Annotated in this window: 60 protein-coding genes (1 of these 60 only partly in view); 38 read left to right on the top strand and 22 right to left on the bottom strand. The window is 72.7% G+C overall.

The genetic code is table 11. From position 1 onward, the window contains the following. The 3 genes from ACXVGS_RS03040 to rpsT form a co-directional block, all read left to right on the top strand. Positions 1–154 carry the final stretch of an ATP-dependent DNA helicase gene (locus tag ACXVGS_RS03040; RefSeq protein ID WP_458532126.1) on the top strand. The gene continues 2,090 nt to the left of window position 1, outside the view, so the window shows 154 of its 2,244 coding nt (coding positions 2,091–2,244); the start codon falls outside the window, past its left edge; the stop codon is at positions 152–154. Between the two features lie 31 nt (positions 155–185). Continuing rightward, positions 186–1,163: a DNA polymerase III subunit delta gene (gene holA / locus ACXVGS_RS03035; protein ID WP_458529906.1), complete on the top strand. Its 978-nt coding sequence runs from the start codon at positions 186–188 to the stop codon at positions 1,161–1,163. A gap of 180 nt (positions 1,164–1,343) precedes the next feature. After that, on the top strand, positions 1,344–1,604 hold the full coding sequence (rpsT, locus tag ACXVGS_RS03030) for a 30S ribosomal protein S20 (protein WP_141787767.1): 261 nt from the start codon (positions 1,344–1,346) through the stop codon (positions 1,602–1,604). Between the two features lie 66 nt (positions 1,605–1,670). Here the strand turns inward: rpsT and ACXVGS_RS03025 are convergent, their stop codons facing one another. Both ACXVGS_RS03025 and ACXVGS_RS03020 read right to left on the bottom strand, forming a co-directional pair. Further along, a complete protein-coding gene (locus ACXVGS_RS03025) occupies positions 1,671–2,180 on the bottom strand; it encodes a type II toxin-antitoxin system PemK/MazF family toxin (RefSeq protein WP_458529907.1) in 510 nt (169 codons plus the stop codon). 24 nt (positions 2,181–2,204) lie between these two features. After that, positions 2,205–3,188, bottom strand: a complete 984-nt coding sequence (locus ACXVGS_RS03020) for a phosphotransferase family protein (protein WP_458532125.1) — start codon at positions 3,186–3,188, stop codon at positions 2,205–2,207. Positions 3,189–3,357: 169 nt separating this feature from the next. Between ACXVGS_RS03020 and ACXVGS_RS03015 the strand changes: the two genes are divergently transcribed. The 8 genes from ACXVGS_RS03015 to hemW all read left to right on the top strand — a co-directional run bounded on the left by ACXVGS_RS03015 (position 3,358) and on the right by hemW (position 11,697). Beyond that, entirely contained in the window at positions 3,358–4,563 is a 1,206-nt protein-coding gene (locus ACXVGS_RS03015; protein ID WP_458529929.1) for an MFS transporter, read from the top strand. A gap of 126 nt (positions 4,564–4,689) precedes the next feature. Further along, positions 4,690–4,935, top strand: a complete 246-nt coding sequence (locus ACXVGS_RS03010; protein WP_458529909.1) for a helix-turn-helix domain-containing protein — start codon at positions 4,690–4,692, stop codon at positions 4,933–4,935. Then, positions 4,935–5,507, top strand: coding sequence for a Clp protease N-terminal domain-containing protein (locus tag ACXVGS_RS03005; RefSeq protein WP_458532124.1), 573 nt, complete (start codon positions 4,935–4,937; stop codon positions 5,505–5,507). The genes ACXVGS_RS03010 and ACXVGS_RS03005 overlap by 1 nt, the downstream gene beginning before the upstream one ends. A gap of 159 nt (positions 5,508–5,666) precedes the next feature. After that, positions 5,667–7,514, top strand: a complete 1,848-nt coding sequence (gene lepA / locus ACXVGS_RS03000) for a translation elongation factor 4 (protein WP_458529911.1) — start codon at positions 5,667–5,669, stop codon at positions 7,512–7,514. Positions 7,515–7,548: 34 nt separating this feature from the next. Further along, positions 7,549–8,307, top strand: a complete 759-nt coding sequence (trmB, locus tag ACXVGS_RS02995) for a tRNA (guanosine(46)-N7)-methyltransferase TrmB (protein WP_458532123.1) — start codon at positions 7,549–7,551, stop codon at positions 8,305–8,307. Positions 8,308–8,360: 53 nt separating this feature from the next. Continuing rightward, a complete protein-coding gene (locus ACXVGS_RS02990; RefSeq protein ID WP_458535809.1) occupies positions 8,361–9,011 on the top strand; it encodes an MOSC domain-containing protein in 651 nt (216 codons plus the stop codon). A 158-nt stretch (positions 9,012–9,169) separates the two neighbouring features. After that, entirely contained in the window at positions 9,170–10,408 is a 1,239-nt protein-coding gene (locus tag ACXVGS_RS02985; RefSeq protein WP_458533266.1) for an MFS transporter, read from the top strand. A gap of 62 nt (positions 10,409–10,470) precedes the next feature. After that, positions 10,471–11,697, top strand: coding sequence for a radical SAM family heme chaperone HemW (hemW, locus tag ACXVGS_RS02980; RefSeq protein ID WP_458536608.1), 1,227 nt, complete (start codon positions 10,471–10,473; stop codon positions 11,695–11,697). A gap of 6 nt (positions 11,698–11,703) precedes the next feature. Here hemW and ACXVGS_RS02975 read toward each other — a convergent pair whose 3' ends face one another. From ACXVGS_RS02975 to ACXVGS_RS02965, 3 genes are all read right to left on the bottom strand, one after another. Further along, entirely contained in the window at positions 11,704–12,168 is a 465-nt protein-coding gene (locus ACXVGS_RS02975) for a DUF4870 domain-containing protein (protein WP_458532120.1), read from the bottom strand. 89 nt (positions 12,169–12,257) lie between these two features. Next, positions 12,258–12,380, bottom strand: a complete 123-nt coding sequence (locus tag ACXVGS_RS02970) for a YdeI/OmpD-associated family protein (protein ID WP_458535812.1) — start codon at positions 12,378–12,380, stop codon at positions 12,258–12,260. 485 nt (positions 12,381–12,865) lie between these two features. Beyond that, complete coding sequence (locus ACXVGS_RS02965; protein WP_458529917.1) at positions 12,866–13,750, bottom strand: DUF3097 family protein; 885 nt, start codon at positions 13,748–13,750, stop codon at positions 12,866–12,868. Positions 13,751–13,826: 76 nt separating this feature from the next. Between ACXVGS_RS02965 and hrcA the strand changes: the two genes are divergently transcribed. From hrcA to ACXVGS_RS02940, 5 genes are all read left to right on the top strand, one after another. Then, the gene (gene hrcA, locus ACXVGS_RS02960) at positions 13,827–14,858 is read left to right on the top strand and encodes a heat-inducible transcriptional repressor HrcA (RefSeq protein WP_458532118.1); all 1,032 of its coding nucleotides are present in this window, start codon (positions 13,827–13,829) and stop codon (positions 14,856–14,858) included. 110 nt (positions 14,859–14,968) lie between these two features. Further along, positions 14,969–16,093 (top strand): molecular chaperone DnaJ, encoded by a 1,125-nt coding sequence (dnaJ, locus tag ACXVGS_RS02955; RefSeq protein ID WP_141787781.1) that lies wholly within the window; start codon positions 14,969–14,971, stop codon positions 16,091–16,093. Between the two features lie 4 nt (positions 16,094–16,097). After that, a complete protein-coding gene (locus ACXVGS_RS02950) occupies positions 16,098–16,841 on the top strand; it encodes a 16S rRNA (uracil(1498)-N(3))-methyltransferase (protein WP_458536607.1) in 744 nt (247 codons plus the stop codon). Positions 16,842–16,942: 101 nt separating this feature from the next. Then, positions 16,943–18,184, top strand: a complete 1,242-nt coding sequence (locus ACXVGS_RS02945; protein ID WP_458529920.1) for an MFS transporter — start codon at positions 16,943–16,945, stop codon at positions 18,182–18,184. Further along, positions 18,181–19,254 (top strand): LacI family DNA-binding transcriptional regulator, encoded by a 1,074-nt coding sequence (locus ACXVGS_RS02940; RefSeq protein WP_458536606.1) that lies wholly within the window; start codon positions 18,181–18,183, stop codon positions 19,252–19,254. Before ACXVGS_RS02945 ends, ACXVGS_RS02940 begins: the two co-directional genes overlap by 4 nt. Here the strand turns inward: ACXVGS_RS02940 and ACXVGS_RS02935 are convergent. Both ACXVGS_RS02935 and ACXVGS_RS02930 read right to left on the bottom strand, forming a co-directional pair. Next, positions 19,241–20,314, bottom strand: a complete 1,074-nt coding sequence (locus tag ACXVGS_RS02935; protein ID WP_458529922.1) for a Gmad2 immunoglobulin-like domain-containing protein — start codon at positions 20,312–20,314, stop codon at positions 19,241–19,243. The genes ACXVGS_RS02940 and ACXVGS_RS02935 overlap by 14 nt on opposite strands. Beyond that, positions 20,311–20,841 (bottom strand): SigE family RNA polymerase sigma factor, encoded by a 531-nt coding sequence (locus ACXVGS_RS02930; RefSeq protein ID WP_458529923.1) that lies wholly within the window; start codon positions 20,839–20,841, stop codon positions 20,311–20,313. Before ACXVGS_RS02930 ends, ACXVGS_RS02935 begins: the two co-directional genes overlap by 4 nt. Positions 20,842–20,938: 97 nt before the next feature. Between ACXVGS_RS02930 and ACXVGS_RS02925 the strand changes: the two genes are divergently transcribed. From ACXVGS_RS02925 to katG, 7 genes are all read left to right on the top strand, one after another. Then, on the top strand, positions 20,939–21,301 hold the full coding sequence (locus ACXVGS_RS02925; protein WP_141787786.1) for a histidine triad nucleotide-binding protein: 363 nt from the start codon (positions 20,939–20,941) through the stop codon (positions 21,299–21,301). 24 nt (positions 21,302–21,325) lie between these two features. Continuing rightward, complete coding sequence (locus ACXVGS_RS02920; RefSeq protein WP_458536605.1) at positions 21,326–22,405, top strand: PhoH family protein; 1,080 nt, start codon at positions 21,326–21,328, stop codon at positions 22,403–22,405. Further along, positions 22,383–22,850, top strand: a complete 468-nt coding sequence (gene ybeY / locus ACXVGS_RS02915; RefSeq protein WP_458535806.1) for an rRNA maturation RNase YbeY — start codon at positions 22,383–22,385, stop codon at positions 22,848–22,850. Before ACXVGS_RS02920 ends, ybeY begins: the two co-directional genes overlap by 23 nt. A gap of 13 nt (positions 22,851–22,863) precedes the next feature. Next, a complete protein-coding gene (locus tag ACXVGS_RS02910) occupies positions 22,864–24,189 on the top strand; it encodes a hemolysin family protein (protein WP_458529925.1) in 1,326 nt (441 codons plus the stop codon). Next, complete coding sequence (era, locus tag ACXVGS_RS02905) at positions 24,186–25,103, top strand: GTPase Era (RefSeq protein ID WP_458529926.1); 918 nt, start codon at positions 24,186–24,188, stop codon at positions 25,101–25,103. Before ACXVGS_RS02910 ends, era begins: the two co-directional genes overlap by 4 nt. A 107-nt stretch (positions 25,104–25,210) precedes the next feature. Then, a complete protein-coding gene (locus ACXVGS_RS02900; protein ID WP_458529927.1) occupies positions 25,211–25,717 on the top strand; it encodes a Fur family transcriptional regulator in 507 nt (168 codons plus the stop codon). Further along, the gene (gene katG, locus ACXVGS_RS02895; RefSeq protein ID WP_458535805.1) at positions 25,717–27,948 is read left to right on the top strand and encodes a catalase/peroxidase HPI; all 2,232 of its coding nucleotides are present in this window, start codon (positions 25,717–25,719) and stop codon (positions 27,946–27,948) included. Before ACXVGS_RS02900 ends, katG begins: the two co-directional genes overlap by 1 nt. 90 nt (positions 27,949–28,038) lie before the next feature. On the opposite strand, the gene ACXVGS_RS02890 is transcribed toward katG, so the two are convergent. From ACXVGS_RS02890 to ACXVGS_RS02880, 3 genes are all read right to left on the bottom strand, one after another. Continuing rightward, positions 28,039–29,199, bottom strand: coding sequence for a M4 family metallopeptidase (locus tag ACXVGS_RS02890; RefSeq protein WP_458536604.1), 1,161 nt, complete (start codon positions 29,197–29,199; stop codon positions 28,039–28,041). A 63-nt stretch (positions 29,200–29,262) separates the two neighbouring features. After that, positions 29,263–29,898 (bottom strand): class I SAM-dependent methyltransferase, encoded by a 636-nt coding sequence (locus ACXVGS_RS02885; protein WP_458531843.1) that lies wholly within the window; start codon positions 29,896–29,898, stop codon positions 29,263–29,265. A 114-nt stretch (positions 29,899–30,012) separates the two neighbouring features. Beyond that, the gene (locus ACXVGS_RS02880) at positions 30,013–30,312 is read right to left on the bottom strand and encodes a YciI family protein (protein WP_458530729.1); all 300 of its coding nucleotides are present in this window, start codon (positions 30,310–30,312) and stop codon (positions 30,013–30,015) included. 225 nt (positions 30,313–30,537) lie between these two features. Here ACXVGS_RS02880 and leuA point away from each other — a divergent pair, with 225 nt between their 5' ends. Together leuA and ACXVGS_RS02870 are read left to right on the top strand one after the other, a co-directional pair. Beyond that, positions 30,538–32,268 carry a 2-isopropylmalate synthase gene (leuA, locus tag ACXVGS_RS02875; protein WP_458530728.1) on the top strand — a complete coding sequence of 577 codons (1,731 nt, stop codon included), beginning with the start codon at positions 30,538–30,540 and terminating at the stop codon, positions 32,266–32,268. A 109-nt stretch (positions 32,269–32,377) separates the two neighbouring features. Beyond that, on the top strand, positions 32,378–32,854 hold the full coding sequence (locus ACXVGS_RS02870; RefSeq protein WP_458530727.1) for a potassium channel family protein: 477 nt from the start codon (positions 32,378–32,380) through the stop codon (positions 32,852–32,854). Positions 32,855–32,908: 54 nt separating this feature from the next. Here the strand turns inward: ACXVGS_RS02870 and ACXVGS_RS02865 are convergent, their stop codons facing one another. The 3 genes from ACXVGS_RS02865 to ACXVGS_RS02855 form a co-directional block, all read right to left on the bottom strand. Further along, entirely contained in the window at positions 32,909–33,400 is a 492-nt protein-coding gene (locus ACXVGS_RS02865; protein WP_458530726.1) for a hypothetical protein, read from the bottom strand. A 17-nt stretch (positions 33,401–33,417) separates the two neighbouring features. Further along, positions 33,418–34,236: a GNAT family N-acetyltransferase gene (locus ACXVGS_RS02860; RefSeq protein WP_458536603.1), complete on the bottom strand. Its 819-nt coding sequence runs from the start codon at positions 34,234–34,236 to the stop codon at positions 33,418–33,420. 105 nt (positions 34,237–34,341) lie between these two features. Beyond that, on the bottom strand, positions 34,342–34,974 hold the full coding sequence (locus ACXVGS_RS02855; protein WP_458530724.1) for an alpha-ketoglutarate-dependent dioxygenase AlkB: 633 nt from the start codon (positions 34,972–34,974) through the stop codon (positions 34,342–34,344). A gap of 275 nt (positions 34,975–35,249) precedes the next feature. On the opposite strand from ACXVGS_RS02855, the gene ACXVGS_RS02850 reads away from it, so the two are divergent. Then, on the top strand, positions 35,250–36,419 hold the full coding sequence (locus ACXVGS_RS02850) for an alanine--tRNA ligase-related protein (RefSeq protein ID WP_458536602.1): 1,170 nt from the start codon (positions 35,250–35,252) through the stop codon (positions 36,417–36,419). Positions 36,420–36,438: 19 nt separating this feature from the next. Here the strand turns inward: ACXVGS_RS02850 and ACXVGS_RS02845 are convergent, their stop codons facing one another. Further along, entirely contained in the window at positions 36,439–37,155 is a 717-nt protein-coding gene (locus tag ACXVGS_RS02845) for a 3-keto-5-aminohexanoate cleavage protein (RefSeq protein WP_458531839.1), read from the bottom strand. A gap of 31 nt (positions 37,156–37,186) precedes the next feature. Here ACXVGS_RS02845 and ACXVGS_RS02840 point away from each other — a divergent pair, with 31 nt between their 5' ends. The 3 genes from ACXVGS_RS02840 (at position 37,187) to ACXVGS_RS02830 (ending at position 39,533) form a co-directional block, all read left to right on the top strand. Next, positions 37,187–37,873: an NAD(P)H-binding protein gene (locus ACXVGS_RS02840; RefSeq protein ID WP_458538168.1), complete on the top strand. Its 687-nt coding sequence runs from the start codon at positions 37,187–37,189 to the stop codon at positions 37,871–37,873. A 101-nt stretch (positions 37,874–37,974) separates the two neighbouring features. Then, positions 37,975–38,709: a DNA repair protein RecO gene (gene recO, locus ACXVGS_RS02835; protein ID WP_458530720.1), complete on the top strand. Its 735-nt coding sequence runs from the start codon at positions 37,975–37,977 to the stop codon at positions 38,707–38,709. Further along, positions 38,706–39,533 carry an isoprenyl transferase gene (locus ACXVGS_RS02830; RefSeq protein WP_458531837.1) on the top strand — a complete coding sequence of 276 codons (828 nt, stop codon included), beginning with the start codon at positions 38,706–38,708 and terminating at the stop codon, positions 39,531–39,533. Before recO ends, ACXVGS_RS02830 begins: the two co-directional genes overlap by 4 nt. Positions 39,534–39,570: 37 nt before the next feature. Here the strand turns inward: ACXVGS_RS02830 and ACXVGS_RS02825 are convergent, their stop codons facing one another. From ACXVGS_RS02825 to ACXVGS_RS02805, 5 genes are all read right to left on the bottom strand, one after another. Continuing rightward, entirely contained in the window at positions 39,571–39,972 is a 402-nt protein-coding gene (locus ACXVGS_RS02825) for a Fur family transcriptional regulator (RefSeq protein ID WP_458530718.1), read from the bottom strand. After that, a complete protein-coding gene (locus tag ACXVGS_RS02820) occupies positions 39,972–40,997 on the bottom strand; it encodes a metal ABC transporter permease (RefSeq protein ID WP_458530717.1) in 1,026 nt (341 codons plus the stop codon). Before ACXVGS_RS02820 ends, ACXVGS_RS02825 begins: the two co-directional genes overlap by 1 nt. Then, entirely contained in the window at positions 40,990–41,817 is an 828-nt protein-coding gene (locus ACXVGS_RS02815) for a metal ABC transporter ATP-binding protein (RefSeq protein ID WP_458530716.1), read from the bottom strand. Before ACXVGS_RS02815 ends, ACXVGS_RS02820 begins: the two co-directional genes overlap by 8 nt. Further along, positions 41,814–42,701: a metal ABC transporter substrate-binding protein gene (locus ACXVGS_RS02810; RefSeq protein WP_458535254.1), complete on the bottom strand. Its 888-nt coding sequence runs from the start codon at positions 42,699–42,701 to the stop codon at positions 41,814–41,816. Before ACXVGS_RS02810 ends, ACXVGS_RS02815 begins: the two co-directional genes overlap by 4 nt. A 64-nt stretch (positions 42,702–42,765) precedes the next feature. Beyond that, positions 42,766–43,242 (bottom strand): DUF6703 family protein, encoded by a 477-nt coding sequence (locus tag ACXVGS_RS02805; protein ID WP_458533537.1) that lies wholly within the window; start codon positions 43,240–43,242, stop codon positions 42,766–42,768. A 76-nt stretch (positions 43,243–43,318) separates the two neighbouring features. Here ACXVGS_RS02805 and ACXVGS_RS02800 point away from each other — a divergent pair, with 76 nt between their 5' ends. From ACXVGS_RS02800 to ACXVGS_RS02780, 5 genes are all read left to right on the top strand, one after another. Next, positions 43,319–44,713 (top strand): glycine--tRNA ligase, encoded by a 1,395-nt coding sequence (locus ACXVGS_RS02800; protein ID WP_458531834.1) that lies wholly within the window; start codon positions 43,319–43,321, stop codon positions 44,711–44,713. 138 nt (positions 44,714–44,851) lie between these two features. Then, positions 44,852–45,808: an ABC transporter ATP-binding protein gene (locus ACXVGS_RS02795; RefSeq protein WP_458530881.1), complete on the top strand. Its 957-nt coding sequence runs from the start codon at positions 44,852–44,854 to the stop codon at positions 45,806–45,808. Further along, positions 45,805–46,602, top strand: a complete 798-nt coding sequence (locus ACXVGS_RS02790) for an ABC transporter permease (protein WP_458536600.1) — start codon at positions 45,805–45,807, stop codon at positions 46,600–46,602. Before ACXVGS_RS02795 ends, ACXVGS_RS02790 begins: the two co-directional genes overlap by 4 nt. A 34-nt stretch (positions 46,603–46,636) precedes the next feature. Next, on the top strand, positions 46,637–47,773 hold the full coding sequence (locus tag ACXVGS_RS02785; protein WP_458531833.1) for a sensor histidine kinase: 1,137 nt from the start codon (positions 46,637–46,639) through the stop codon (positions 47,771–47,773). Continuing rightward, a complete protein-coding gene (locus ACXVGS_RS02780; RefSeq protein WP_458531832.1) occupies positions 47,770–48,378 on the top strand; it encodes a response regulator in 609 nt (202 codons plus the stop codon). Before ACXVGS_RS02785 ends, ACXVGS_RS02780 begins: the two co-directional genes overlap by 4 nt. Positions 48,379–48,398: 20 nt before the next feature. Here the strand turns inward: ACXVGS_RS02780 and ACXVGS_RS02775 are convergent, their stop codons facing one another. Both ACXVGS_RS02775 and ACXVGS_RS02770 read right to left on the bottom strand, forming a co-directional pair. Beyond that, complete coding sequence (locus ACXVGS_RS02775) at positions 48,399–49,172, bottom strand: isocitrate lyase/PEP mutase family protein (RefSeq protein WP_458531831.1); 774 nt, start codon at positions 49,170–49,172, stop codon at positions 48,399–48,401. 111 nt (positions 49,173–49,283) lie between these two features. Then, on the bottom strand, positions 49,284–49,937 hold the full coding sequence (locus ACXVGS_RS02770) for a mycothiol-dependent nitroreductase Rv2466c family protein (RefSeq protein ID WP_458531830.1): 654 nt from the start codon (positions 49,935–49,937) through the stop codon (positions 49,284–49,286). Between the two features lie 144 nt (positions 49,938–50,081). Here ACXVGS_RS02770 and pdxR point away from each other — a divergent pair, with 144 nt between their 5' ends. Continuing rightward, positions 50,082–51,470, top strand: a complete 1,389-nt coding sequence (pdxR, locus tag ACXVGS_RS02765; protein WP_458530875.1) for a MocR-like pyridoxine biosynthesis transcription factor PdxR — start codon at positions 50,082–50,084, stop codon at positions 51,468–51,470. A 46-nt stretch (positions 51,471–51,516) separates the two neighbouring features. Here the strand turns inward: pdxR and ACXVGS_RS02760 are convergent, their stop codons facing one another. Continuing rightward, positions 51,517–53,013 (bottom strand): peptide ligase PGM1-related protein, encoded by a 1,497-nt coding sequence (locus ACXVGS_RS02760; RefSeq protein ID WP_458530874.1) that lies wholly within the window; start codon positions 53,011–53,013, stop codon positions 51,517–51,519. 144 nt (positions 53,014–53,157) lie between these two features. Here ACXVGS_RS02760 and dusB point away from each other — a divergent pair, with 144 nt between their 5' ends. From dusB to ACXVGS_RS02745, 3 genes are all read left to right on the top strand, one after another. Next, complete coding sequence (gene dusB, locus ACXVGS_RS02755) at positions 53,158–54,336, top strand: tRNA dihydrouridine synthase DusB (protein ID WP_458531829.1); 1,179 nt, start codon at positions 53,158–53,160, stop codon at positions 54,334–54,336. Positions 54,337–54,390: 54 nt separating this feature from the next. Continuing rightward, positions 54,391–54,666 (top strand): DUF2277 domain-containing protein, encoded by a 276-nt coding sequence (locus ACXVGS_RS02750; protein WP_458530872.1) that lies wholly within the window; start codon positions 54,391–54,393, stop codon positions 54,664–54,666. 133 nt (positions 54,667–54,799) lie between these two features. Beyond that, on the top strand, positions 54,800–55,059 hold a 260-nt coding region (locus ACXVGS_RS02745; protein ID WP_458536599.1), incomplete at its 3' end, for an AAA family ATPase.

Below are 55,059 nucleotides of genomic sequence, written 5' to 3'. Positions count from 1 at the left end.
GGAGGAGGACGAGGAGCTGCGCGACGGCGTCGACGCCGGGCTGAGCGTCGAGGAGCTGGCCGACCACTTCGAGGTCGAGCCCGCCGTGGTGGCGGCCAGGTTGTCCCTGCTCGGCCTCGAGGCCTCCGGCGCCGCGACCCTGTCCTTCGACTGACCTGTCGCCCCGGCGTGAAAGGCTTGGCTCCGTGACGATCGCTGCCACCGCACCCGGCGTGCCGGCATACGTGCTCATCTCCGGGCCCGAGGGGGTGTTGGCCGAGCGCGCGCTGGCCTCCACCCTGGAGCAGCTGCGCGCCGCCCAGCCCGACATCGAGGTGATCCGGCTGGCGGCGCAGACCTACTCCGCCGGCGAGGTCGCGATCCACGCCAGCCCGAGCCTGTTCGGCGGGGCCAAGGTGATCGTCGTGCAGGACCTTGACGAGGCCGCCGACGAGCTGCAGACCGACCTGCTCGACCTGCTGGCCGCCCCCGCCGAGGACGTCTGGCTCGTGGTGACCCACAAGAGCGGTGCCCGCGGCAAGAAGGTCCTCGACACGCTCAAGAAGTCCGGCGCGCGGGTCCTGGAGTGCCCGGCGATCAAGACCGACCGCGACAAGTCCGACTTCATCACCCACGAGTTCCGGGCCGCCCGGCGCAAGGCCACACCCGACGCGGTGCGCGCGCTGATCGAGGCGGTCGGCAAGGACGTGCGCGAGCTGGCGGCGGCCGCCGCCCAGCTGGTCGCCGACACCGAGGGCGTCATCGACGAGGGCGTGGTCCAGCGCTACCACGGCGGCAAGGTCGAGGCGACCGGCTTCCGGGTGGCCGACGCGGCCGTCGCCGGGCAGGCGGGGGAGGCGCTGCGCCTGCTGCGCCACGCCATCGCCACCGGCGTCGACCCGGTGCCGATCGTCGCCGTGCTGGCCAGCCAGCTGCGCATGCTGGTCAAGGTGGGCTCGGCGGGCCGGGGCTCCAGCGCCCAGCTGGCCAAGAGCCTGGGCATGGCGCCGTGGCAGGTCGACAAGGCCCGCCGCTCGATCAACGGCTGGGACGCCGAGGGCCTGGGCGTTGCCATCCAGGCGGTGGCCGCGGCCGACTTCGAGGTCAAGGGCGGCGGGCGCGACCCGGTCTACGCCGTCGAGCGGGCGATCCTGTCCATCACCGCGGCCCGGCACGGCCGCTGAGCGTTTTGGCCGCGCCCCGTCCTCGCTGCTAGATTTGGTGGTCGCGTGCGCGCCTAGGTCGTGTGCGCATGCAGCACCACCCAGCGCGGCTCAACCACGGGTGCCCCACGCCCAGTCCCGAGACGCGCTGCCGCCCTCAACGGCAACACCGACCTGTCAGAACTTCGAGAAAGAGTCCTCGTGGCAAACATCAAGTCCCAGATCAAGCGGATCAAGACCAACGCCAAGCGCACCGAGCGCAACCGCGCGGTCAAGAGCGAGCTCCGTACCTGGATCCGCAAGTTCCGTGAGGCTGCGGCCACCGGCGACGCCGCTGCGGCGAACGAGGCCCTCAAGGTGGCCTCGGTCAAGCTGGACAAGGCTGTGACCAAGGGCGTCATCCACAAGAACCAGGCCGCCAACAAGAAGTCGGCGATGGCCAAGAAGGCTGCCTCGCTCTGAGCCAGCCGGTCTGAAGTCTGAGCGCAAGGGCCGCCACCTCCCGCAGGTGGCGGCCCTTCGTGCTGCTCAGGCGCGGCCGGCGGCGCGCATCGCCGAGGCCACCTCGCGGAACCGGCGCTCGTCCAGCGTCGCCCCCTGCCGGCGCACCGAGCCCGGGTCCAGGCGCAGCACCCGGTCGACGCGCACCTCGCTCGCGCGCCGCTGGCCGTCCCAGGCGCCGGTGCCGATGTCGACCCACGTGCGGCCGTGCCGGTACTCGTCCTCGTAGTCCTGGTCGTGGTCCTTGCTCGTGAGCATCAACGCCAGCAGCCACCGCCCGTCCCGCCCGACGACGAGCACCGGACGGTCCTTGCCCCGGCCGTGGTCCTCCTCGAACGGCACCCACGCCCAGACGATCTCGCCCGGGTCGGCGCGGTCGTCGTGCCGCGGCGCCCAGCGCACGTCCACGCGGCCGCGGAAGTCCCCGGGGTATGCCGTGCCGGTCCGACCGGTGCCGCCTCGCGGCGCCGGGCGTCGGGCTGCGCCTCCGCCGCGCAGCAGCCGGGACAGGGCGGACAGGATCCGGGATCGGGTCATGCCGGACAACCTAGCCCGCGGTGCTCAGGCCCAGCCGCGGCGCGGTCCCAGCATGGCGAGGAACGCCCGGGCCATCAGGTGCTGGTGCTGGCGCAGCGCCGGGGTGCACCCCGGCGGCGGCGGAGCGTCCAGGCTGGAGAGCATGTAGACGGCGATGACGGCCAGGAACGCGTCGACCTCCTCCGGGTCCGCCCCGGTGAACAGTGGCGACCGCGCCATGAGCGCGTCGACGTCGACGCCCTGCCAGGCCATCAGCGGCAGCAGGCCCGTGAAGTCCAGCCACGTCGGGCCGGTCACCACCCAGTTCCAGTCCACGATCCAGGCCGAGCCGCTCCGGTCCACGAGCAGGTTGTCCGGCCGCAGGTCGCCGTGCACGAGGCTCCGGCCCGTCAGCCGGCTCGCGCCGCCGGCCACGTCGGCCAGCGCCGGGCCGCGCTCCAGGAGCCAGCCGGGCATGCCGTGGGGGAGCGCGAAGGTGCCGTCGCCCAGCGCCTGCGCGGTGGAGTGGATCCGCGGGTCGTCCAGGTCCTCGGCCATCGTGCCGACGTCCAGGGTCGCCGGCGCCGGGGTGCCCGCCTCGGCGACGCGCAGGCATGCCTCATGGGCGGCCTCGACCTCGGCCGGCGTCCAGGGGTGTCCGGGCAGGTGCCCGTCGATGACAGCGAGCAGCAGCACACGCCAGTCCTCACTGTCCCCGTGGCCGACCAGCTCGGGCGCCGGTATGCCGTGCGGCAGCGCCGCGAGCACCCGCGCCTCCTGGGCGAGGGCCCCGTGGACGTGGGGCGTCGCCAGGCCGGCGGCCTTGACGAAGACCTGGCGCCCGTCGCGCAGCCGCACCCGGCCGGCATAGGCGCCGGTGAAGCCAGTGGTGACGGCCGGGAAGGCCTCGTGCACCGGGCTGCCGGCGAGGCGGCCGACCGCCTCGTGGACGTGTGACGGCAGCGACTCCCACTGCGGGCGCGCTGAGGTCTGGCGGTAGTCGACGTCCTCTGGTACCGGTGCCTGCATGCGTCCGGAGTCTGCCCAGCCGGCGGCGGGACGGGCAACCGGTTTCGGGGCGGCGGGATGACATCGGCGCCGGCCGTTGTTCGTCCCTGCGGGCGATGCGAGCGCCCGACCCTGACCCAGCAGTGCGACGAGAAGCGAGCAGAGCGACGTGACCGAGGCCGCCACCACCCTGGAGACGACCCCGAAGGGTGGGCCCCTGGGCCGACCCCGGCACACCAACCTGGCGATCCTGGCCCTGGCCATCGGCGGGTTCGCCATCGGCACCACCGAGTTCGTCACGATGGGGCTGCTGCCGGAGATCGCCCGCGGCGTCGACATCTCGATCCCGACCGCCGGTCACGTCGTGTCCGCCTATGCCCTCGGTGTCGTCGTGGGCGCCCCGCTCATCGCGACGCTCGCCGCCCGGGTCAACCGCAAGACGGTGCTGCTGGCGCTGATGGTCGCCTTCGCCGCCGGCAACATCGGCTCGTCGATGGCCACCAGCTACCCGGTGCTGATGCTGGCCCGGTTCGTCTCCGGCCTGCCGCACGGCGCGTTCTTCGGTATCGGCGCGGTCGTCGCCGCGAGCCTGGTCCAGCCCCACCGGCGCACCTGGGCCGTCTCGATGATGCTGGCCGGCCTGACCGTGGCCAACATCGTCGGCGTCCCGCTGACCACCTGGATCGGCCAACACGTCGGCTGGCAGTGGCCCTACGCCCTCGTCGGTCTCATCGCGCTGGCGTGCGTCGCCGCCACCTGGGCCTGGATCCCGCACCAGCCGGCGGACCACGGCGCGTCGATGGCCGCCGAGCTGCGCTCACTCAAGCGTCTGCAGGTCTGGCTGGCCCTGCTCATCGGCACGGTCGGCTTCGGTGGCATGTTCGCCACCTACTCCTTCATCGCGCCGACGATGACCACGCTCGCGGGCTTCTCCGCCTCGGCCGTCCCGGTCATCCTGGCGGTCTACGGCGTCGGCATGACCACGGGCGCGTTCCTGTCCGGCCGGGTAGCACAGCGCGGCCTCCTGCGGGGGATCGTCCTGTCCCTGGCTGCGATCGCGGTGATCCTGGGGCTGTTCGGCTTCGCCGCCCACAGCCCGTGGACCGCGGTGCCGGCTGTGTTCCTGCTCGGCCTGGTGCCCACGATCCTCGTGCCCATGCTGCAGACCCGACTCATGGACGTCGCCCACGAGGGGCAGTCGCTGGCCGCCGCGCTCAACCACTCCACGCTCAACATGGCCAACGCCCTCGGGGCCTGGCTCGGCAGCCTCGTCCTGGCCGCCGGCTACGGCTACGAGTGGCCCAGTCGCGTGGGAGTGCTCCTGGCCGTCGCCGGCCTCGGTATCGCGCTCGCCTCCGGCCTGCTCGAACGTCGCCAGCGCGCCGTCCTCGCCTGAGCCGGGCCGGCGGGGGAGTCCGCCGGCTCGCGATGCCGCGCACTCGCGCCCGCCTGGTCCTTTGTCACCATCGCGAATCTGTCAACCAGCGTTGACACGGAAGTTGTGTCAACGTATGTTGACAACATGTCCGAAGCAACGAAGCTGGCCACCGCCGCAGCCGCCGGGGACCCCCGGACCGGCCTGCGGGCCGTGGCGGCGCTGCGCCGGCTGCTGGAGCAGCTCGAGGCCACCCAGGTGGCCAGTGCTCGTTCGCAGGGCTGGTCGTGGCAGGAGATCGCCGAGGTCCTGGGCGTGAGCCGCCAGGCCGTCCACAAGAAGCACTCTGGTCGCCGGGGCCTGCTCGGCGGCCGCACGGATCGGGAGGCGTGATGTTCGAGCGGTTCACCAAGCGGGCCAGGCAGGTGGTCGTGCAGTCCCTGGAGGAGGCGCGAGCCGAACGGCAGGGCGAGGTCCACCCCGAGCACCTCCTGCTGGCCCTCCTGCACGACCCCGACTGCCTCGCGGTGCGGGTCATGACCGAGCTGGGCGCCGGGCCCGAGGCGGTCCGGCTCGCGATAGAGGCGCAGCACCAGGCTCCGGCGAGCGGGCTGGGGGAGTCCGACGCCGACGCGCTGCGGGCCATCGGCATCGACCTCGACGAGGTGCTGCGCTCGGTCGAGGCGAACCTCGGCGGCGGGCTCGGTGACCCCATCGCCGAGGAGGACCTGGGCCGCCGTGGCCGGCGGGGGCGCAAGCCCTTCGCGCCCGAGTCCCGCAAGGTCCTCGAGCTGGCCCTGCGCGAGGCCATCTCCCTCAAGCACGGCTGGATCGGCACCGAGCACCTGCTGCTCGGGCTGCTGCGGCTCGACCGTGGCGCAGCCCACGAGGCGCTCGCCGGGCTCGGCCTGCGCTACCGCGACGTGCGGGCCGCCGTGGTCGCGGCCCTGCGCGCCACGGGCTGACCTGCCACGGGCTGACTGCCCGACCGGTGACGCGGTCACCGGGCGGGCAGGTGGGTGGCACGGCATACCGCGGCGGTCTGGTCCGGGCAGGGGTGCGGGCATGAAACACTGTGGTGTTCGCACCCGAGACCAGATGAGGTAAGCCCGACCGTGTCACCCATGGCCCGCACCGCGCTGCAGCCCCACGCGACGCCGCCGGACCTCATCCGGAACTTCTGCATCATCGCCCACATCGACCATGGCAAGTCGACGCTGGCCGACCGGATGCTGCAGATCACCGGGGTGGTCGACGAGCGGGCGATGCGCGCGCAGTACCTCGACCGCATGGACATCGAGCGCGAGCGGGGCATCACGATCAAGTCCCAGGCCGTGCGCATGCCCTGGGAGGTCGACGGTGAGACCTACTGCCTCAACATGATCGACACGCCCGGCCACGTCGACTTCACCTACGAGGTGTCGCGCTCGCTGGCCGCGTGCGAGGGCGCCGTGCTGCTCGTCGACGCGGCGCAGGGCATCGAGGCGCAGACCCTGGCCAACCTCTACCTGGCCATGGAGAACGACCTCACGATCATCCCGGTGCTCAACAAGATCGACCTGCCGGCCGCGCAGCCGGAGAAGTACGCCGAGGAGCTCGCCGGGCTGATCGGCTGTGAGCCCGAGGACTGCCTCAAGGTCTCCGGCAAGACCGGCATGGGCGTCGAGCCGCTGCTCGACCAGATCGTCCAGCAGCTCCCGGCCCCGGTCGGTGACGCCGACGCCCCGGCCCGCGCCATGATCTTCGACTCGGTCTACGACACCTACCGCGGTGTCGTCACCTACGTGCGGGTCGTCGACGGCAACCTCAACCCCCGCGAGAAGATCTCGATGATGTCGACCCGGGCGACCCACGAGCTGCTCGAGATCGGCGTCATCTCGCCGGAGCCGATGCCGTCCAAGGGCCTTGGCGTCGGTGAGGTGGGCTACCTCATCACCGGGGTGAAGGATGTGCGCCAGAGTCGCGTCGGTGACACCGTCACCAACGCCGCGAAGCCGGCCGCGGAGTCACTTGGCGGCTACCGCGACCCCAAGCCGATGGTCTTCTCCGGGCTCTACCCGATCGACGGCTCGGACTACCCCGACCTGCGCGACGCCCTCGACAAGCTCAAGCTCAACGACGCGGCCCTGGTCTATGAGCCCGAGACGTCGGCGGCGCTGGGCTTCGGCTTCCGCGTCGGCTTCCTCGGCATGCTCCACCTGGAGATCGTGCGGGAGCGGCTCGAGCGCGAGTTCGACCTCGACCTCATCTCGACGCTGCCCAACGTGGTCTACGACGTGACGCTGGACGACCGCAAGGAGGTCGTCGTCACCAACCCCAGCGAGTTCCCCGACGGCAAGATCGCCTCGGTGCGCGAGCCGGTCGTGCGGGCCACGGTGCTGGCGCCCAGCGAGTTCATCGGCGCGATCATGGAGCTGTGCCAGCAGCGGCGCGGCACCCTGCGCGGCATGGACTACCTGTCCGAGGAGCGCGTCGAGATGCGCTACACGCTGCCGCTGGCCGAGATCGTCTTCGACTTCTTCGACCAGCTGAAGTCCAAGACCCGCGGATACGCCTCTCTCGACTACGAACCCGACGGGGACCAGGAGGCCGACCTGGTCAAGGTCGACATCCTGCTCCAGGGTGAGCAGGTCGACGCGTTCAGCGCGATCGTGCACAAGGACAAGGCCTACAGCTACGGCGTGATGATGGCCAGCAAGCTGCGCGAGCTCATCCCGCGGCAGCAGTTCGAGGTGCCGATCCAGGCCGCCATCGGTGCGCGGATCATCGCCCGCGAAACCATCCGCGCGATCCGCAAGGACGTGCTGGCCAAGTGCTACGGCGGTGACATCACCCGCAAGCGCAAGCTGCTCGAGAAGCAGAAGGAAGGCAAGAAGCGGATGAAGATGGTCGGCCGCGTGGAGGTGCCGCAGGAGGCCTTCATCGCCGCGTTGTCCAACGACGCCGGCGCGGCCGACAAGGCCAAGAAGTAGCCCGCCGCCCGTTGCCGTGACCGACGCTGCACCCGTGGCGGCGGCGGAGGGGCCCGAGCAGCCCTTCCGCCGCCGCACCGTCTCCTTCTCGCGCCTCGACGGCCGGCTCAACGCCCGGCACCAGGGGGCGTGGGATCGCTACGCCGACGAGCTCCTGCTCGACGTCCCCCGGGCCGAGGCACGCACGTCCGTGGACCCGGCATACCGCCTGGACGCCCCCGCGGTCTTCGGGCGCACCGCACCCCTCGTCGTCGAGGTCGGCTCGGGTGCCGGTGACGCGGTCGTGCACGCCGCCGCGGCCCGGCCGGAGGCCGACTTCCTGGCCGTCGAGGTCTACCGCCCGGGCGTCGCGCAGACCCTCGCCAAGGTCGGGGCCCAGGGCCTGGCCAACGTGCGCGTGGTGCAGGCCGACGCCGTCGACGTGCTCGGCACGATGCTCCCGCGGGGGTCGGTCGAGCAGGTGTGGGTCTTCTTCCCCGACCCGTGGCACAAGAGCCGCCACGTCAAGCGTCGGCTGGTCACCCCCGCGCTCGCCGGGCTGGTCGCCGGATGCCTTGCGCCGCAAGGGCTCTGGCGCCTGGCCACGGACTGGGCGGACTACGCCGTGCAGATGCGCGACGTGGCCGAGGGCACGGGGCACTTCACCAACCGGTATGCCGGCCGGCTCGCCTCCGCGCAGGACCCGCGCGGCGGCTTCGCGCCGCGTTTCGAGGGCCGGGTGATGACCCGGTTCGAGCGCAAGGGCCTGGCGGTCGGCCGGCCGGTCTTCGACCTCTGCCTTGAGCTGGCCTGACGACGGCGGAAAGTCGGTGGTCCCTGTCGGTGGTCGGCGGGAGACTTGTTGCCATGGCCTCGCTGATCGCCGTCAACCGCGTCCACGGGCTCCTGCCCACCCCGAAGGGCGGCCAGACGGCCATCGACAAGCGACCGGTCGCGGGGCCCGTCGGTGTCGGGCCGCTCGGGCTCGAGGGTGACCGCCAGCTGGACACCGCCCACCACGGCGGCACCGAGCAGGCGCTCTACGCCTACGCGGTCGAGGACGCCGACGTCTGGGCCGCCGAGCTCGGGCGAGAGATCCCGCCCGGCCTCTTCGGGGAGAACCTCACCACCGGGGGCCTTGACGTCACCCACGCCCTCATCGGCGAGCAGTGGCGCATCGGCGAGGGGGACGGCGCCGTGCTCGTCGAGGTGACGAGCCCGCGGGTGCCGTGCGTGACCTTCCAGGACCGCATGGGCGAGCCGCACTGGATCAAGCGCTTCACCGAGCGCGGTGCGCCCGGCGCCTACCTGCGGGTGGTCCAGACGGGCTCGGTCGAGGCCGGCATGCCGGTCACGGTCGTGCGTCGACCGACCCACGGGGTGACGATCCGGCAGACCTTCCCCCGTGGGGAGCCGGCGGTGATGGCCGGCCTGCTTGCCGCCGAGCGTGACGGCGAGGTGCGGCTCGACCCGGAGATGCGCCGGCACGCCGAGCTGGCCGTCTCCCGTCCAGGATGACCGGCCCCGGGAACGCCGACTCCACGGCATGCGGGGCAGGCTGGTGCACCAAACCGGTGGCGCGAGACGTTCGATGTCAGATATCTTGATGTCGAGATAACGTGTCGATCAGGGGACGGGTGACGGTGAGCGGGGTCGGGGTGCAGGGGTCAACAGCAGTGAAACCGTTGACGCAGAACGGGATCCCCATCGATCCCAACCTGCGCATCCTCGCGGGGGCCACGCTCGTCAACACGATGGGCAACGGCGCCATCACCACCACGTTCGCTCTCTACTTCACCCGCATCGTGCACATCCCGGCGTCGCAGGTCGGCCTGGCGCTCAGCGCCGCCGCGGTGGTCGCGCTGTTCGTACAGGTGCCGATCGGACACCTCGGCGACGTCAGGGGGCCACGGGAGCTGCTGCGCTGGCTGACCCTGGCCACGGGCGTCGTCACCCTCGGCCTGCTCTTCACCCACAACATCTGGGCGCTGACCGGCGTGCTGATGCTCGAGGCATTCTTCGACCGGGGCGCCGGGGCGGTGCGCAACGGGGTCATCGCCCGCATCGCCGAGGGCGGGCAGGGCGTGCGGTTCAAGGCCTACCTGCGGGCGGTCACCAACGTCGGCATCTCCGTCGGCGGGGCGCTCGGCGGGCTCGCCCTGACCCTCGACAAGCCGTGGGCCTACCTGTCGGTCTTCGCGTTCAACAGCCTGACCTGCATCGTCAACTCCTTCGCGGTCGCCCGGCTGCCGCACCTGGAGAAGGCGCCGCTGCGGGCGGCCGGTGAGCCGCGGCTGCAGGTGCTGCGCGACATCCCGTTCGTCGTGATGACGGTGCTGACCGGCATCTTCGCGATGCACTTCGTCATCATCGAGGTCGCGATGCCGCTGTGGATCGCGCACTCCACACAGGCCCCGAAGTCGCTCGTGGCCGTGACGCTGATGATCAACACCGTGATGGTCGCGATCTTCCAGGTGCGGCTCTCGCGCGGCGCCGACACGGTCACGGCCGCCTCGAAGGCCCTGCGCACCGGCGGGCTCTGGATCGGCGCCGGCTTCGGCCTGGTCGCCCTGGCCGCTGGGCAGTCAAGGTGGGTGGCCGTGGCCCTGCTCTGCTGCGGCGCGCTGGTCCATGTCGTCGGCGAGATGGTCGGGTCCGGCGGCCAGTGGGGGGTCCAGATGGGTCTGGCGCCGCGCGAGCGGCAGGGGCAGTACCAAGGCTTCTCCGGGATGGGCTTCTCGCTGTCCAACGTCATCGCGCCCTCGCTGTCGGTGGCCCTGTGCATCAACGGCGGCGCGATCGGCTGGGCCGTCCTCGCGGCCGTGATCATGGCCGCCGGGGCGCTGAGCGTGCCCGTCTCGGCGTGGGCGCTGCGCACCCGGGAGCGCTACGGCGTGCTCAGCCACACCGGCTGACCGCAGTCCACCCAGCCCCCCGTGGCGCGGCCGGCTGCGCGCGAGATGGGAGAATCGGCCGTATGCCGAGTGCCCTGCCCCTGGGGGAGCCTGCCCCGACCACGGGCGAGCTCCCGGCCGACGCCCTGGCCCGGCTGGGCGAGCACCCGTTCGGCGTCTACGTCCACGTGCCTTTCTGCTCGGTGCGCTGCGGCTACTGCGACTTCAACACCTACACGCTCACCGAGCTCGGCGCCGACGGCGCCAGCGTCGCGACCTACGCCGACGCGGCCCTGGCCGAGCTCGACCTCGCCGCGAAGGTGCTCGGTGCCCGGGCGCCGCAGGTGCAGACCGTGTTCGTCGGCGGCGGCACCCCCACGATGCTCGCCGCGGCCGACCTCGTGCGGGTGCTGCACGGCATACGGGAGCGGTTCGGGCTGGCTGCCGGCGCGGAGGTGACCACCGAGGCCAACCCGGACTCGGTGACGCCCGAGGCGCTGGCGACCCTGGCCGAGGGCGGGTTCACCCGGGTGAGCCTGGGCATGCAGTCCGCGGTGCCGCACGTGCTGCGCACGCTCGAGCGCACCCACGACCCGGCCAACGTGGCCCGCGCGGTCGCCGCGGCGAAGGCTGCCGGGCTGCGGGTCAGCGTGGACCTGATCTACGGCACGCCGGGGGAGTCGCTGCAGGACTGGCGCACCAGCCTGGAGGCGGCCACGGCCCTCGAGCCCGACCACGTCTCGGCCTACGCGCTGGTGGTCGAGGAGGGCACCAAACTCGCCGCCCAGGTGCGCCGAGGGCAGGTGCCAGCGCCGGAGGACGACGACGAGGCGGCCAAGTACGAGCTCGCAGACGAAGTGCTGGCCGCGGCAGGCTTCGGCTGGTACGAGGTGAGCAACTGGGCGCGCACGCCGCAGGACCGGTGCCGGCACAACGAGGGCTACTGGGCCGACGGGGACTGGTGGGGCGTGGGTCCCGGCGCGCACAGCCACGTCGGCGGCGTGCGGTGGTGGAACGTCAAGCACCCCAACGCCTTTGCCGGACGGCTCTCCTTGGGCCAGTCACCGGCGGCCGGGCGTGAGCTGCTCACCGACGAGCAGCGCTACGACGAGCGGGTGCTGCTCGGCGTCCGGCTGGTCGGGGGCCTGCCGATCTCTGACCTGCGCCCCGAGGGGCGCGAGGCGGTGGCCGGGCTGATCGCCGACGGCCTCGTCGACGGCCCGAGCGCGATGCGCCCGCGCCGGGTCGTGCTCACCCGGCGCGGGCGGTTGCTCGCCGACACCGTGGTGCGGCGGCTGCTCGGCGTCTGAGGGCCGTCAGCGCACGAACTGGATGGCCAGCGGGTAGGTGTACTCGCGGCCGTCGTTGGCGGCGACCGCGGCCATGATCGTGAACACCAGGGCACAGATCGCGAGCAGCGGGATCAGCACGAGGCCGATCAGCACCAGGATCAGGATCGCCGAGACGAGGTAGGCGATGAACAAGGTCAGGTGGAAGTTCAGGGCAGCCGAGGAGTGCTCGCGCACGAAGGGGTCCCGGTCCTTGAAGACCAGGTAGATGACCAGCGGCACGATGAAGGACAGGAACGTGCCGCCGAGGTGGGCGAAGATCGACCACATCCGCGCGTCGCCCGGGCTCAGGGGCGGCTGCACGGCATACCCCGGGTAGGGCGTGGGCGGCGGCGGGTACTGCTGCTGCGGCGGCTGGTGTGGGGGGTACCCGTCCTGCGGGGGTGTCTGGCCCTGCGACGGGGGAGGAACGTCTTGCGGCGACTCGGTCATGGGGTCCCCTCGTGGTGTGCGGTCTGCCGCCATCGTAGGAGCGGGCGACGCGCCCGCGCCGGACATCAGGGCGCGTTCGCGCCGTTCGGTCACCGGCCGCCCTGCTGGCGCCACTGGTTGGCACGGAGGTTCTCCCGCGCCTTGGCCACGGTCTCCGCGATGCGCGTCTGGCGCGTCTGCTCACGCCTGGCGGCGCCGACCCATTCGAGGATCGCCCGCCGGGTCGAGCGCGGGAAGCCGTCCCAGGGGCCCGCGCCTCGGGCACAGCGTCGAGGGCGGCCGCCAGGTCCGGTGGCTCCAGTAGGTCCTCCACCGCGTCCAGGGCGGTCCAGGCGCCGCGACGCCGGGCCTGTTCGACGGCGGCCAGCCCCGCCGGCGCCATCAGCCCGCGTTCGGTCAGGGAGAGGACGAGCTCCTTGTTGACCCGGGACCAGCTGCTGCCTGGCTTGCGGGGCGCGACGAGCAGCATCGACCGGTCACCGTCGAGCGTGCGCGGCAGGGAGTCGACCCAGCCGAAGCACAGGGCCTCCTCGACGACGTCCAGGCGAGGGACGTGGGGCCCGCCGCTGGCCTTCTTCCACGTGACCACCCACACCCCCAGGGTGCGGGTGTGGTGCTGCTCCAGCCAGGTGCGCCAGAAGGCGCGGGACTCCACGAGAACCCGCTCCCGGTCCTGCCCAGCGGCCACGCGTGCAGGCTACTGCTCTCCCTGGGGGGTGGTCACGAAGTCGATCAGCTCCTCGACGCTGGCCAGCAGGGTCGGCTCGAGGTCGGCGTAGGTGCGCACCGTGCCCAGGATCCGCTTCCACGCGTGCGCGATGTCCGCCTGGGTCTCGTGCGGCCAGCCCAGCGCTGCGGTGATGCCGTGCTTCCACGACTGGCCGCGGGCGATGACCGGCCACGCCTCCCAGCCGAGCCGCTGCGGGCGGACCGACTGCCACACGTCGACGTACGGGTGCCCCAGGATCTTCACGTATGGCGCGTAGCGGCTCAGCGCTCGCGCCTCCTGGACCAGCCGGCTCTCCTTGGTGCCAGGGACGAGGTGGTCCACCAGCACGCCCATGCGGCGGGTCGGGCCCGGGGCGAAGTCGCGGATCACGGCGGCGAGGTCGTCCACGCCCTCGAGCAGCTCGACGACGACGCCCTCGATGCGCAGGTCGTCGCCCCAGACCTTCTCGACCAGCTCGGCGTCGTGGCGGCCCTCGACGAAGATGCGCGAGCCCGAGGCGACGCGCGCCCTGGCCCCCGCCACCGCGCGGGACCCGCTCGCGGTGCGGGAGGCGGCGGCCCGGGCGGCCTCACCCGCGGCGCGGGCTGCGGCCGTCGGCGCGGTCAGCGTCACCGGGGACCCGTCGAGCAGGAAGCCCGGCCCCAGGGAGAAGCCCTTCGTCCGGCCGTGGCGGTCCTCGAGGTGGACCACGTGGACCCCGCCGGCCTTCTCGACGCGGACCACCGCGCCGCACCATCCGGTCTCCACGTCCTCGACCACGAGGCCGGCCTCGGCCTCCACCTCACGGGAGCGTCCGCCCCGCGGGGCACGCCAGTCGCCGGACAGGACATCAGCGCCGTATCGATCCGTCACGGCAGGCATCGTAGACTTGGCACTCACGAGGTTTGAGTGCCAGATTCGACCACCGAGACGCCAGGAGGTGGCATCAGTGAGTGAGGAACGACGGCTGGCCGTGCTGCGCGCCATCGTCCAGGACTACGTGCAGACCTCGGAGCCGGTGGGTTCCAAGGCGCTCCTGGAGCGGCACCAGCTCGGCGTGTCGGCCGCCACGGTGCGCAACGACATGGCCGCGCTGGAGGAGGAGGGGCTGATCTCGGCCCCGCACACCAGCGCCGGCCGGGTGCCCACCGACCTCGGCTACCGCGTGTTCGTCGACAAGCTGAGCACGGTCAAGCCGATGAGCCCGGCCGAGCGGGCCGCCATCGCGCAGTTCCTCGAGGGCGCGGTCGACCTCGACGACGTCGTCGACCGCACGGTCCGCCTGCTCGCCACGCTGACCCGCCAGGTGGCGGTCATGCAGTACCCCTCGCTCACCCGCAGCTCGGTGCGCCACGTCGAGCTGGTCCCGGTCGGCGCCCACCGCCTCATGGTGGTGCTCATCGTCAACACCGGCCGGGTCGAGCAGCGGGTCATCGAGTCCGCCCAAGACCTGGCCTCGCCCGACGGCGAGCGCCTGGTCGCCGAGATCCGCGCGCGCCTCAACGCCGACGCGGCGGGCAGGCCGCTGACCGAGGCCTCGGCGCAGCTGCAGTCGCTGCCCTCGCGCTTCGAGCCGGCCGACCGCGACGTGGTGCGCGCCGTCGTGCGGGCGCTCGACGACGCCCTGGTGGAGGAGCGCGAGGAGCGGGTGGTGCTGGCCGGCACGGCCAACCTGGCCCGCTTCGGCACCGACTTCCCGCTGACCATCGGGCCGGTGCTCGAGGCCCTGGAGGAGCACGTGGTGCTGCTCAAGCTCCTGGGCACGATGGGCTCCGACAGTGACGCGGTCGCGGTGCGGATCGGCCACGAGAACCCCCACCAGGGCCTGCAGGCCACGTCGGTGGTCAGCACCGGCTACGGCACCGGCCGCGACCTGGTCGCCGGCCTGGGCGTGCTCGGCCCGACCCGCATGGACTACCCGACCACCATGGCCTCGGTGCGGGCGGTCGCGCGATACGTCTCCGAGATCCTCGCCTCCTGAGCCCGCGACCCGAGCCCACCACCTGAGCCCACGACCCGAGCCCACCACCTGAGCCCAGCTCGACACCGACCCCTGACCGAGCCTGATACGCAATCCGGACAAGGACATTCGTGAACGACTATTACCAGGACCTCGGCGTCAGCCGCGACGCCTCGGCTGAGGACATCAAGCGCGCCTACCGGCGCCTGGCCCGCAAGCTGCACCCGGACGTCAACTCCGGCCCGGAGGCCGAGGACGAGTTCAAGCGCGTCTCGCAGGCCTACGACGTGCTCTCCGACCCCGAGAAGAAGCGCGCCTACGACATGGGCGCCGACCCCTACGGCGGCCAGGCCGGCGGCTTCGGCCAGGGCTTCTCCTTCAGCGACATCATGGACGCGTTCTTCGGCGGCGCCGCCGGGGGTGCGGCCCGCGGCCCGCGCTCGCGCAAGCGCCGCGGCCAGGACGCCCTGATCCGCCTCGAGATCGACCTGTCCCAGGCCGTCTTCGGTGCCGAGCGCGAGCTGACGATCGACACGGCCGTGGAGTGCGGCACCTGCCACGGCGACGGCTCCCAGCCCGGCACCGGCACCCGCACCTGCGACGTCTGCGGCGGCCGCGGCGAGGTGCAGCAGGTCCAGCGCTCCTTCCTCGGCCAGGTCATGACCAGCCGGCCCTGCACCGCCTGCCAGGGCTACGGCACGGTCATCTCCGACCCCTGCTTCGAGTGCTCCGGCGACGGCCGCGTCCGCACCCGTCGCACCCTGAAGATCCGCGTGCCGGCCGGCGTCGACACCGGCACCCGCATCCAGCTCACCGGCGAGGGCGAGGTCGGCCAGGGGGCCGGCCCGGCCGGCGACCTCTACGTCGAGATCCACGTGACGCCGCACGAGACCTTCCAACGGCGCGGTGACGACCTGCACTGCTCGGTCGACCTGCCGATGACGGCGGCCGCGCTGGGCACCAGCTTCAAGCTGGACACCCTCGACGGCATGAAGGACCTCGAGATCCGCCCCGGCACGCAGGCCGGCGACGTGGTGACCATGCGCGGCATGGGCGTCACCCACCTGCGCGGCACCGGGCGTGGCGACCTCATCGTGCACGTCAACGTGCAGACGCCGACCAGGCTCGACGCCGAGCAGGAGGACCTCCTGCGCAAGCTCGCCGTCCTGCGCGGGGAGGAGCGCCCCGAGGGCCAGCTGGCCCCCGTCTCGCACGGCCTGCTGGGCAAGCTGCGCGACGCCTTCCTCGGCAAGTGAGCCGGTGACCGCCCCGCTCTTCCTCGTCGACCCGGCGTTGCTGGACGGCGCCGGCGTCGGTGCCACGGTGCGGCTCACCGGCCCCGAGGGGCGCCACGCCGCCACGGTGCGGCGGATCGGGGTGGGAGAGCAGGTGCTGCTCGCCGACGGCACCGGCACCCGCGCCACCGCGGTCGTGCAGGACGCCGGTCGCGACGAGCTGACCCTGCGGCTGCGGGCGGTCGAGGTCGTCGCCGCCCCGGACCCGCGGTTCGTGCTCGTGCAGGCCCTGGCCAAGGGGGACCGCGACGAGCAGGCGATCGAGTCCGCCACCGAGCTCGGCGTCGACGAGGTGGTGCCGTGGCAGGCCGGGCGCAGCATCGTCGTCTGGCGCGGCGACCGGGCCGCCAAGGCCCACCGCAAGTGGGAGTCGGTCGTGCTCGCCGCGACGAAGCAGTCCCGCCGCCCCCTGGCCCCGGTCGTCGCACCGCTGGAGTCCACCCGTGCGCTCACCGCCCGCCTGCGCGACGCCGCGCTGGCCCTGGTGCTGCACGAGGACGCTGGTACGCCGCTCGCGGGCGTCGCGCTCCCGGCCGCCGGGGACGTCGTGCTCGTCGTGGGGCCCGAGGGTGGCATCAGCCCCGAGGAGCTCGCCGCGTTCGAGGAGGCCGGCGCCGTGGCCGTCCGCCTCGGGGACGCGGTCCTGCGCTCCTCCAGCGCCGGCCCGGCCGCGCTCGCGGTGCTCAGCGCGGCCGATCGCTGGCGCTGAGCGCCGCTCGGGCTGCCCACCCGCCGGGCCGGGGTCTCCCGACCTGACCACGGCGCTTCAGCGCCCTGCCCAGGCGAGGTATACCGGTATACTCGCCACCCATGACGGGAGCAGGGGACCGGCGCACCTTCATCGCCCTCGCGCTGCAGGTGGTGGTCAACGCGTTCGTCTACTCGACCTACCTGGCGCGGCTGCCCGACCTGCGGGACCGGGCGGGGGTGGACATCGCGGTCCTCGGGCGGATCATGACGACCGGCAACCTCGCCGCCCTGCTCGCCTCCGTCGTGGCGACCCGGCTCGTGGCCCGGTACGGCAGCCGGACGGTCATCGTCTGGGCCGCGCCGATGTACGTCCTCGCGCTGCCGATGCTGGGGCTGGCCCGCAGCCCCCTGGCCCTCGTAGCGGCCGTGGTCATGATGATGAGCGTCAACGTCGTCGTCGACGTCGCCGTGACGATCCAGAAGGCGGTGTTCGGCTTCCGCCGCGGTGCACCGGTGATGGGCCGACTCTCCGCGGTCTACAGCTTCGGCACGCTCGCGGGTGGGCTCGCTGCGGCGCTGATGACCCGGGCACACGTCGACGTCACGGTGCACCTCGCGGTCCTGGCCGTCGCCCTCGGTGCAGGCCTGGTCATCGTGCGCCACGGGCTCCTGCGGGACGACACCATCCCCGCCTCCGAACGGCACACCGGGTCGCCGGCGACGGCTCGAGGGCTGCTGGCGGCCGTCCTGCTCATCGGCATCGCCAGCGCGGCCATCGTGCCGCTGGACATCGTGCCGGGGGAGTTCACGACCTTCCGCTTCCGCGACGACCTCGGGCTGGGGGCCTCCGCCGCCGCGGCCGGGTACTTGGCCTTCACGGCCGGCATGACCCTGGGGCGGCTGGTCAGCGACCACCTGGCGGTCCGCCTCGGGCGCCGGAGGCTGTTCACCTGCGGTGTGCTCACCAGCGCGGCAGGGTTGGGCGCGGCAGCCCTGCTCCCGTGGGTCGCGTCCGCCTACGCCGGCTTCGCCGCCGCAGGTCTGGGCACGGGTGCGCTGGCCCCACTGCTGGCCGAGGCGGCAAGCCGGGTCGGCGGTGAGAAGGAGGGTGTGCGGGCGATGTTCCTGGGCAACCGGCTCGCGGGCTTCCTGACCCCGGTGCTGGTCGGTTCCCTGGCAGGCACAGCCCTCACGGTCGGGGACGCGATGGCGTGCGTGGCCCTGCCCTGCGCGGTCGCGCTGCTCGGGCTCGGCCGTCGCGTGCTGCCCGGTCGGCGCCTGGGCGGCCCGGAGCGGTCACCCGAAACAGGCCATCATGGCGTGCAGGGTGAACCACTCCCGGGAGGACGTCGGCAGGCATGACCAGGGTGACGATGCAGCAGGTCGCCGATGCCGTTGGCGTGACCAAGATGACCGTGTCCAACGCGTACTCCCGGCCGGAGCGGCTCTCGCCGGGGATGCGCGAGCGTATCCTGGCCACGGCCGCCGAGCTCGGCTACGCCGGGCCCGACGCCACCGCCCGCGCCCTCGCGCGCGGCCGGAGCGGGGTCGTCGGGGTACTGCTCACGGACTCGCCCCTGGAGGCGTTCGTGGACGAGGTTGCGGTGGAGTTCATGGCGACCATCGCCCGGGGGCTGTCCACCCGGGCCCTGTCGATGACGCTCCTGGCGGCCAGCAGGACGCCTGAGCTCGTCCCGGCGCGCGACCTGCCCATGGACGGGGTCGTGGTCTACGGCTGCTCGGCGGACTCCGAAGCCCTCGGCGTCGTCCTGGAGCGTCGTCTGCCCACGGTCATCGTCGACCAGGCCCTGGTGGAGGGGACTTCCTCGGTCAACATCGACGACCGCGGCGGGGCGCGTGCGGCCGCGGCGCACCTGCACGCCCTCGGCCACCGCCGGGTGGCCGCCATCAGCCCCGCGCCGGTGGCGGGTTACCGGGGCCACACGACCGAGCGGCTGCAGGGGTGGCGTGAGGGGCTCGACGGTGGGCGCCTCGACGCGGTCACTGTGGCGGGCACCCTGTCCGCGGCCGACGGGGCCGCCCTGGCCCGGGACCTGCTGTCCGGGCCGCACCCGCCCACGGCTGTCCTGTGCTTCTCGGACACCATTGCCGCCGGGGTCCTCGAGGCAGCCGACCAGCTCGGCGTCCGGGTGCCCGGGGACCTCTCGGTGGTCGGCTTCGACGACAGCCCGCTGGCTGTGCGCCTGGGGCTCACCACCGTCCGCCAGGACGTCACGACCAAGGGCGAGGCGGTGGTCGAGGCGCTGCTGCGCGCGATGGACGCCAGGGCCGCCGACCGCCCCCTGCCGGTGGCCCGGACGCAGCTCCCGACCGAGCTGGTGGTGCGGACCAGCACCGGACCGGTGACCCCGGAGGAGCCACCGGCCCCCGCCCGCCGTTCGCGGCGGGCAGGGGCGCCTACTTCACCGTGAAGGTGTGCGAGGTGTCGCCCACCGTGGTGGTGCCGCTCTGCATGTCGCGCTCGTAGGCCCGGAACGTCCACGTGCCGGAGGCAAGCGTGCCCAGGTCGACCTGCCAGGTGCCCCGGGTCGGGCAGCCGCTGGTCGCCTGCATCTGGCCGGAGCGGACGACCGTCGAGCCCTGCTTGAGCTGCCACTGCGAGGAGCCCTCGAAGGAGCAGGACTCGCCCGTGACCACCACGTCGTTGCCGGCGTGGATCACCGCGCCCCGTGGCGGCGTGGTGATCCACAGCGTGGCCAGGTCCTCGTAGGTCTGGTCGGCCGGGGGCCGGTTGTAGGTCTTTGAGGTGGGCCAGGTGCCGAACAGGGTGGTCGAGCCGTCACTGAGCGTGAAGGTGACCGGCAGGGTGCCCTTGCCCACCGCGGCCTGGGCGGTCCAGACCAGCCCCTGCACCGCCAGGCGCGTCTGCTCCCGGGTGAACCCGGCGGCGCCCTTGTTGCTCAGCGTGATGTGGATGCCGGAGGGGGAGACCGTGACGCCGGAGACCGAGGTGCCGGCCCACGCGGTGAGGTAGTCGGGGCTGGGCCGGCTGTGCATGGCCAGGGTCAGGGCCGCCCGGGCCCGGTCCTCGGCGGTGGCCTTGCCCGGGACCTGGGCGTTGATGAACTCGCGGTACAGGCCCCACCGGTCGCCGGTGCCGCCGTTGGAGCCGACGAAGTAGGCCGGCAGCGCCGTGGTGACGGTCGGCGCCACCGGCTGCTGGGTGGCCGAGCGCGCAGGGCTGGTGCTGCTGGTGGTCGTCGCCGCCGGCGTGGTCGGGGCGCTCGTGGTGCTGGCCACCGTGGGGGTGCGGGAGTAGCCGCGCCGGGCGAGGGCGAAGCCGCCACCTGCGATGAGCGCGACGGCGGCCGCCGCCGCGACGGGGGCCAGCCAGCGCGGCCGGTCTGCCCCCTGGTCCTCCTGCTGCTCTGACATGGCGTGGATCCTGTCCCATCGGTCGTTCGGGGTGATGCGGTCGGCCTCGTCGTGCAGGGCACGGCGCAGCCGCCTCTCGAGCTCGTCGTCGCTCATGACTGGGGCTCCATCTGGGTCCGGAGGCTGCTCAGCCCCCGGTGGGCGTGGGACTTGACCGAGCCCGGGGAGATGCCGAGTGCGTCGGCGATCTGGGCCTCGGTCAGGTCGAGGTAGTAGCGCAGCACCAGCACCTCGCGCTGCCGTCGGGGCAGCCCGCGCAGGGCCTCGAGGAGCTCCTCGCCCTGCTCGCGGGCCACGGCCCGCTCCTCGGCGCTGGCCTCGGTGGTGCGCCACGGCGTGGTCGGGGAGGACGCCTCGCGGGCGAGGTGCCGGTCCTCCACCACTCGGTGCCGCACGACCGAGCGTGAGGTGTTGACCACGGACCGGCGCAGGTAGGCCAGCGCCGCCTCGGGGTCACGCAGCTGCTGCCAGCGGGCGTGCACCGAGACGAACGCGTCCTGGACCGCCTCCTCGGCGACCTGCTGGTCGCGCACGAGCAGCCAGGCGAGGCGGACCAGGGAGGCCCAGTGCGCGGCATACAGGTCGGTCAGGACCGTCCCTGCTGCCCACCGCTGCGACCCCATGCCCGTCCGCTCACCCCGTTCGGCCACGGTCAACGTTCTCACGCAACAAGGACGCGCAGCGGCTGAAAACGGTTGACGCGCCGATAGTCTCGGTCGCATGACTGATCAGGAGACCGCCGCGGACGACTGCCTGTTCTGCCGGATCATCCGCCGGGAGATCCCGGCGGACGTGGTGCTGGAGGACGAGCACACGCTCGCCTTCCGTGACATCTCGCCGCAGGCGCCGGTGCACGTCCTCGTCATCCCCAAGGTCCACCACCCCGACGCGGCGGCGCTTGCGGCCGCCGCGCCCGAGGCGCTGGTGGCGCTGGTGGAGGCCGTCGGCGCGGTCGCCGACCAGGAGGGGCTGTGGGAGGGCTACCGCACCGTCTTCAACACCGGTGCCCGCGCTCACCAGACCGTCTTCCACGCCCATGCCCACGTGCTCGGCGGCCGCGACATGGCGTGGCCGCCCGGCTGAGCGGGCACGTAGACTGAGGGCACGATGACAGACGAGCCACAGCAGACCGAGCAGGCGCAGGCGGGGGCGCCCTCCCACACGATCGTCATCCCGCGTGAAGTCTCGATGGTGTCCCTGCTGGGTCCCCGCGACGAGCTGCTGCGCACGATGGAGCGGGCTTTCCCGCACCTCGACGTGCACGTGCGGGGCAACGAGTTCCACCTGACCGGCAACCCTGCCGACGTGGCGCTGGTCGAGCGGCTGATCGACGAGCTCCTCGTCGTCATCGGCGCCGGGCACCCGCTCAACCGGGACGCCGTGGAGCGCTCCATCGGGATGCTCCGGGCGCAGACCACCGAGCGGCCCGCCGACGTGCTGACGATGAACATCGTCTCCAACCGCGGCCGCACGATCCGGCCCAAGACGCTGAACCAGAAGCGCTACGTCGACGCGATCGACGAGCACACCATCGTCTTCGGCATCGGCCCGGCCGGCACCGGCAAGACCTACCTGGCGATGGCCAAGGCGGTCGCCGCGCTGCAGGCCAAGCAGGTCAACCGGATCATCCTGACCCGCCCGGCGGTCGAGGCCGGCGAGCGCCTGGGCTTCCTGCCCGGCACGCTCAACGACAAGATCGACCCCTACCTGCGCCCGCTGTACGACGCGCTGCACGACATGATCGACCCCGAGTCGATCCCGCGGCTCATGGCGGCCGGCACGATCGAGGTGGCCCCGCTGGCCTACATGCGCGGGCGCACCCTCAACGACGCGTTCATCATCCTCGACGAGGTGCAGAACACCTCGCCGGAGCAGATGAAGATGTTCCTGACCCGTCTCGGCTTCGGCGCCAAGATGGTCGTCACCGGCGACGTCACCCAGGTCGACCTGCCCGGCGGCACCCAGTCGGGTCTGCGGATCGTCCAGGACATCCTCGAGGGCGTCGACGACGTGCACTTCGCCCAGCTCACCAGCCACGACGTCGTGCGCCACCGCCTCGTCAGCGCCATCGTGGACGCCTACGGGCGCTGGGACGACCAGACCACCGGACCTGCCGGCAACCGCGCCGCGCGCCGAGCCAACGCCAAGGCGGTGACTGCTCCCCGTGAGCATCGACGTTCTCAATGAGACCGACTACGCGCTCGACGAGATGGAGCTCGTCGCGTGTGCGCGCTACGTCATGGAGCAGATGCGGGTCCACCCGCAGGCCGACCTGTGCCTGAAGCTCGTCGACGAGGCGGCGATGGAGGTCCTGCACGTGCAGTGGATGGACCTGCCCGGCCCCACTGACGTGATGAGCTTCCCGATGGACGAGCTGCGTCCCGGCCGTGACGGTCAGGAGCCCGAGGAGGGGGTGCTCGGCGACATCGTGCTGTGCCCCTCGGTCGCCGCTCGGCAGGCCCGCGAGTCCGGGCACGCCACCGAGGAGGAGCTGTTGCTGCTCACCACGCACGGCATCCTGCACCTCCTCGGCTACGACCACGCCGAGCCGGAGGAGGAGCGCGAGATGTTCGAGCTCCAGCGCCAGCTGCTCCTGACCTTCCTGGCCACGCGCGGTCGCGCCGGCGCCTGAGTCGCGGTCCGCCATGGTCCTCCAGCTCGTCCTGGCGGCGCTCGCGAGCATCCTCGTCGCGTTCCTGCTCGCCGCCGCAGAGTCCTCCATCTCCCGGCTGTCGCGCGTGCGTGCGGCGGAGCTGCAGGAGGAGGGTCGGCGCGGCTCGGCCGCGCTCGCCCTCATCGTCGGCGACAGCGCGGCATACATCTCGGTGGCGACGTTCGTGCGCGTCGTCGCGGAGGCCGCCGTCGCGGTGATGATCACCCTCGCGGTGGTGGGCACGGTCCACTCGTTCTGGACCGCGCTGCTGGTCAGTATCGGGGTCATGGCGGTCGTGTCCTTCGTCGTGGTGGGCGTCTCGCCGCGGACCCTCGGTCGGCAGCACGCCGACCGGATCGCGCTGCTCGCCGCACCCACGCTGGTGTGGTTGCGTCGGGTGCTCGGGCCGGTGGCCCGCCTGCTGGTGGCCCTGGGCAACGCCGTCACCCCGGGCCACGGCTTCCGCAACGGCCCGTTCGAGTCCGAGGCCGAGCTGCGCGACCTGGTCGACCTGGCGGGGGAGTCGGCGCTGATCGAGGCCGACGAGCGGGAGATGATCCACTCCGTCTTCGAGCTCGGGGACACCCTCGTGCGCGAGGTCATGGTGCCCCGCCCCGACATGGTCGCCATCGAGGCGGACAAGACGCTGCAGAAGGCCATGTCGCTGTTCCTGCGCAGCGGGTTCTCCCGGATCCCGGTGGTCGGAGCCGGCCCCGACGACGTGCTCGGGATGCTCTACTTCAAGGACGTCGTGCGCCGCGTCAACGCCTCGCCGGAGGCGGCCGCCCAGCCGGTGCAGCACGCCATGCGCCCCGCGCAGTTCGTGCCCGAGAGCAAGCCGGTCGACGACCTGCTGCGCGAGATGCAGCGCGACCAGAGCCACGTCGCGATCGTGGTGGACGAGTACGGCGGCACCGCCGGCCTGGTCACCATCGAGGACGTCATCGAGGAGATCGTGGGCGAGATCGCCGACGAGTACGACCGCGAGTCCCCCGGCGTGGAGCCGCTGCCCGACGGCTCGGTGCGCGTGCCGGCCACGATGCACGTGGACGACCTCGCCGAGCTGTTCGACGTCAGCATCGAGGAGGACGAGGTCGACACCGTCGGCGGCCTGCTCGGCAAGACCATCGGGCGCGTCCCGATCGCAGGGTCCCACGCCGAGGTCGCCGGGCTGTCCCTCACCGCCGAGCGCATGGGAGGACGCCGCCACCGGGTCGCCACGGTGGTCGTGCGACCCTTGAGCGCGACCCAGCAGGACGACGACAGCCCTGCCGGTATGCCGGTCGCGGCGGCGGAGAGCCAGGAGGAAGCCTCGTGACACAGGAGTTCAGGGCAGGGTTCGTCTGCCTGGTGGGTCGGCCCAACGCCGGCAAGTCGACGCTGACCAACGCCCTGGTGGGGCAGAAGGTCGCGATCACCTCCAGCAAGCCGCAGACCACGCGGCACACCATCCGCGGAGTGCTCACCACGGACGCGGCGCAGCTGATCCTCGTGGACACCCCGGGGCTGCACAAGCCGCGCACGCTGCTGGGCGAGCGGCTGAACAACCTGGTCCGCGAGACCCTGCTCGAGGTCGACGTCATCGGCTTCTGCCTGCCGGCCGACCAGAAGATCGGCCCCGGCGACACGTTCATCGCCCGCGAGCTGGCCGAGCTCAAGGCGGCCAAGCGCAAGCGGCCGATCGTGGCCATCGCGACCAAGACTGACCTGGTCGACAAGCAGCGCCTGGCCGAGCACCTCATCGCCATCGACCAGCTGGGGGAGTGGGACGCGATCATCCCGTGCTCGGCGACCCGGGGCGACCAGGTCGCCGAGGTCGGCGAGCTGCTCTCCTCCTACCTGCCGGTCTCGCCGCAGCTCTACCCCGACGGGGTCCTGACCGACGAGCCCGAGGTGGTCATGATCGCCGAGCTGGTGCGCGAGGCCGCCCTGGAGGGCGTGCGCGACGAGCTGCCGCACAGCCTCGCCGTCGTCGTCGAGGAGATGCTGCCGCGTGAGGGGCGCCCGGCCGACAACCCGCTGCTGGACGTCCGCGTGCACGTCTTCGTCGAGCGGCCCAGCCAGAAGGCGATCATCATCGGCAAGGGCGGCTCCCGCCTGCGCGAGGTCGGCACGAACGCCCGTCGCGGCATCGAGGCCCTGCTCGGCCAGCGGGTCCACCTCGACCTGCACGTCAAGGTCGCCAAGGACTGGCAGCGCGACCCCAAGCAGCTCCAGCGCCTGGGCTTCTGACCGGCCGCGACCCGGTGGGTGCAGCTGAGTCGCCGGCTCCCGGCCTCACCGGCAGCGGGCCACCGCCCGTTCTTGATCGGGTCCAGACGGTGGGCCAGACTCGGAGGGTGCCGACGACGCCGGACTTCGAGGGCCTGCTGCGGCAGGCCACCCTGCGCGTGACCCGACCACGGGTGGCCGTGCTGAGCGCCGTGCACACCCACCCGCACGCCGACACCGACTCGATCATCGGGGCGGTGCGGCAGGACCTGGGAGCCGTCTCCCACCAGGCCGTCTACGACGTGCTCCGCGCCCTGACGGCCGCCGGGCTGGTCCGGCGCCTCCAGCCCAAGGACTCCGTGGCGCGCTACGAGGCGCGGGTCGGGGACAACCACCACCACGCCGTCTGCCGCTCGTGCGGGGCCATCGCCGACGTCGACTGCGTGGTCGGCCACGCCCCCTGCCTGACGCCCGACGGTGCCCCCTTCGAGGTCGACGAGGCCGAGGTGATCTTCTGGGGTCGGTGCCCGGAATGTGCCGCGACGGCCCCCGTCCCGGCAGATGGCGCACCGAGCCACCAGACCTGTCCCGACCGGGGGCGCGCCACGGCCCCGGACCCGGGACAGCTCAGCTGATGAGCGACAGCCCACCGCACGAAGAGCCAGACAGGAGAACGAGCGACGTGACCGAGCACGGCAGCGACAGCGAGAACCCAGTCATCCCCGCACCGACCCCCAAGACGACGGGTCGGCCCCGGACGAACCGCGACTGGTGGCCCAACCAGCTGAACCTGCAGGTCCTCCACCAGCACTCACCGCGGTCCAACCCGATGGGTGAGGACTTCAGCTACGCAGAGGCGTTCCAGACCCTCGACGTCGAGGCGCTCAAGCGCGACCTCGTCGAGGTGATGACCACCTCGCAGGACTGGTGGCCGGCCGACTACGGCCACTACGGACCCCTGTTCATCCGGATGAGCTGGCACTCCGCCGGCACCTACCGCATCGAGGACGGCCGCGGCGGCGGCGGTGCCGGTGCCCAGCGGTTCGCGCCGCTGAACAGCTGGCCCGACAACGCCAACCTGGACAAGGCGCGCCGCCTGTTGTGGCCGGTCAAGCAGAAGTACGGCCGCGCCATCTCGTGGGCCGACCTGCTGGTCCTCGCGGGCAACGTCGCCCTCGAGTCGATGGGCTTCAAGACCTTCGGCTTCGGCTTCGGCCGCGAGGACATCTGGGAGCCCGAGGAGGTCTTCTGGGGCACCGAGGACACCTGGCTTGGTGACGAGCGCTACAGCGGCGACCGCGAGCTGGCCAACCCGCTCGGCGCGGTCCAGATGGGCCTGATCTACGTCAACCCCGAGGGCCCGAACGGCAACCCCGACCCGCTGGCCGCGGCCCGGGACATCCGCGAGACGTTCCGCCGGATGGCGATGAACGACGAGGAGACCGTGGCCCTCATCGCCGGCGGCCACAGCTTCGGCAAGACCCACGGTGCGGCCAGCGCCGAGTACGTCGGTCCGGAGCCGGAGGCGGCGCCGCTGGAGGAGCAGGGCCTGGGCTGGAAGAACACCTACGGCACCGGCAACGGTGGCGACACCATCACCTCCGGCCTCGAGGTCACCTGGACAAGCACGCCGACGACGTGGGGCCATGGCTTCTTCCAGAGGCTCTTCGGCCACGAGTGGGAGCTGCAGGAGAGCCCCGCCGGCGCCAAGCAGTGGGTCGCGAAGGACGCCGAGGCCGACGTGCCCGACGCGCACGACCCGTCGAGGAAGCACAAGCCCACCATGCTCACCACCGACCTGGCGCTGCGCTTCGACCCCGAGTACGAAAGGGTCTCGCGCCGCTTCCTCGAGGACCCCGAGGCGTTCGCGCTCGCGTTCGCCAAGGCCTGGTACAAGCTGCTGCACCGTGACATGGGCCCGGTCCAGCGCTACCTCGGTCCGTGGGTGCCCGAGGCGCAGCTGTGGCAGGACCCCGTCCCCGCCGTCGACCACGAGCTGGTCAGCGACAGCGACATCGCCGCGCTGAAGGAGCAGATCCTGGGCACGGGCCTGTCGGTCAGCCAGCTCGTCACCACGGCGTGGGCGTCCGCAGCGACCTTCCGCGGCACGGACATGCGCGGTGGCGCCAACGGTGCGCGGATCCGCCTGGAGCCTCAGCGCAGCTGGGAGTCCAACGCCGACGTCGCACCGGTGCTGGAGAAGCTCGGCCGGGTCCAGCAGGACTTCAACGCCGGTGACTCCGGCCGAAAGGTCTCGCTGGCCGACCTGATCGTCCTGGGCGGCGTCGCGGCGATCGAGAAGGCGGCCAGGGACGCCGGCGTCGACGTCACGGTCCCCTTCACGCCGGGTCGCACCGACGCCTCGCAGGAGCAGACGGACGTCGAGGCCTTCACCGTGCTCGAGCCGCGGGCCGACGGCTTCCGCAACTACCTGCGGGCCGGCGAGAAGCTCCCGCCGGAGGTGCTGCTGCTCGACAAGGCCAACCTGCTCACGCTGACCGCCCCGGAGATGACGGTGCTGGTCGGCGGCCTGCGGGCTCTCGGGGCCACCGCCGCGGGCTCGTCCCATGGCGTCCTGACCGACCGCCCGGGCACGCTGAGCAACGACTTCTTCGTCAACCTGCTCGACATGCGCACGGAGTGGAAGGCGTCCGGCCAGGCGGAGAACGTCTACGAGGGCCGGAACCGCGCCACCGGTGAGACCACGTGGACCGCCACGGCCGTCGACCTGGTCTTCGGCTCGAACTCCCAGCTGCGCGGCATCTGCGAGGTCTATGCGGCGAACGACGCCACGGAGAAGTTCGCGCGTGACTTCGTCGCGGCGTGGGACAAGGTCATGAACCTCGACCGGTTCGACCTGTCCTGATGCCGTGGTCCGGGCCGGCCGCTCGCCGGCCGGCCCGGACCCGTGACGGCGTGGCGCCGGACGGTGCCACCCCGGTCAGAGCGCGCTCGCTCAGAGCACCTTGACCTGGGTCCAGGCGTCCTGGACCGCGGCGGCCTCACGGCTCTCGGCGCCGAAGCGCTTGCCGGCCGCCTCGACCGTGGCCGTGGCGAAGCCGTGGAAGTCCACGTCCTTCGGCAGCCCGGCGCCGGTGAGCACGTCGTACCAGACCTGGCCCGCACCCTCCCAGGCGTGGCCGCCCACCGCGGTCGCGGCCAGGTAGAAGGCGTGGTTGGGGATGCCGGAGTTGGTGTGCACGCCGCCGTTGTCGTGCTGGTCGTCGTGGGGGAGGTCGACGTAGCCGTCCATCGTCGCCGGTTGCGGGTCGCGGCCCAGGTGCGGGTCGTCGTAGGCGGTGCCCGGCGCCTTCATCGAGCGCAGCGCGGTGCCCTTCACCTGCGGGGTGAACAGCCCCTGGCCGATGAGCCAGTCGGCCTGCTCCGCGGTCTGCCCCAGCGACATCTGCTTGACCAGCGAGCCGAACACGTCGGAGACCGACTCGTTGAGGGCGCCCGACTGCCCCACGTAGGTCAGGCCCGCGGTGAACTGCGTGACGCCGTGGGTCAGCTCGTGGCCGATGACGTCGATGCAGTCGGTGAACGAGCGGAACCACGTGCCGTCGCCGTCGCCGAACACCATCTGCTCGCCGTCCCAGAACGCGTTGTCGAAGCCGCTGTCGTAGTGGACGCTGGCGACCAGCGGCAGCCCGGCACCGTCGAGGGAGTCGCGCTGGTAGGCGGCCCAGTAGAGCTGCCAGGTGGCCCCGAGGCCGTCATAGGCCTCGTTGGCCGAGGCGTCGGCGACCGGGGGCTCGCCCTCGTGCCGCACCGGCGTGCCCGGCAGCGTCGTGCCGTGCTTGGCGTCGTCGACCTGGCGCTTCGGCCCGCCGCCCGTGGTGGCGGCCTCCGCCGGCTGCGTGCCGGGCGTCGGTGCGTGGCGCAGGTAGGGCGGGATGATGCCCTGCTCGGCGCCGGTCGGCGGCTGCGACGGGGCCCGTCGGCCGCTGCCCACCCGGGCGGCGCGGGTCTCGCGCCGGCCCCGGACCTCGCGGTCGAGGCGCAGCGTGCGCTGGGCGGCCTCGGCGACGGCAGGGTCGTCGTGGCGGGTGAGCCGCTCCACGAGGTAGGGCGGCAGGATCGAGCAGACCTGGTGCGGTGCGTGTGAGTTCCCCATGCGCCCACGGTGCACCCGGGGACCGACAGGTGCACCCCGAAGAGCCGGTAGCGCCGCAGAGGGTCAGACCCGCACGATCGCCGCCAGCCAGGCGTGTGCCTGTCCGGGGTCGATGGTGATCTCGAGGCTCGTCGGCTCGATCGTCTCCACCCGCCAGCCTTCGGCAAAGGCGCGACGTATCTCCTCCTGCCGGATGCGGCGGGGACCCCAGTCCCCGGGCTCGGCGTCGCTGAAGCAGAGCAGGTGGTACCAGGCGCCGACCGGCATCGACGCCCGCAGGCCCTCGACGAGCCTCGCCCGGTCGGCGTCGTCGAAGACGTGGAAGAGCCCGCAGTCGAGGACGGTGTCGAAGGCCTCGCCGAGTGCGCCGAGGTCGAGCGCGTCCTGGACCAGGAACCGGGCGTGCAGGGCCCGCTCCTCGGCCTTGCGCCGGGCGATCCCGATCGCGGTGGCGGACGTGTCGACTCCGGTGGCCTCGAGGCCGAGCTCGGCCGCCATCAGGACATGCTCACCGGTGCCACAGCCCACGTCGAGGACCCGGCCCACCAGACGTCCGTCGTCGGCCTGCGCGCGGAACGCCGGCTGGGGCCGGCCGATGTCCCAGGGTGGGGTCCCGGTCGAATACGCGACGTCGAAGTCACCCGGATCCCGGCTCCGGCGCCTCCCCGACAGCCCGTCGGGACGCTCTGCCTCAGTCATCGCCCCTCCACCCGGACGCGCCCGCGCCCACTGCCCCCAGTGTGCGCGCGCCCGGGCCGCGCCGCACAGCGCTCCGACGAGCCGCGAAGGCCAGGGGAGCTGACCGGGACCCGGTCAGACAGGCAAGGTCTCGCGGTAGCCCTCGAGCCCGGAGGCGGTCCTGGTCGGGACGAACTCCACGACGCGGTACTCCGCGACGCCGTGCACCGCGAACGGGTCGGTGGCCACCCGCGCCTCGACCGCGCCCCGGTCCCCGCCCACCGCGAGGATGACGCCGCCGTCGCGGGGGTTCTTGCGCCCGGAGGCGACGAACACCCCTTCGGCGTAGCCGGCGTCCAGCCACGCGACGTGCTCCTCCAGGAGCGCGTCGATCCGGTCCAGCGGGGCGGTGTAGGTCAGCTCGAGGATGAACACGCGTGGCAGCCTAGGGGAGTGGGCGGTCCCACGATGCGGGAACGGGGTCCACCCGGTGGACTCCGGTGAGCGGCGCGGCATACCCTCGGCTTGTGCGTATCGCGCCGGGAGCGCTGCTCCTCCTTCGCCGCCGCGGCGGGGCCCTCTAGAGACGGCCGCCCCTCGTCGCGGAGTCCGTGTTGCCCAGGCCTCACCTTGAACCCGCGAACACGTAGAGGCGAGAACATGATCCACCCCCAGCAGCCCAGCCGTATGCCGGTCGGCAAGTACCAGCCGTTCCATGACCAGATCGTCGTGGACCTGCCCGACCGCACGTGGCCGACCAAGCGCATGGACACTGCACCGCGCTGGTGTGCCGTGGACCTGCGTGACGGCAACCAGGCCCTGATCGACCCGATGAGCCCCGAGCGCAAGAAGCGCATGTTCGACCTGCTGGTCCGCATGGGCTACAAGGAGATCGAGGTCGGCTTCCCCTCGGCGAGCCAGACCGACTTCGACTTCGTGCGCATGCTCATCGAAGGCGGGCACATCCCCGACGACGTGACGATCCAGGTGCTGACGCAGGCGCGGGACCACCTCATCGAGCGCACCTACGACGCGATCCGCGGCGCGAAGCAGGCGATCGTCCACCTCTACAACTCCACCTCGGTCCTCCAGCGGCGCGTGGTCTTCGGCCTGGACCAGGACGGCATCATCGATATCGCGCTGCAGGGCGCCCGGCTGTGCCGCAAGCTCGAGGAGACCATCCCCGAGACGGACGTCTACTACGAGTACTCGCCGGAGTCCTACACCGGCACCGAGCTGGAGTTCGCGGCCCGGATCTGCAACGCGGTCATCGACGTGTTCGACCCGACGCCGGACCACAAGATGATCGTCAACCTGCCGGCGACCGTGGAGATGGCCACGCCCAACGTCTACGCCGACTCGATCGAGTGGATGTCGCGCCACCTCAACCGGCGCGAGTCCGTCGTGCTGAGCCTGCATCCGCACAACGACCGGGGCACCGGCGTCGCGGCGGCCGAGCTGGGCTACCTGGCCGGCGCCGACCGGATCGAGGGCTGCCTGTTCGGCAATGGCGAGCGCACCGGCAACGTCTGCCTGGTGACGCTGGGCATGAACCTGTTCAGCCAGGGCATCGACCCCGAGATCGACTTCTCCGACATCGACGAGATCCGCCGCACCGTCGAGCACTGCAACCAGCTGCCGGTGCACGAGCGCCACCCCTATGGGGGCGACCTGGTCTTCACCGCGTTCTCCGGCTCGCACCAGGACGCGATCAAGAAGGGCTTCGAGGCGATGGCCGCCGACGCCACCGCCGAGGGCAAGGGCGTGGACGACCTCACCTGGGCGGTGCCGTACCTGCCGATCGACCCGCACGACATCGGCCGTTCCTACGAGGCGGTCGTGCGCGTCAACAGCCAGTCCGGCAAGGGCGGCGTGGCCTACCTGCTCAAGTCCGAGCACCACCTCGACCTGCCGCGCCGGCTGCAGATCGAGTTCAGCGGCGTGGTGCAGGCGCGCACCGACTCCGAGGGTGGCGAGGTGTCCGCGGCGCAGCTGTGGGAGACCTTCCAGGACGAGTACCTCCCCGCGACCGGGACCGGCTGGGGCCGGTTCGCGCTGGTCTCGATGCGCTCGGACAGCACGGTCGACGGCGCCGACCGGATCTCGGTGACGCTCACCGACCACGGTCAGGTGCGCACCGTGGAGGGGGTCGGCAACGGCCCGATCGCCGCGTTCGTCGAGGCGCTGTCCGGCCTCGACGTGGACGTGCGGGTCCTCGACTACCACGAGCACGCGCTGTCCTCCGGTGGCGACGCCCGCGCTGCCGCCTACGTCGAGTGCGCGGTCGGCGAGCGGGTCCTGTGGGGGGTCGGGCTCGACGCCAACATCGTCATCGCCTCGCTCAAGGCGGTCGTGTCCGCGGTCAACCGCTCCGAGCGCGCGGTCGCCTGAACCGCGGCCGGCGAGTGTGACCACGACCAACGGCAGGAGGAGCAGGCGAGGCCCGGCGGCTGCGCCCGCCGGGCTGCCTGCCGGTCCGCTCTCGCCGCCGGCAACGCCGATGGCGCCTCCGGGCTGGGGCGTCATCGCGCGCATCGCGGCGGTGGTCACCGCAGTGGCCGTCGTCCTCGTGCTGGGCGGGGGCAGCCTCGCCTGGGCGTTCGAGCGGGACGAGCCAGGCTCCAACCTGCACGCACTGGGTGACTGCCTGTGGTGGGCGTTGACGACGCTGACCACGGTCGGCTACGGCGACCACTACCCGGTCAGTCCCGCCGGCCGCGTCGTCGCGGCAGTCGTCATGGTCGGCGGCGTCGCCATCCTCGGCGGTGTGGCCGCCTCCATCGCGCTCGCGGTGACGCAGCGACTCCTGGTGCGGGCCGCCGCGATGGAGGAAGAGGTCGCCGACGTCGAGGAGGAGCTGGCCGAGTCGATGCGCGAGACCGAGTCGCTCGAGCAGCTGTTGCGCACCCTCATCAGCCAGGTGGCCGCCCTCCAGGAGGAGGTCCGCGCCCTCAGGGGGCAGGGCCCGCGGCCCTGAGCCGCGTGCCCCGGTGAGCCTGCAGGCGCCGCCCGCACGGCACTCGTGCCGTGGTCACTGCGGCCCCTGACGGGCTTCCCGCTCGGCCAGGGCCTTGAGGTTGAGCAGCTGGCGGCGTGCCATGACCAGGTCGCCGGCGGACAGCACCGGTGCGACCAGCCGGCTGCTGGTCGCGACGACCTTGAGCAGGAGCCGCGTCGTGCCGTCTCCGTCGGGGACGAGGACATAGGACATGAACGCACCCAGGATCGTCGCGGTCAGCTGGTTCCCCGGGTCGACCGAGACGATTCGCCCCAGCTGGCGGCCACCGGCGGTGGTGAAGACGTCGCCCACCCGCGGCTCCGGGAGGGCCATCAGGCGGCGCGGTGACCGACGACCGCGGTTGTCGATCCAGTCGTAGGAGTACGGCGCGAGCCGCACCTGCCTGAGCCATGGCCACACCGCCGCCGGAGGCGCGTGCACGCTCACTGCCCGCCACGCCTGCAGGGTCGGTGCGCGCACGACGTCGTCGCACGGGTAGTGCCGCGTGGTCTCGGCGTCGGTCACGCCCCACCGGTCACCGATCACGGCTCGGCCCGGCCCGTGCCGCCGATGCAGGTGAATCCCAGTCTGGCGTAGACCCGCGCCACGGCCTCGTCCTGCGCCGAGAGGAACAGCGTGCGCACCCCGCCCCCGGCGGCCTCCTGCGCCAGCCTTGCGGTGATCGCCGCCGCGACTCCCTGCCGGCGCAAGGCCGGCAACACGCCCACCCCGACGATCTCGCCCACCTGGCCCAGCGGCGTGAGGTTGCCGCCGCCGACCGCGCCCTCGTCGGTGAACGCCCCCACCATCGCGGTGCGCCCGCGCTGGATGCGCTCGCGGTAGCGGGCGTTGCGGTCAAGGTCGTCGTCCGTCGACGACGCCAGGGCGCTGTCACGCTCCGCCGGGCCGATGGCGCCCGTCGCCGTGCCGGGGCAGCGGAAGGCCAGGCGCACGCAGGCCCGGACGCCCGGGAGGTCGGGGTCGTCGGCGGTGATGACCCGCAGCCGGACGCCGTCGGGGAGGTCGGGGACCATGACGGCAGCCGGGTGCGTCAGGGCCAGCAGGGGGTGGGTCGTCACCACCAGCCCGGCCGCCCTTGCCGCGGCCGCCATGGACGGGCAGGTCTGCTCGACCCACTCGAACGACTCGGGCACCCCGAGCTCGCGCTGGACGCGCCGCATCGTCGCGATGTCACCGGGGGTCACCCCGGCGCCGCCCGGTGTCGGCCGGGCGTGGAAGGGACCGCCACGGTCGGCCAGGAACAGGGTCAGCGGGCCGAACGGGCGTGCCTCGGCATCGCGCCGCAGCACCGCGTCGCAGTGGTGGTCGATGTCGCGCAGCAGGTCCCCGGTCGTGCTCACGTTTCGCGATCCTGCCATCGCGCCCGGGTGCGCGAGGCTGGATCGGCGCGACACGGCATACCGCTTCGGTCACGCCCCGGTATGCCGGGTGCTCGCCCCGCGCGGTCAGCGCACGCCGCGCGGACGGAACTGGACGCTGATGCGCGGCCCGACCGGCCTGGCGGTCTTGGGGATCGCGTGCTCCCAGGTGCGCTGGCAGGAGCCGCCCATCACGACGAGGTCGCCGTGGCCGAGCACGTGGCGCACGGTCTGCCCGCCGCCACCGCGCGGGCGCAGCAGCAGGGCCCGCGGGGTGCCGACCGAGATGATGGCGACCATGGTGTCCTCGGTGCGGCTGCGCCCGATCGTGTCGCCGTGCCAGGCGACGCTGTCGCGGCCGTCGCGGTAGAGGCACAGCCCCGCCGTGCGGAACGGCTCGCCGAGCTCGGCGGCGTAGTGCCGGCTGAGCGCCTCGCGGGCCGCCTCGAGCACCGGGTGCGGCAGGCGCACGCCCTCGTCGTAGAAGGCGAGCAGCCGCGGGACGTCGACCTCGCGGTCGTACATCTGCCGCCGCTCGCCATGCCACGGCACGTCCTGGGAGAGCCTGGCGAACACCTCGTCGGAGCCGGTCAGCCAGCCCGGGCGCACGTCGACCCAGGCCCCGCGGCTGAGTGGGGTGCGGCGCACGGCGGCGCCGAGTGGTCGCAGGCCGACCTCGTCGACCGCGTCGAGCAGGGATCCCTGGAGAGCCACCGTCATACCGTCAGTGTACGCCTGTTCGACGGACAGGTGTTCGATTCTGGCCCGCAAATTCCGGGCACCGGCCACGGTGCGGCGGCTACCGTGGGGACATGCCGGTCATCCAGCGCACCTCCGCGGCCATGCGAGCTACCCGCTCGCTGGTCGCCGCTGTCTGACCCTCCATCCACCCCCGGCGACCGGAGACGGCTCGCCGGACGCCTGGTCGATGGCCCCTCGACGCGGCTTCCGCCCGCGTCGCCGTTCCCGGTCGTCCCGACCGGAAGGCCACCACCATGGACTCCCACGACGTCCGCTCGAGGTTCCTGGACTTCTACCGTGAGCGCGGCCACCGCCGCGTGCAGGGCACCTCACTGATCCCACCCGACGGCGACCCGGTGCTGTTCACCACCTCAGGGATGCACCCGCTGACCCCGCACCTGCTCGGTGAGCCACACCCGCAGGGTCGCCGGCTGGTCAACGTCCAGCGGTGCCTGCGCACCACCGACCTCGACGAGGTCGGTGACGACACCCACCTGACCGTGTTCGAGATGCTCGGGACCTGGTCGCTGGGCGACTACCCCGGCCCGATGAGCCTGCGCTGGGGCTACGAGCTGTTGCGTGAGGGCTTCGGCCTGGACCACGACCGGCTGCACGTGACGGTGTTCGGCGGTGACGGGCAGGTCGGGCCCGACCTGGAGTCGCTGCGCACCTGGCGTGAGCTGGGCGTGCCGGTCGAGCTGACCGTGGAGGACAACTGGTGGTCCAACGGGCCCACCGGTCCGTGCGGTCCCGACTCCGAGGTGTTCGTCTGGACCGGTGAGGGCCGGCCGACCGGCACCCCCACCAGCGACGGGCGGTGGGTGGAGGTCTGGAATCACGTGATGATGCGCCACCGCCGCCTCGACGACGGGCGGCTCGTCCCCCTGGAGCAGCCCAACGTGGACACCGGGATGGGCCTGGAACGGCTGCTCACGGTGCTGCAGGGCGTGGGCTCCGTGCACGAGACCGACCTGCTGCGGCCGTGGACGGACACGATCGGCCGGCTCTGGCCGATGGGCTCGCGTGAGTCGCGGGTCGTCTCCGACCACCTGCGGTCGGGCACGGTCGTCATCGGCGACGGCGTGCGGCCCTCCAGCAGCGGCCGGGGCTACGTGCTGCGCCGGCTGGTGCGACGCAGCCTGACCCTGCTGTGGCGGCACGAGCCGGGGTCGAGCCTGTCGGACCTGCCGGTGGACCTGCTCGAGGACACGCTCCGCCAGCATGGCCGGACCGGTCCCGGTCAGGTGCGCGAGGTGATGCTGGGGGAGGAGCGCCGCTTCGGCGAGCTGGTGCGGCGGGGCCGGCCCCTGGTCGAGCGCCGGCTGCGCGGCGGGCCGCTGAGCGAGACCGACCTCACCGACCTGCACCAGACCCACGGCCTGCCCCGGGACCTGGTGCTCGGGCTGCTGGGCGGTGATGAGTGAACGGGGAGCGCCAGCGGGGTCAGCCGCCGGCGCCCAGGGCGCGCGCCGCGGCGACGAGCGCCGCGTTGTCCCGGGCCGGCGTGCCGTCGGGCAGCCGGAGCGTGTCCTCCAGCCCCACGCGCGTGTCCAGGCCGCGGCGCACGGCGTCCTGGAGCAGCACCCACGTCGCGTCGCCGTCGCCGTGCTGCAGCCGGGGGGCCGCGACCCCACCGGCGTCCAGTGCCGCGTGGATCGCGTCGACCAGGGTCACGGCCTCCTGCCGTGGGACCCCGACCGGCTCGACCAGCACGCGGGTGAGCTCGCCGGCCAGCCCCGAGGCGGCCAGCGCATGGGCGTCCTCCACGGTCCAGACCCCGGCCTCGACGCCGACGCCCGCGCCCAGCAGCGCCCGCATCACCTCGAGCCACCCCTCTTCGCTGACGTTGACCGAGGCGTAGTCCGGGGCGCGCCAGCCCTTGACCAGCGACACCCGCCACGACGCGGAGGCCTCGATCCAGGCGCCGGTGGTGACCCCGACCGGCACCCCGCAGGCCTCGCGCACCCGGTGCACCACCTCGTCCACGACCGCCGGCTCCAGGCTCTCGCGGCCCGAGGGGTCGCGGGGGTGCAGGTGGACGCCGCGGGCGCCGGCCCCGACACAGGCGACCGCGTCGCGCACGAGCGCGTCGACGGACTCGGGCACGGCCGGGTGGTCGGTGGTCGTGTGGGGCCCGTTGAGGGCGGCCTGGAGCAGCACGATGACGACGCTAGCCCTCGGGGGTGGCACTGTGGTCGTTGTCGGCCAGGGATCGGAGGAGCAGATGCGCGTCGTCATCGTGGGAGGGCACGGCAAGGTCGGGCTCAGGCTGGGACGCCTGCTGGCCGATCGCGGGGACGACGCCGTGGGCATGGTGCGCGCCCCCGACCAGGTGGCCGACCTCAAGGCCGCGGGTGTGGAGCCCCTGCTCCTCGACCTGGTGGCGGCCTCGGTCGGCGAGCTCGCAGCGGCCCTCGAGGGTGCGGACGCGGTGGTGTTCAGTGCCGGCGCCGGGGGCAAGGGCGGCCAGCAGGCCACCAACGCCGTCGATGGCGAGGGGGCGGTGAAGGTGGTCGACGCGGCCGAGCGTGCGGGGGTGCGCCGGTTCCTCATGGTCTCGGTCTTCATGGACGCCGGCCGGGGCCGGGACCTGCCCGAGACCTTCGAGAACTACGTGCGGGTCAAGCGGGCCTCCGACGTGCACCTGGCGGCCAGCGCGCTGGCCTGGACCATCCTGCGGCCGGGCACCCTCACCGACGAGCCGGGCCCCGGCCGGATCAACCTGGGCCCCGCCATCGCCTACGGCGCGGTGAGCCGCGACGACGTGGCCGCGACGCTGGCAGCCCTGCTGGCCGCACCCGGCACCTCGGGCCGGGTGCTCGAGCTGACCGAGGGTGAGGTGCCGGTCGCCGAGGCGGTGGCCCGGGTCGGGCGCTGACCCGCCCGGTATGCCGGGTGCCCTGCCCCCGTGGTGACGCGGACCGCGGCCGCGCGGCACGGCATACCGCCGGTGTGGGTGGCCCGTAGGAGAATGGACCCATGCCGCTCTACCGCGACGAGGCGATCGTCCTGCGCACCCAGAAGCTGGGCGAGGCCGACCGCATCGTCACCCTGCTGACCCGCACCCAGGGCAAGGTGCGCGGGGTGGCCAAGGGGGTGCGGCGCACCAAGTCCCGCTTCGGGGCCCGGCTCGAGCCGTGCATGGTCGTCGACGTCCAGCTCTACGAGGGGCGCTCGCTGGACACCGTCACGCAGGCCGAGACCCTCGCGCCCTACGGCGACGTCATCGCGCGCGACTACACCGCCTGGACCTCCGCGACGGCGATGCTGGAGACCGCCGACCGGCTCACCGAGGAGCGCGAGCCGGCGGTGCAGCAGTTCCTGCTGTTGGCGGGGGCGCTGCGCAGCCTGGCCGGCGGGGAGCACGACCCGGGGCTGGTCCTCGACGCCTACCTGCTGCGCTCCCTGGCCGTGGCCGGCTGGGCGCCGAGCTTCCACGACTGCGCCCGGTGCGGTGCCGACGGGCCGCACCGCGCATTCAACATCGCCAGCGGCGGCACGGTCTGCCCGTCCTGCCGCACGCCCGGCTCGGCCGCCCCGGCCCCGGCCACGATGGAGCTGCTCGCCTCGCTGCTGGCCGGGGACTGGGTCGTGGCCGACGCCAGCGTCGCGCAGCACCGCCGCGAGGGCAGCGGCCTGGTCGCGGCCTTCCTGCAGTGGCACCTCGAACGCGGCGTGAGATCCTTGCGCCTCGTGGAACGAGAGCGCGCATGAGCCAGGCCCCCTTCCCGCACCCGTCCGGGGCGCGGCCCCCGGTGCTGCCCGCCGAGCTGGTGCCCCAGCACGTGGCGATCGTCATGGACGGCAACGGCCGCTGGGCCAACCAGCGCGGGCTGCCGCGGACCAAGGGGCACGAGGCCGGTGAGGCGTCGCTGCTCGACGTGGTCGCCGGTGCGATCGAGATCGGCGTCAAGCACGTCTCGGCCTACGCCTTCTCGACGGAGAACTGGAAGCGCTCGCCCGAGGAGGTCAAGTTCCTCATGGGCTTCAACCGCGACGTCATCCGGCGGCGCCGTGACCTGCTCAACGCATGGGGCGTGCGGGTGCGCTGGTCGGGGCGGCGTCCGCGGCTCTGGCGCTCGGTGATCAAGGAGCTCGAGGTTGCCCAGGAGATGACCAGGGGCAACGACGTGCTGACCCTGACGATGTGCGTCAACTACGGCGGCCGGGCCGAGATCGCCGACGCCACCCGGCGGATCGCCGAGCTGGTCCAGGCCGGCCGGCTGCGGCCCGGGACGATCGACGAGAAGACGATCGCCCGCTACCTCGACCAGCCGGACATGCCCGACGTGGACCTGTTCGTGCGGTCTTCGGGCGAGCAGCGCACGAGCAACTTCCTGCTGTGGCAGTCCGCCTACGCCGAGATGGTCTTCCTCGACACGCTCTGGCCCGACTTCGACCGGCGTCACCTGTGGCAGGCGATCCAGACCTACGCCGAGCGCGACCGCCGCTACGGCGGCGCGGTGGACCGGGCGGCCGGGGCTGCTGCTGCGGTGCCGGCGCCGGCCGAGCCCGCCCTGGAGGACACCGGCCTGTAGCTCGGGCGCCGGCGACGGCTCAGGTCCTGGCGACGGCTCAGCTCTCGGCGCCGGCGCAGGCCGCGCACGTGCCGAAGATCTCCAGCGTGTGGCTGACGTCGGTGAAGCCGTGCTCGGCGCTGACCTGGGCCGCCCAGCGCTCGACCGCGGGGCCCTCCACCTCGACGGTCGCGCCACAGGACCGGCAGACCAGGTGGTGGTGGTGCCCGGTGCTGCACCGGCGGTAGACCGCCTCGCCGTCGTCGGTGCGGAGCATGTCGACCTCGCCGTCGGCGGCCATCGCCTGCAGGGTGCGGTAGACCGTGGCCAGGCCAACGCTGTCGCCGGCCGCGCGCAGCCGCGCGTGCAGCTCCTGGGCCGAGCTGAACTCGTCGGCCTCGCGCAGCAGTGCCTCGACCGCTGCGCGCTGCCGGGTCGGACGTCGCGACGTCTGGGACATCAGTGGCCCACCTTCCCGCCGGCGGCATGCTCGTCGTGCTCGGTGGGGGCCCCCTCGGCGCCCAGGACGTGCTCGTCGTAGTGCCCCTCGTGCGGGGCGTGCCGGTGCCCGTCGTGCAGGTAGTCCACGTGGTCGCCGTGCGCCACCGCGGGGTGGCCGCACCCGGGGCCGTGCTCGTGGTCGTGGACCTCGGCGAGCAGGTGCGTCCGGCGGCCCACGCGGGAGCGCAGCCCGGTGCCGACCGCCGCGGCGAGGAAGACGGCGATCGCCAGCAGCACGATCGTGCCGCCCGAGGGGGTGTTGGCGTAGAAGGACAGCCCGACCCCGCCGACGCTGGCCACGACGCCGATGAGCACCGCCCACCGGATCGCCGCGCGGAAGCTGCCGGCGAGCAGCTGCGCCGCCGCGTTGGGGACGATCATCAGGGCGCTGATCAGCAGCAGGCCGACCACCCGCATGGCCACCACGACGGTGACGGCGGTGAGCACGGCCAGCGCGATGTTCAGGGCGGTGACCGGCATGCCGGTGGCCCGCGCATACTCCTCGTCGTTGGCCACGGCGAACAGCCGCGGCCGCAGCAGCCAGGTGCTGGCCACCACGACCAGTGCCAGCCCGGCGAAGACCCACAGGTCGGTGGCGGTCGTCGTCGTGATGGCCCCGAACAGGTATGCCGTGAGGTTGCTGGCCGTGCCGTTGCTGGACCGGGAGATCACCACCACGCCGGCGGCGATGCCGCCGTAGAACAGCACGGCCAGGGCGACGTCGCCGTTGGTGCGCCCACGGGCGCGGATCAGCTCGACGACCACGGCGGCGGCCACGGCGGCCACGAGCGCGGTGAACACCGGGGCGGTGCCGGTCAGCACGCCCACCGCGACGCCGGCCAGGGCCACGTGGCCCATGCCGTCACCGATGAGGGAGAGCCGGCGCTGGACGAGAAAGACCCCGACCATCGGCGCGGCGATCCCGACCAGCAGGGCGGCGAGCAGGGCCCGCTGCATGAAGTCGTAGCTGAGGAGCTCAAGCACGGTGGCCTCCGGCGGGGTCGAGCGGGCCGGCCGCGGGGGTGGTCGCCGGGCGGTGGGCGCCCGGCCGGGGGTCGTCGTCGTGGTGGTGGCCGTGGTCCAGGGCGGGCAGCGCGGCGCGCTCGGCGGCGAACCGCTCCGGCGTCCCGTCGAAGCTGACCCGGCCGGAGGTGACGACCACGATCCGGCTGACGATGTCCCGCAGCGGCTCGAGCTCGTGGGTGACGATGAGCATCGTCGTGCCGCGCTCGGCGAGCCGGGCCAGGACCTCCGAGAGCACCCGCTGGTTGGCCTCGTCCACGCCGGCGGTCGGCTCGTCCATGACCAGCACGTCGGGCTGGGCGGCCAGCGCCCGGGCGATGAGCACCCGGCGCTGCTGCCCGCCGGAGAGGGTGCTCACGTCGGCCTCGGCGCGGTCCGCCAGGCCGACGAGCTCGAGCGACTCCTCGATGATGGCGCGGTCGGCGCGGCTCGGCCGGCCCCACCAGCGCAGGTGCGGCAGCCGCCCGATCGCCACGATCTCGCTGACCGTGGCGCGCACCGAGGCCGAGAGGGTGTGCCGCTGCGGGACGTAGCCCAGCCGGGCGTGCTCGCGGAAGTCCTCCAGCCGGGTGCCGAACAGCTCCACCTGCCCGGCGAGGTGGTCGTTCAGGCCGAGCAGCCCCCGCACGAGCGTGCTCTTGCCGGACCCGTTCGGGCCGAGCAGCGCGAGGACCTCGCCCTGCTGCACGTCCAGCGTGGCGCCGGTCAGGACGGCGCGGTCGGCGTAGCCGAACGCCACGTCGTGCAAGGAGATCACCGGGGTGGAGCGGGTCTGGGTCATGGGCAGTCCTGTCCGGCCTGGAGGGCGCGCAGGTTGGCCTGCATCACCGCGAAGTAGTCGTGTCCCGCGGAGCGGGCGGTGAGACCCTCGAGCGGGTCGAGCGTGACGACGTGGGCTCCGGTCTCGCTGGCCACGGTGTCGGCGATCGCCGGGCTGGCCAGGGTCTCGGCGTAGACGGTGGTCACGCCGCGGGAGCGGACCAGGCGCGCGACGTCGGCCAGGGCCGAGGGGCTGGGCTCGGCGTCGGGGCTCAGGCCGGTGATGCCGACCTGGGTGAACCCGTAGCGCCGGGCCAGGTAGCCGAACGCGCTGTGGCTGGTGACCAGCTGCCGCTGCCGGCACGAGACGAGGTGCCGGCGCATCGTGGTGTCGAGGGCGGCCAGCCGCGCAGTGAAGGTGCGGGCGTTCGCCGCGTAGTCGGCCCGGTGGGTGGGGTCGACCCGGGCGAGGCGGTCGGCGATGGCGTTCGCGACCGCGGCGTAGCGGGTCGGGTCGAGCCAGAAGTGCGGGTCGGTGCCGCCCTCCAGGCGCAGGTCGAGGTGGGCGGCGCCGGCGACGTCGAGGGCGTTGTCGGTGGCTTGCTGGGCGATGGCGTCGTCGACGGCGGGCTGGAAACCCTTCTCGTACACCGCGACTCGCGCCTTGGCCACGGTCAGCACGTCCCGCGGGCCGAGCTCGAGCTCGTGCGGCTCGGCGCCCGGCTTGGTCAGGTTGGTGACGCGCACGTGGTCGCCGCCGACCTGCTCGGCGGCGAACGCCAGCGGGTAGAAGGAGGCCACGACCGGGACCCGCCCGTCGTCGGCGGTCGCCGAGGCGCAGCCGCCGAGCGCCGTGGCCGCCACGAGGGCCAGGGGAGCGGCGAGGCGGAGCAGGCGGGACGGCATACCCGCAGTCTGCGGCTAGTTGAGAATGATTGTCAAAACCACCCGAGTCTGCCGGGTGGCTGGGTCAGCCCCGCGGGAACAGCTGGGTGATGGCGAGGGCGGCGGCCAGCAGCACGACGGCCGAGCGCATGAGGCGCTCGGAGCTCGTCAGGCTCGGCCAGGCGAGGTAGAGCAGCCAGCCGACGAACAGCGCGGCCAGGCCCATGAGGAAGAAGCCGAGCGCGTGGCCCGCGATGGCGCCGGCCAACAGCAGCACCAGCAGGATGAAGAAGGGGACGAGGCGGGGCAGCCGGCCCAGGAATGTCAGGACGGGCACGCTGGCGCGTTCGATCTTGTCTCGCACGGGGAGAGCGTACGGGAGGGGTCGTCCCGGCCCGGACGCGCGCGAGGGCGGACCCGTGACGGGTCCGCCCTCGCGGTGCTGCGGGTGCGGCTCAGGCGCCGACCAGCGGGGCCTGTGGGACAAATGCCGCGCGAAAGGAGCAGCAGCAACGCCCTCGCGGAAGGTGCGCGCTTTCGGGGCCCGTGAAGCCGTCGCCATCGCGGCATGGGGCTGGGAGCCCGGGGTCGGCATACTCGCGTGTAGGGAGCGCGCCGCGGCCGATAGCCTTGGCCGCATGGCTGCTCCTACCTCCACCGTCGACACCGTTGTCAGCCTCTGCAAGCGCAGGGGCTTCGTCTTCCCGTGCGGTGAGATCTACGGAGGCACCCGCTCCGCCTGGGACTACGGTCCCCTCGGCGTCGAGCTGAAGGAGAACATCAAGCGCCAGTGGTGGAAGGCCATGGTGCAGCAGCGTGACGACGTCGTCGGCCTGGACTCCTCGGTGATCCTGCCGACCAAGACGTGGGAGGCCTCCGGTCACGTCGCGACGTTCTCCGACCCGCTGACCGAGTGCCAGTCCTGCCACAAGCGCTTCCGGGCCGACCACCTGCAGGAGGCGGTCGCGGAGAAGAAGGGCATCGCCAACCCCGACGACGTCGACCTCAAGGACGTCGCCTGCCCCAACTGCGGCACGCGTGGCGCCTGGACCGAGCCGCGGCAGTTCTCCGGCCTGCTCAAGACCTACCTCGGCGTCGTCGAGGACGAGTCCGGCCTGCACTACCTGCGCCCCGAGACCGCGCAGGGCATCTTCCTCAACTTCGCCAACGTCATGGGCGCCGCGCGCAAGAAGCCGCCGTTCGGCATCGCGCAGACCGGCAAGTCGTTCCGCAACGAGATCACGCCGGGCAACTTCATCTTCCGCACCCGCGAGTTCGAGCAGATGGAGATGGAGTTCTTCGTCAAGCCGGGTGAGGACGAGGAGTGGCACCAGTACTGGATCGACGAGCGCACCCGCTGGTACACCGACCTCGGCATCAACAAGGACAACCTGCGCCACTTCGAGCACCTGCCCGAGAAGCTGTCGCACTACGCCAAGCGCACGGTCGACATCGAGTACCGCTTCCGCTTCGCCGGCTCGGAGTGGGGCGAGCTCGAGGGCATCGCCAACCGCACCGACTTCGACCTGTCGACCCACGCCAAGCACTCCGGCGCGGACCTGACCTACTTCGACCAGGCCACCGGTGAGCGCTGGACGCCCTACGTCATCGAGCCCGCAGCGGGTCTGTCCCGTTCGCTGATGACGTTCCTCATCGACGCCTACACCGAGGACGAGGCGCCCAACACCAAGGGCGGGGTCGACAAGCGCGTCGTCCTCAAGCTCGACAAGCGCCTCGCACCGGTCAAGGCAGCCGTGCTGCCTCTGTCGCGCAACGCCGACCTCACGCCCAAGGCGAAGGACCTCGCGGCGCAGCTGCGCCAGCACTGGAACATCGACTTCGACGACGCCGGCGCCATCGGCCGCCGCTACCGCCGCCAGGACGAGATCGGCACGCCGTTCTGCATCACCGTCGACTTCGACACCCTCGAGGACCACGCGGTGACGATCCGCGAGCGCGACACGATGAGCCAGGAGCGGGTCGCCCTCGACCAGGTCGAGGGCTGGCTCGCCAGCCGGCTCCTCGGCTGCTGAGGCCGCAGCCCCCCGGCTGAGCCCCGGCGCCCCACGGGGGTGCCGGGGCTCACCATGTCGCCAGCCTGACGGATGTCATGGGTATGCCGTGACGCGCGTCGGGCGTGCCCGGTCGCCGCGCGCGACAGGATCACTGCCATGACAACGACTTCACTGGAGTCCCGACGGGACTCCGCAGGGGTGGGCGCCTCCCGGGCTGACGCGATCAGCCTGCGCGGGGTGCGCAAGAGCTTCGGGTCCGTCGAGGCGGTCCGGGGCATTGACCTGACGGTGCGGCCCGGCGAGATCGTCGCCTTCCTCGGCCCCAACGGCGCCGGCAAGACCTCGACCATCGACATGGTCCTGGGCCTGTCGGCGCCGACCGCCGGCGAGGTGTCCGTGTTCGGGATGGAGCCCTACCAGGCGATTCGCCGGGGGATGGTCTCCGCGGTCATGCAGACCGGCGGACTGCTCAAGGACCTGACCGTCCGGGAGACGGCGACCTACACCGCGAGTCTGTTCGCGCAGAGCCGTCCGGTGGACGAGGCCCTGGCGCGTGCCGGCATCACCGAGATCGCCGACCGGCTCGTCGGCAAGTGCTCCGGCGGGGAGCAGCAGCGGCTGCGCTTCGCGATGGCCCTGCTGTCCGACCCCGAGCTGGTCATCCTCGACGAGCCGACGACGGGCATGGACGTGGAGTCCCGGCGCTCGTTCTGGTCGGCCATCCGCGAGGACGCCGAGCGGGGTCGCACGGTGCTGTTCGCGACGCACTACCTTGAGGAGGCCGACTCCTACGCCGACCGGATCGTGCTGGTGCGCAAGGGAATGGTCGTCGGTGACGGCACCCCCGCCCAGATCAAGGCGATGGCTTCAGGCCGCACGCTCCGGGCCACCGTGCCCGGGGCGACCGAGGCGACGCTGCGCGGCATACCCGGTGCCGAGGGCATCGAGGTTCGCGGCGACACCGTGCTGATCCACTCGCGCGACACCGACGCCGTGGCGCGCCACCTGCTGACCACCACCGATGCCCGCGACCTGGAGATCACCGCGCGCGGGCTCGAGGACGCCTTCGTCGCCCTGACCGGCGATGACGAGACCGAGGACGTGACCCGATGACCGCCACCACGACCACGCTGGGCAGCCGCGAGGAGCGGCACGTGCCGCCGATGGGCGGCTTCAGCCCGACCCTGCTGAGGATCGAGCTGCGCCGCCTGATGCGCAACCGCCGGGCCGTCATCTTCACCGTCGTCATGCCCGTGGTGTTCTTCCTCATCTTCGGCGTGGGGCAGAACTACTCGAACGACAACGTCGGGCACGGCAACGGCGCGGCCTACGTGATGATCAGCATGGCCGTCTACGGCGCCATGCTCGCCACGACCAGTGGCGGGGCCATGGTCTCCATCGAGCGCTCGCTCGGCTGGAGCCGGCAGCTGCGGCTGACGCCGCTGTCCCCGGTGGCCTACGTGGCGACCAAGATGGTTACCGCGATGACCATGGGCCTGGCCTCGGTGGCCGTCACCTACGCCGTCGGTGCCTTCACCCACGCGAAGATGGACGCCCACCTCTGGCTGGTCACCGGCCTCATCGGCTGGATCGGGTCGCTGGTGTTCGCGGCGTTCGGGCTGTTCATGGGCTACCCGCTGCCGAGCGACAACGTCATGCAGATCCTGGGCCCGGTGCTGGCGCTGCTCGCTTTCGGCGGCGGCCTGTTCATCCCGCTGGAGCAGATGGGCAGCACCTTCCGGCACATCGCCGAGCTCACCCCGATGTACGGCGTCAACCAGCTGGTGCACGCGCCGCTGACGGGCACGTCGTTCGACTTCCTGTGGGTCGTCAACGTCCTCGTCTGGCTGGCGATCTTCGTCGCCGGCGCCGCGTGGCGGTTCCGCAAGGACACGGCGCGGGTCTGAGACGCAGGACGTCGCCGTGACTAGCGTGAGCGGCATGAGTTCGTTCGACCGCTGGGCAGGACCCGACGCGGCGGGGCGACCCCGCCGCGTCGGCTACCTGTTCTCCGTGATCTGGCTGGTGTTCCTGCTCGATCCGCTCCAGGCCGGGTGGCAGCACCGCGACACCTGGCAGGGCTGGGTCGGCATGGTTGCCACGATCCTGTTTGCCGCCGCCTACGTCGTGGCGTTCGCGGTGGTCCGGGGACGCAGCCTGCGGGCGGGCGCGGTGCCCCAGCCGGTGGGGGCCGCGATGCTGCTGCTCCTGTTGACCCTGGCTGCCGTCATGTGCCTGACACTCGGGGAGTCCGGGCTCGCGACCTCGGTCTACCTCACGGTCACCGCGGTGATGTTCCTGCCCACGCGTGCCGCCGTCGTGGCGGTGCTCCTCCTGGCCGGGACCACCCTGGCCCTCAGCACGCTGGTCCCCGGCTGGCAGCCACTGCCGAGCCTGCTGCTGTCGATCTTCCTCGCGGCGGTGGCGATGTGGGGCGTCAGCCAGCTCATCCGCCGCAACATCGACCTGTCACGGGCCCGTGAGGAGAACGCGCGACTCGCCGTGGAGGAGGAGCGCAACCGGGTGGCTCGGGACCTGCACGACATCCTCGGGCACTCCCTGACGGTGATCACGGTCAAAGCCGAGCTCGCGGGGCGGCTCCTGGAGGTCGACCCCGAGCGCGCCCGCGCGGAGGTGGCTGACCTCGAGCGCCTCTCGCGGGACGCGCTCGTCGATGTCCGCCGCGCCGTCGAGGGGTATCGCGAGCTGACCCTCCCGGGGGAGCTCGCCCGGGCGCGGGCGGCCTTGCAGGCCGCAGAGATCGACGCCGACCTGCCGACGTCGACGGACGTGGTCCCCGGAGACCTGCGCGAGCTCTTCGCGTGGGGCGTGCGCGAGGGGGTCACCAACGTCATCCGGCACAGCGCGGCCACCCGCTGCACGATCCGGCTGACCCCCGACACCGTCGAGGTGCTCGACAACGGCCGGGGTCCGAGCGACGCGGAAGTCCTGGAGCGCTCGGGCAACGGGCTGCGTGGGCTGCAGGAGCGGGCGACGGCCCTTGGCGCCATGCTGATGACCAGGACCGTTGAGCCACAAGGATTTTCGATGCAGATCATCGCCGGGACAGTGTCATGACGATCCGCCTGCTGCTCGCCGACGACCAGGCCTTGGTGCGGGGTGCGCTGGCCGCGCTGCTCGACCTCGAGCCCGACCTGTCGGTCGTGGCCGAGGTCGCCAGCGGTGACGAGGTCGTCGGGGCGGCGCGGGAGCACCGTCCCGACGTGGCCCTGCTCGACGTGGAGATGCCCGGCATGGACGGCATCGCCGCCACGCAGGCGCTGCGGGAGGCGATGCCCGGGGTGCGGGTGCTCATCGTGACGACGTTCGGCCGCCCTGGGTTCCTGCGCCGGGCGCTGCAGGCCGGGGCGTCCGGGTTCGTCGTCAAGGACACCCCGGCGCGCCAGCTCGCCGACGCGGTCCGCCGGGTGCACTCCGGCCTCCGGGTGGTCGACCCAGCGCTCGCAGCCGACAGCCTGGTCAGTGGCGAGTCACCGCTGACCACACGCGAGGCGGAGGTGGCCAGAGCCGCGCGCGACGGCGGCACGGTGGCCGACCTCGCCCGCGAGCTGTTCCTGTCTGAGGGGACGGTCCGCAACCACCTGTCGTCGGTGATCGGCAAGACGGGCGCGCGGACCCGGGCCGAGGCCGTGCGGATCGCCGAGGACAACGGCTGGCTCTGACGGCGGCTATCCTGACCCGGCTACCCGGGGGGCGTCCGGGTAGCCGCGGCAGCGGCGCGCCGGGCATGCTCCGCGAGGGCCTCCAGGGCCGCGCGTTGGGGGTAGGGGCCGTGCGAGAGCCGGGCGACTCCGAGGTCCTGGACGGCAGCCGTGTCGAGGCCCGGCACCGCGAGGAGGCTGAGCCTGCCTGGGCCCAACCCGGCGACCAGGGCTGCGATCGACCGGGGCTGGACGCAGCCGGGGACGAAGACGCAGTCCGCGCCGGCGGCCAGGTAGGCGCGGCCCCGGGACACGGCTTCAGTGATCCTGGCGTCCTCGTCCCAGTCGGTGTGCTTGAGGTAGACGTCGGTACGGGCGTTGATGACGATCGGCACCTGACGTGATCGCCCCGCACCGACGGCGTCGCTGATGCGTGTCTGCATGGCCTCGAGAGGGCACATGTCGTCCTCCAGGTTGACCCCGGCTACGCCGGCCTCGATGGCTGCGCCCACGGTGGATGAGACGTCGCCGTAGCCGCCCTCGAGGTCGGCGGTGACCGGTAGGTCGACCTTCGAGCAGATGCGGCGCAGGACTGCCAGGTGCAGGTCGAGGGGGATGTTCTCGCCGTCCTCGTACCCGTGGCTCGCGGCGATCGCGGCCGACGCGGTCGCGATCGCCATGGTTCCTGGTACGCGGGCAACGGCCAGCGCCGAGGCCACGTCCCACACGTTCACGAGGTGGAGCAGTGTCGGGCCACGGTGCAGGTCCCGCAGCTGCTGGGCGCGGCGGTGCTGGTCTGTTGCGGGGATGGTCACGCGGCGCTCCGTGCGGGACAAGAGGCGCACGGCTCCGAGCCCGATGACGTCGTCTCCAGCCTGAGCAGTGGTGTGCGCCCGCTGCGCCCGCCGCAGGTGCCGGGCTGTGGGTCAGTGGGTGCGGAGCTGGTCATCGCGGGCGCCCTTGACCTCGCTGAAACCGGGAGTGGTCGTGAGCACGGTCATGGCCTGCCAGAGCCTGACCGCCATCGCCCCCCGGGGGATCTCGGTCAGCACCGGCCCGAAGAATGCCCGCCCGTTGACGTGGACGACCGGGGTGCCACCCTCACCGGCCAGTGGCGCGGTGGCCGTCGCCGTGCGCCGGCGCAGGTCGGCGTCCCAGGAGCAGTCCCCGGCCGCGTCGGACAGCTCGGCCGGCAGGCCCAGCTCGGCGAGGGTCAGGGCGATGTTCCTCGCGTCGTCGCGGTCACCCCCGACGTGCCGTCGCTGCCCGAAGGCCGCGTAGAAGCAGGCCCACTGGCTAGCGTAGGCCGGCGTGGCGAGGATGGCCGCCGCGACCCGGGCCGGGCCCCACGCGCGCTCGTTGTAGTCGCGGTACCACGCCTCGAGCTCACGGCCCTCGTTGACAGCCGACAGGCTCATCAGCTCCAGGTCCACCGCCAGCCCGCTCCCGGCCTCGACCTCGGCGAGCCACCGGCTGGTGATCCACGCGAAGGGACACGACGGGTCGACATAGACCGTGGCGGACAGCACCGCGGAGTCAGCGGGTGAGGCGAGTGGGGACGGAGTCGTGGCTGTGGTCATGTCACGGACCCTAGGACGCGATAGGCGCAGGATGAAGGTCCATTGCAGCCCCCTGAACTTGGTCCAATTCCGCGACCCAGAAGGCGGGCACGCTGCAGATCGCCATGCTCGGCGCCAATCGGCCCATCACTACAATTCTCGTTCGTGACCACGAAGTGGGCCATTTCCGGACGTGACCTGCACCTCGACCTGCGCGGTCCGCGGGTTCGTGCCGCACTGGAGGACGCCCTGCGCGAGGCGGTCCAGGACGGCAGGTTGCCCCCGGACGCCGTGCTGCCGCCGTCCCGAGCCCTGGCCGCTGACCTCGGCATCGCCCGCAACACGGTCACCGAGGTCTACGGGCAGCTCGTGGCCGAGGGATGGCTCACCGCCCGTCAGGGCTCCGGCACCCGTGTGGCAGGCTCGATCCCGAGGACGGACCGTCAGCCACAGCGCCCACCCCGCCCACCGCGGTTGCCCTACGACCTGCGGGCCGGGCACCCCGACGTCTCGTCGTTTCCCCGTGCGGCCTGGCTGGCCGCCTCACGGGTCGCCATCAACGCGGCGCCGGTCGAGGCGTTCGGGTACGGCGACCCCCAGGGCCTGTCCAGCCTGCGCGAGGCCCTCGCCGCCTATCTGTCCAGGGCGCGCGGGCTGCGCGTCACCCCCGACAGGGTGGTGGTGTGCGCGGGTTTCACCCAGGGCCTCTGGCTCGTCGGCTCGGTCCTCCAGGCGCAGGGCGCCCGTCGGATCGCCGTGGAGTCCCACGGCCACCGGCAGCACCGCGACCTGCTGGCACACGTAGGACTGGAACCACAGCCGGTCCCGGTAGATGACCTGGGGGCCGCACCTGAGGGGCTCGAGGGCGTCGACGCCGCGCTGCTGACACCAGCGCACCAGTTCCCCCTCGGCATGGCTCTCGACGCCGCCCGTCGGGAAGCATTTCTGCAGTGGGCCGTGGCGACCGGCGCCCTGGTCATCGAGGACGACTACGACGGCGAGTTCCGTTACGATCGCCGGCCCGTCGGTGCCATGCAGGCCCGCGCCCCCGAGCAGGTGATCTACCTCGGCACCGCCAGCAAGACCCTCAGCCCCGGGCTCCGGCTGGGGTGGATGGTCCTGCCGGCGCACCTCGTCGACGCCGTCGCCGGGGAGCAAGCTGCCGTGGCGGCTCAGGCCCCCGTCCTGGACCAGCTGACGTTCGCCGAGCTGATCCGCTCCGGCGCCTACGACCGGCACGTGCGCAGCAGCCGTCTGGCCTACCGCCGCCGGCGCGACCAGCTGGTCAGCGCGCTGGCGCGCACCACGCCGGGGGCTGCGATCCACGGGCTCCCGGCGGGACTGCACGCCCTCGTGTCGCTGCCACACCATGTCGAGGAGGCGGCGGTGGTGCGGCTTGCTGCCGACCGTGGCCTCGCCGTCGACGGGCTGTCGCACTTCGAGGCCCCGGGCTGCTCCCACGCACCCGCCCTCGTCGTCGGCTACGGCACCCCACCCCAACACGGGTACACCGGCGCACTGGCCCGCCTCACGGCAGCACTCGGGAGCCTGTGACCGGACCCGGAGGTTCGGCGAGCTGCGGGCAGGGCTCGCCCAGTACTCAGGGGGCGAGCCTGGCCACGCGCCGCTGGTGTGCCACCTCGGCCGCCGTCGCCGCGATGACCCGACAGGCCGCGTCGTGCAGCTCCTGGGCGTGCGCGGCGTCCAGCCCGATGGCGGTCAGGCCGATCCGCCCGTCGATGGCCAGCCCGGAGAGCATGTGCAGCACCACGCCGACCCCGGAGCGGTGGTCCAGCTGCAGCCCGGCACGGCGCACGGCGTCGATCACCGGGCCGGGGGAGAGGCCCACCCACGACTCGTCGAGCAGGTTGTCGGTGCACACGTAGGCCCGCGGGGCGTTCCCGGCGGTGGTCACCCACTGGCCGAGCACCTCGTCGTACCGGCCCGGCACGAGGTTGCGCAGCGCGGCATACGGGTGGGTGGTCCCGCCCTTGCGCAGGTTGACCTCGAGGGCGAACACCCGGGAGGCCCCGGAGGGGTCCCGGCTGGCGACGAAGTCGACCGAGACCCGGCCGAGGGCCCCGGCGGCGACCAGCTGCTCGCCCACGGCACGGGCGTGGCGGGCGACCTCGGCCGCGTGGACGGGGTCGGCGGGGAAGCGGCAGCCGAGGAAGACCTGCCCGTTGGTGCCACCGACGACCTGCTCGTGCGTGGCCAGCACGACCACGCGGCCGTCGGGCAGCAGGTCCACCTGGGCGCTCGGCGTCGTGACCTGGGTGCCGGTCACGAGCTCCTCGACGATGCCGCCCCGGGCGAGCTCGGCGAGGTAGCCGCGGGGGAGTGCCGCCACCCGGCGCGCGAGAGTCTGCGCGTCCGCCGGCACCGGGCCCTCGAGCAGGTTGACCACCGTGTTGCCGTCGCCGGCGTAGCTGTCGTCGTGCTTGACCACGACCGCCGACACATCGGGGCGCGCGGCGCGGATCGCCTCGATGCCGCGCACCACGTCCTCGACCGTGCGGACGTCCTCGACGCCCGCGGGCAGGGGCACCCCGGCCCGCGCGAACAGCTTGCGCCCGGCGCCCTTGAAGCCCAGGTGCCACAGCGAGGGGTCCATCCCGTTGACCGGCAGCTGCAGCCGCTCCGCGACCGCGACCTCGTGCTCGGTGACGTTCCACGGCTCGATGAACGCCGGCCGGTCCCCCACGGCCCGGCACAGGCGGTCCAGCAGGTCGGGGCGGCGCAGCAGCTTCTCGGCCAGGGACTGCGGCGAGGTGTCCTCCAGGGCCACCACCTGGGTGCCGGCGCCCCACGCCTGCGGCCGGGGCCCCAGCCGGCGGTGGTAGTCGAGCACGTCGGGGGTCGGCGCGATCGAGCTGACCAGGACCAGCCGGGCGTGCTCCAGCCGGTGGGTCATCAGGGTCGCCAGCAGGTAGCGGTGCTCCAGGGCGAGGATGCGCTCGCCGTAGTGCCGCAGCAACGAGTCGCTGGCGCTGTAGGAGGGCAGGGCGATCACCACGTGTGGCGTGCCGGAGCCCTCGGTGTTGGCCGCCAGGGCGTGACCGAGGCCGGCCTGCAGCTCGGCGAAGCTCTTCTTCATCGCACTGCCTTCCGCGAGGACCCCGAGGGGCGCGGGGTCACGCGGACATGCTGCGCGGCATACGTCTCCTGCGGTAGGGACGTTCCGCCCCGGGGGTGACTCCGTTCGGCCCCGCTCGCGCGGCCTGAGAGAATCGGGCCCACCATGACCGCTGTCCTCCCGCCCCTGCAGATCGGCCGCCACACCATCGAGTCGCCCGTGGTGCTGGCGCCCATGGCCGGCATCACCAACCGCGCGTTCCGCCGGCTGTGCCGCGAGTACGGCGACGCCGGCATGGGTGCGAGCGGAGGGACCTCGCTCTACGTCAGCGAGATGATCACCTCGCGGGCGCTGGTCGAGCGCACGCCGGAGTCGATGCGGCTGATCCAGCACGACCCCGAGGAGAACCCCCGGTCGATCCAGCTCTACGGCGTCGACCCCGCCACGGTGCGGGCTGCGGTGCGGATGCTGGTCACCGAGGACCGCGCCGACCACATCGACCTCAACTTCGGCTGCCCGGTCCCCAAGGTCACCCGCAAGGGTGGGGGAGCGGCCCTGCCGTGGAAGACCGAGCTGTTCCGCGCGATCGTCAGCGGGGCGGTCCAGGAGGCCAGCCCGTATGACGTGCCGGTCACCATCAAGATGCGCAAGGGCATCGACACCGACCACCTGACGTTCCTCGAGGCCGGGCGGATCGCCGAGGGTGAGGGTGTCGCCGCCGTGGCGCTGCACGCGCGCACCGCCGCGCAGGCGTACTCGGGGCAGGCGGACTGGCCGGCGATCCGGGCGCTGAAGAACGTGGTGACCTCGATCCCCGTGCTGGGCAACGGCGACATCTGGTCGGCCGAGGACGCGCTGGCGATGGTGGAGCAGACCGGGTGCGACGGTGTGGTCGTCGGGCGGGGCTGCCTGGGCCGGCCGTGGCTGTTCACCGACCTCGCCGCGGCCTTCGCCGGCACGTCCGCGCGGGTGCGGCCCACGCTGGGACAGGTGACGGACACGATGCGGAGGCACACGGCATACCTGGCGGAGTTCTACGACTCCGAGCTCAAGGCGTGCCGCGACATCCGCAAGCACATCGCGTGGTACCTCAAGGGTTTCCGGGCTGGGCAGCACGTCCGGCACAACCTTGCGCTCGTCGACTCCCTTGACGCCCTTGACGACCTGATCGGCACCCTGGACCTCGACCAGGAATGGCCGGGCGAGCCCGCCGAGGGGCAGCGCGGGCGGGCCGGCTCGCCGCGCAACGTCGCCCTGCCCGAGGGGTGGCTGGCGAGCCGCGAGCTGGGTGAGGCGGCCGCGGCGGCGGTGGCCCAGGCCGAGCTGTCGGTCTCCGGCGGCTGAGGAGTTCGGTCCGTATCGCTGACGCGGGCGGTGAGGCGTGGCATCGTCGAGGGCATGTGCCGGAACATCAGGACGCTGCACAACTTCGAGCCGCCCGCCACGAGCGACGAGGTGCAGGCCGCCGCGCTGCAGTACGTGCGCAAGGTCAGTGGCATGACCAAGCCGAGCGCGGCGAATGCGTCGGCCTTCGAGGCGGCCGTGGCCGAGGTCGCGCACATCACCCAGCACCTGCTCGATGACCTCGTGACGCAGGCCGCGCCGCGGGACCGTGAGGTCGAGGCGGCCAGGGCCCGGGCGCGCAACGCGGCCCGGTACGGCACCCCCGCGTAGGCGGCCGAGTCGCTCAATGGCCGTTGCGCGATGCCACGCCGGTGGCCCGGTGTCCCGGGCACGATGAACGGCATGTCCGCGGCCAGAGCGTCGAGCCAGTCGATGACGACGCGACTGCTCAGATGGGGAAGCGATGACAACACGACCGACTCTGTTCCTGACCGTAGGGCTGCCGGGCACCGGGAAGACCACAGAAGCACGGCGCATCGAGGTCGAGGAGAAGGCTGTCCGCCTCACGAAGGACGAGTGGGTGAAGGCCCTTTACGGGCCCGCGAACCCACCGTCGGCCTCGGACGTCATCGAAGGACGGCTCATCGAGATCGGGCTGCGCGCTCTTGAGCTCGGCATCAACGTCGTCATCGATTTCGGTCTCTGGGGTCGAGACGAGCGCTC

It is taken from the genome of Oryzihumus sp. (assembly GCF_054325275.1).
Note: the sequence above shows the minus strand (reverse complement) of the source record. Positions and strands in the feature narration are given on the sequence as shown.

Excerpts from the sequence above, each read along its gene's own strand:
- ACXVGS_RS03025 (WP_458529907.1), bottom strand. The coding sequence starts at position 2,180 with ATGACCCGATCCCGGATCCTGTCCGCCCTGTCCCGGCTGCTGCGCGGC.
- ACXVGS_RS03020 (WP_458532125.1), bottom strand. The coding sequence starts at position 3,188 with ATGCAGGCACCGGTACCAGAGGACGTCGACTACCGCCAGACCTCAGCG.
- ACXVGS_RS03010 (WP_458529909.1), top strand. The coding sequence starts at position 4,690 with ATGTCCGAAGCAACGAAGCTGGCCACCGCCGCAGCCGCCGGGGACCCC.
- ACXVGS_RS03005 (WP_458532124.1), top strand. The coding sequence starts at position 4,935 with ATGTTCGAGCGGTTCACCAAGCGGGCCAGGCAGGTGGTCGTGCAGTCC.
- lepA (WP_458529911.1), top strand. The coding sequence starts at position 5,667 with ATGGCCCGCACCGCGCTGCAGCCCCACGCGACGCCGCCGGACCTCATC.
- ACXVGS_RS02990 (WP_458535809.1), top strand. The coding sequence starts at position 8,361 with ATGGCCTCGCTGATCGCCGTCAACCGCGTCCACGGGCTCCTGCCCACC.
- hemW (WP_458536608.1), top strand. The coding sequence starts at position 10,471 with ATGCCGAGTGCCCTGCCCCTGGGGGAGCCTGCCCCGACCACGGGCGAG.
- ACXVGS_RS02975 (WP_458532120.1), bottom strand. The coding sequence starts at position 12,168 with ATGACCGAGTCGCCGCAAGACGTTCCTCCCCCGTCGCAGGGCCAGACA.
- ACXVGS_RS02945 (WP_458529920.1), top strand. The coding sequence starts at position 16,943 with ATGACGGGAGCAGGGGACCGGCGCACCTTCATCGCCCTCGCGCTGCAG.
- ACXVGS_RS02940 (WP_458536606.1), top strand. The coding sequence starts at position 18,181 with ATGACCAGGGTGACGATGCAGCAGGTCGCCGATGCCGTTGGCGTGACC.
- ACXVGS_RS02935 (WP_458529922.1), bottom strand. The coding sequence starts at position 20,314 with ATGAGCGACGACGAGCTCGAGAGGCGGCTGCGCCGTGCCCTGCACGAC.
- ACXVGS_RS02930 (WP_458529923.1), bottom strand. The coding sequence starts at position 20,841 with ATGGGGTCGCAGCGGTGGGCAGCAGGGACGGTCCTGACCGACCTGTAT.
- ACXVGS_RS02925 (WP_141787786.1), top strand. The coding sequence starts at position 20,939 with ATGACTGATCAGGAGACCGCCGCGGACGACTGCCTGTTCTGCCGGATC.
- ACXVGS_RS02920 (WP_458536605.1), top strand. The coding sequence starts at position 21,326 with ATGACAGACGAGCCACAGCAGACCGAGCAGGCGCAGGCGGGGGCGCCC.
- ACXVGS_RS02910 (WP_458529925.1), top strand. The coding sequence starts at position 22,864 with ATGGTCCTCCAGCTCGTCCTGGCGGCGCTCGCGAGCATCCTCGTCGCG.
- katG (WP_458535805.1), top strand. The coding sequence starts at position 25,717 with ATGAGCGACAGCCCACCGCACGAAGAGCCAGACAGGAGAACGAGCGAC.
- ACXVGS_RS02890 (WP_458536604.1), bottom strand. The coding sequence starts at position 29,199 with ATGGGGAACTCACACGCACCGCACCAGGTCTGCTCGATCCTGCCGCCC.
- ACXVGS_RS02885 (WP_458531843.1), bottom strand. The coding sequence starts at position 29,898 with ATGACTGAGGCAGAGCGTCCCGACGGGCTGTCGGGGAGGCGCCGGAGC.
- leuA (WP_458530728.1), top strand. The coding sequence starts at position 30,538 with ATGATCCACCCCCAGCAGCCCAGCCGTATGCCGGTCGGCAAGTACCAG.
- ACXVGS_RS02870 (WP_458530727.1), top strand. The coding sequence starts at position 32,378 with ATGGCGCCTCCGGGCTGGGGCGTCATCGCGCGCATCGCGGCGGTGGTC.
- ACXVGS_RS02855 (WP_458530724.1), bottom strand. The coding sequence starts at position 34,974 with ATGACGGTGGCTCTCCAGGGATCCCTGCTCGACGCGGTCGACGAGGTC.
- ACXVGS_RS02850 (WP_458536602.1), top strand. The coding sequence starts at position 35,250 with ATGGACTCCCACGACGTCCGCTCGAGGTTCCTGGACTTCTACCGTGAG.
- recO (WP_458530720.1), top strand. The coding sequence starts at position 37,975 with ATGCCGCTCTACCGCGACGAGGCGATCGTCCTGCGCACCCAGAAGCTG.
- ACXVGS_RS02830 (WP_458531837.1), top strand. The coding sequence starts at position 38,706 with ATGAGCCAGGCCCCCTTCCCGCACCCGTCCGGGGCGCGGCCCCCGGTG.
- ACXVGS_RS02825 (WP_458530718.1), bottom strand. The coding sequence starts at position 39,972 with ATGTCCCAGACGTCGCGACGTCCGACCCGGCAGCGCGCAGCGGTCGAG.
- ACXVGS_RS02815 (WP_458530716.1), bottom strand. The coding sequence starts at position 41,817 with ATGACCCAGACCCGCTCCACCCCGGTGATCTCCTTGCACGACGTGGCG.
- ACXVGS_RS02810 (WP_458535254.1), bottom strand. The coding sequence starts at position 42,701 with ATGCCGTCCCGCCTGCTCCGCCTCGCCGCTCCCCTGGCCCTCGTGGCG.
- ACXVGS_RS02805 (WP_458533537.1), bottom strand. The coding sequence starts at position 43,242 with ATGGCGACGGCTTCACGGGCCCCGAAAGCGCGCACCTTCCGCGAGGGC.
- ACXVGS_RS02800 (WP_458531834.1), top strand. The coding sequence starts at position 43,319 with ATGGCTGCTCCTACCTCCACCGTCGACACCGTTGTCAGCCTCTGCAAG.
- ACXVGS_RS02795 (WP_458530881.1), top strand. The coding sequence starts at position 44,852 with ATGACAACGACTTCACTGGAGTCCCGACGGGACTCCGCAGGGGTGGGC.
- ACXVGS_RS02790 (WP_458536600.1), top strand. The coding sequence starts at position 45,805 with ATGACCGCCACCACGACCACGCTGGGCAGCCGCGAGGAGCGGCACGTG.
- ACXVGS_RS02785 (WP_458531833.1), top strand. The coding sequence starts at position 46,637 with ATGAGTTCGTTCGACCGCTGGGCAGGACCCGACGCGGCGGGGCGACCC.
- ACXVGS_RS02780 (WP_458531832.1), top strand. The coding sequence starts at position 47,770 with ATGACGATCCGCCTGCTGCTCGCCGACGACCAGGCCTTGGTGCGGGGT.
- ACXVGS_RS02770 (WP_458531830.1), bottom strand. The coding sequence starts at position 49,937 with ATGACCACAGCCACGACTCCGTCCCCACTCGCCTCACCCGCTGACTCC.
- ACXVGS_RS02760 (WP_458530874.1), bottom strand. The coding sequence starts at position 53,013 with ATGAAGAAGAGCTTCGCCGAGCTGCAGGCCGGCCTCGGTCACGCCCTG.
- dusB (WP_458531829.1), top strand. The coding sequence starts at position 53,158 with ATGACCGCTGTCCTCCCGCCCCTGCAGATCGGCCGCCACACCATCGAG.
- ACXVGS_RS02750 (WP_458530872.1), top strand. The coding sequence starts at position 54,391 with ATGTGCCGGAACATCAGGACGCTGCACAACTTCGAGCCGCCCGCCACG.